Source organism: Sphingomonas sp. DMC6 (genome assembly GCF_056314225.1).
In genome coordinates, this window is the sequence record NZ_JBQUYT010000002.1 from 448,541 (window position 1) to 505,667 (window position 57,127).

Genomic DNA, 57,127 nt, shown 5'->3' on the forward strand with positions numbered 1-57,127 from the left:
TTCACCCCGCGCGAGGACGACAGCCCCGATGTCGCGATGGTGTTCCAGACCTTCGCGCTGTTCCCCTGGCTGACGGTGCAACAGAATGTCGAACTCGGCCTCGAGGCCCGAAAGGTGCCCGCCGCCGAGCGCCGCGCCCGCGCGCTAGCCGCGATCGACCTGATCGGCCTCGACGGGTTCGAGAACGCCTATCCCAAGGAGATGTCCGGCGGCATGCGCCAGCGCGTCGGCCTGGCCCGGGCAATCGTCGTCGATCCGGCGCTGCTGCTGCTCGACGAGCCCTTCTCCGCGCTCGACGTGCTCACCGCCGAGACGCTGCGTACCGATCTGCTCGATCTCTGGTCCGAAGGGCGGATGCCGATCAAGTCGATGCTGCTCGTCACGCACAATATCGAAGAAGCGGTGCTGATGTGCGACCGCATCTTGGTCTTCTCGTCGAACCCAGGTCGCGTCGCCGCCGAGATCGAGGTGAAGCTGCCCCAGCCGCGCGACCGGCTTGACCCCGAGTTCCGCGCGATGGTCGATGCCATCTACGCCCGGATGACGGAGCGCCCCGCCGGCCAGCCGCACAAGGACGGGCTGTTCCCCGGCACCGGCATCGGCATGGTGCTGCCGCAGGTCTCCACCAACAGCCTGTCGGGCCTGATCGAAGAGGTGGACGCCAGCCCGTTCGACGGCCGCGCCGCGATGGCTGAGCTGGCCGACAGCCTGGGGCTGGAGATCGACCAGCTCTTCCCAATGGCCGAGACGCTGCAATTGCTGCGCTTCGCCGATCTGCGCGGCGCCGATCTGGTGCTGACGGCGGAGGCGCGGCGCTATGCCCAGGCCGATGTCGACCAGCGCAAGACGATGTTCGGCCAGGCGCTGCTGGCGCATGTGCCGCTTGCGCAGCATATCCGCCGCATCCTTGACGAGCGCAACTCGCACCGCGCCTCGGCCAGCCGCTTCCGCGACGAGCTGGAGGATCACATGTCCCCGGATTTCGCCGACGAGACGCTGAAGACGGTGACGCTCTGGGGCCGCTTCGGCGAGCTGTTCGCCTATGACGAGGACGCGGATGTGTTCAGCCTGGAGGACCCGGAATAGGAAGGTTCGCCCCCCGTTCTGTTTCTGCTCCCCTCCAGCTTGCGGGAGGGGAACGCAGACGCACGCTAAACCCTCTGTGCAAACCGGAACCGGGATGCCACCATGGCGCATCCTTTTGCCCGGCTCGTCCGGGACGATCATTCCGGAGTTCCGCCACCCATGGCCACTGCCCCCGTTCGTGCGCCGCTTGAACTCACGCTGCGAGGCGTGCTGCTCGGCGGTGCGATCACGCTGCTGTTCACCGCCGCCAACGTCTATCTGGGTCTGAAGATCGGCCTGACCTTTGCCACCTCGATCCCGGCCGCCGTCATTTCGATGGCGATCCTGCGCTTCCTGCCCAATTCCACCGTGCTCGAAAACAATATTGTCCAGACGGTGGCGAGTGCCGCCGGTACGCTGGCGGCAATCATCTTCGTGCTGCCGGGGCTGGTGATGATCGGCTGGTGGAACGGCTTCCCCTATCTGGAAACCGCCGCGATCACGATGTTCGGCGGCATCCTTGGCGTGATGTTCTCGGTGCCGCTGCGGCGGGCGCTGGTGGTGGACTCCCCCGACCTCCCCTATCCCGAAGGCCGCGCTGCCGCCGAAGTGCTGCAGGTCGGCGCCGGCAGCCGCGAAGACGCGGAGGAAAGCGCGCGCGGGCTGGCGGTGATCGTCGTCAATGCCCTCGCCTCGGCAGGCTTTGCGCTCATCACCCGGATGAAGCTGGCAGCCGAGGAGGGCGCGATGTTCTTCAAGGCCGGAGCCGGGTCGACGGGCGTGATCGGCGGGCTGCAATTTGCGCTGATCGGCGCGGGGCACCTGATCGGCCTGACCGTCGGCATCGCCATTCTGGTCGGCGTCGCGATAGGCTGGTGGATCGCCCTGCCGATCCTGAGCGCCGGCAGGCCGGGGACCGCCGAACATGTCGCCAATGCCGTGTTCCGCAGCGACGTGCGCTTTCTGGGCGCGGGCACAATCGGCATGGCGGCGATCTGGACGCTGCTCAAGATCATCGGTCCGGTATTGGGCGGCATCCGCTCGGCACTCGCTGCCTCGCGTGCGGCCCGCAGCGGCGCCGACGTCGCGCTGACCGAACGCGACCTGCCGATCGGCGTGGTCGGCATCGTCACACTCGCCATGTTGCTGCCGATCGGCTGGCTGCTGTGGAGCGTGCTGGCCGGCGGGCCACTTTCCGCCTCGGCCGGGCTGCTGGTCGCGGGTTCACTGGTGTTCGTGCTGGTCGTCGGCCTCGTCATCGCATCGGTGTGCGGCTATATGGCCGGGCTGATCGGCGCCTCGAACAGCCCGGTTTCGGGCATCGGCATTCTGTCGGTCGTCGCCGCGTCGCTGATGCTGGTCGGCCTGTTCGGCCGCAACCTCGCACCCGACACGACGCAGGCGCTGATCGCCTATGCGCTGATCGTCACCGGCATCGTATTCGGCGTGGCCACCATCTCGAACGACAATCTCCAGGATCTGAAAACCGGCCAGCTTGTCGGCGCCACGCCGTGGAAGCAGCAGGTGGCGCTGATCTTCGGCGTGATCTTCGGCAGCCTCGTCATCCCGCCGGTGCTGAGCGTGCTCAACGCCTCGTTCGGCTTTGCCGGGGTGGCCAGCGCGAGCGCCGATGCGCTACCCGCCCCGCAGGCGGCGCTGATTTCGTCGCTGGCCAAGGGCGTGCTGGGCGGCAACCTGCGCTGGGATCTGATCGGCATCGGCGCGGCGATCGGCGCGGGTGTGATCCTGATCGACGAAGTGCTGGCCCGCACCGGCAAGCTGCGCCTGCCGCCGCTGGCGGTGGGGCTGGGCATCTATCTGCCGATGGGCGTCACGCTGACGGTGGTCGTCGGCGCGGTGATCGGCTGGTTCTACGACCGGGCCGCCAAACGCGCCCGCGATCCCGAATTCGTCAAGCGTATGGGCGTGCTGATGGCGACCGGCATGATTGTCGGCGACAGCCTTTTCGGCGTGCTTTACGCCGGCATCGTCTATGAAACGGGCAAGGAATCGCCGCTCGCGATCCTCGGCGACGGCTTTGCGCCCTATGCGCTGGCAGGTGGCACCGCTGCATTCCTGGCGCTGACCACTCTGCTCTACGCCTATACCCGGCGGCAGGCGCGGTAGCGCCCGCCCGGCAGGTCAATGGCTGCGGCAAGACAGCGCGTCGAGAATGTCGTCGATGCGCGCCGGGTCGCCTGCGGCCACCACTTCGCCCTTGCTGCCGGCGTGGAGCGGGTCGCCCTGCCAGTCGCACATGCGGCCGCCGGCGCCTTCGATTACCGGCACCAGCGCGGCGAAATCGTGCAGTTTCAGCCCGGCCTCGACGACGATATCGAGCCAACCGCTGGCGACGCAGCCATAATTATAGCAGTCGCCGCCCAGCACCGTGCTCATCACCGCGGCATCAAGATGCTCGAAGGCATGGAGCTGGTCATCGTCGAACAGCGCCGGCGAGGTGGTACCGAGGATCGCGCCCTTCAGGTCGCGGCAGATGCGCGTCTGGGCGGGCTCGCCGTTGAACAACGTGCGGCGGCCGGTCACCCCCAGCCAGCGTTCGCCGATGATCGGCTGGTCGATGATGCCCAGCACCGGCCAACCATCCTCGATCAGCGCGATCAGCGTGCCGAACACCGGACGACCGGCAATGAAGGCGCGCGTGCCGTCGATCGGATCGAGCACCCATTGCCGGCCGCTCAATCCCTCGCGCACGCCGAATTCCTCACCGACGATACCATCCATCGGCCGTTCGGCGATCAGCAGCTTACGCATCGCTTCCTCGGCGGCGCGGTCGGCGAGCGTCACGGGCGACTGGTCGGCCTTGGCCTCCAGCCCGTGTTCGGTGCGGAAATAGGGGCGGATCGCAGCACCTGCGGCATCGGCAAGGCGGGCGGCAAGAGCGACATCGGTTTCGGAAACGGCCATGCCCCGCCCTACCCGGCCGGATTTGACTAGCCAAGGTCACAAACGCCTGCCACTTCCTCGGCCATGCGCGTAATCGCCGCCTTCTTCGCTTTCAGCCTGCTGTGTGCGGGCGCGCCTGCGCTGGCGCAGGTCCGCGCCGTGCCCGCCCAGACCGAATCCGAACAGGCGGCGCTGCGCGGCGTCGAGGTGTTCCTGGTCAACGAGGGCGATGCCCCCGTCGCCGATGCCGGCCCCCGCCAGATCGAGATCACGGCGGCGGACGGCACCCGGCTGATGCTGGAACGCACGCCGGGGCCGATCCGCACCATCGCGCCGGGAGCGTTCGTCAAGGCGCGCTATGTGCCGGTCGGCGTCGCTGGCACCGTGTTGCCGCCCGCCGAACAGCACCGCCCGGCCGTGGTGCCGCCGCAGGAAACGGTTGTTCAAAGCGCGACCGGCAGTTCCTCCGCGCTGCTCGCCCGGTTCGAGCCGCATGAGCCGATCTATGGCGCATTCGGGCTGAAGGATGCCGGTGCCAAGCTGCAGTTCAGCTTCGCCTTCCGCCCCTTTGCCGAAGATGCGCCGCTCAAGCTGGGCAATCTGCGCTTCGCCTATACCCAGACGATGTTCTGGGCACTGAACGAACCGTCCGGTCCGTTTCGCTCAACCAACTACAGTCCCGAACTCTACGCCGACATTCCCGTCGACGACACGACGCGGGTGGCGCTTGGTTGGCGGCACGATTCAAACGGACGAGGCGTGACCGACTCGGTCGATCTCAACCGCCTGTTCGTGCGCGGCGAGAAAAGGTTCGATCTGGGCCACGACTGGCAGCTCGATGTCGCGCCGCAGGCTTGGGTGTATGTCGGCAGCAGCGGCACCTTCCACGACATGAAGGACTATTTCGGCTATACCGGCCTTGCCGCCGCGCTCCAGCAGAAGGACGGGCTGAAGATCGCGCTGAGCGCTCGCGGCAATTTCCGGACCGAGCGCGGCGCAGGCGAGCTGTTCCTCTCCTACCCGCTCAGCCGCCTGGGCGGCCTCGGTATATTCCTGTTCGGACAGGCATTCACCGGCTATGGCGAGGCGCTAGACCGCTATTCGTCCCGCGACACCCATGCCCGGCTGGGCATTGCCTTCAGCCGCTAGCCTTGGCGTAGCAGCGGGCGTAGAGATCGTACCGTCAAAACCCCGGAGGATTGCCATGCGCCTGAAACTCGCCCTTGCCGCGATGATGCTGCCTTTCGCCATGCCCGCCGACGCTGAGCTGGCGCCAGGCGCCAAGGCACCCGATTTCACTGCGCTGGGCGCGATCGCCGGCCAGCCGGTAACGATCAACCTGAAGGCGGCACTGAAGAAGGGGCCGGTCGTGCTCTACTTTTTCCCGGCAGCGTTCACGCCCGGCTGCAACATTGAAGCCCGCGCCTTTGCCGAAGCCTTGCCCGAGTTCCAGAAGGCCGGTGCGACGGTGATTGGCATGACTGCCGGCAATGTCGACCAGTTGAAGAAGTTTTCCAGCGAACATTGCGCGGGCAAGTTCGCGGTGGCCGCCTCGACCGCTGCGATCAGCCAAGGCTATGATGTCGTCGGCCGCAATGCCGATGGCAGCGCGAAGACCATCACCAGCCGCACCAGCTATGTCATCGCCCCCGATGGCCGTATCCTGCTTGCGCACGACAATCCCAGCCCGGCCGATCATATCCGGCTGACGCTGGCGGCGGTGCAGGAATATCACCGCACCCATTCGCATTGATTGCGGTATTCCGCTACGGGCGCGACCCTGCTGACACAGGATCACGCACCGTAGCGGATGCATCTGAAAGCGGCGGCAATACTTTGTGTCTGCGCAATTTTTCGCTTTTTTCTTCACCGGTTAGCGCGGCGGAATCGGTGTGAACGCCGCGGAAACCAGTTTTTAGCATTTCGGCATTATCCCTTTGCGCCGAAGGATGCGGCATTGAGCCGTAATACCACAGGGGTTTAGGCGGATGCGCTTCGCGCGGGCCGTTCGAGCAGACGCTGGCGAGCAAGCCAGCCGGGCGTTGTACGAACGGATAGGAGAATTTCTGTTCGACCAGCGGCTCGCGCCCGATCCGGTCAACTATGCCTTTGCCCATCAGCTTCTTTCCGATCCTGACGGGCCGCTCGCCCGCGCCGTGCAGGTGCTGACGGAGGGCGGCGTGCGGCTGACCAAGCAGGACATCCTCACGCTCCATCGCAATGCGGAACCAGATCCGGCCGCCGCCGCCGAAGATTCCGGTGCGGCCAAACCGTGTACCGAAAGGCTGGTGGCGCACACCCAGATGCAGGTCGAGGGCTTTGCCGACATGGTGACGGCGATGCGCGCCGAAACCGCCGATTTCGGTCGCGACCTTGCCGCCAGCGCGCAGGCGATCTCCGACCGGGGGGACGGTAGTGAGGCGATCGACGAAGTCACCCGGCTGACAGCCGCGATGCTAACGCGGGTGCGCACCGCCGAGGAGAAGCTGGAACGCGCCACGCGGGAGGCAACCGAGCTGCGCGAGAAGCTGGAAGAAGCCCGCGAGAATGCGCGGCGCGACCCGCTGACCCAGTTGCCCAACCGCCGCGCCTTCGAGGAAGCCTATGTCGCTCAGGCCGATACCGGCGGCAAAATGTGCATGGCGGTCTGCGACGTCGACCATTTCAAGTCGGTCAACGACCGGTTCGGCCATGCCGTGGGCGACCGGGTGCTGAAGGCCATCGCCGAGGCACTGACCCAATGCTGTCGTGGGCATGTCGTTACGCGCTATGGCGGCGAGGAATTCGCCATTCTTTTCACCGGCGTGTCGCTGGAAAAGGCGCGCCAGACGCTCGACCATGCCCGCAACACCGTGCAGGCCAAGCGCTACAAGCTGCGCGACACCGATGCGCCGCTGGGGGAGATCACCTTCTCCGCCGGGCTGACGCCGGTTGTTCCGGGCGAGTTGCACCAGACCGCATTCCACCGTGCCGACCGGCTGCTCTATACTGCGAAGAACAGCGGGCGGAACTGCATCCAGGTGGGCGTCGCTCAGCCCAGCAAAAAGTACCGCTAATTGGCGCATTTCGCCGGGCTCCGGCGAAATTTTTACGACATTGGCAAGTGCGCCGTCGAAGAAACCGCGGTCTTCTAACATTTTCGTAATTTGGCACGGACCCTGCAAAACTCCCGGCATGGTCTGGAACGGTCCGGACCGACATCAGGGAGTGCCTATCATGACTGCTCGTATCGACTCGTTCCAGCGCAGCGTTGCCGCTTTCGGCGCCGTTCTTTTCACCGTCGCGCTGATGGTCTATTCTATCCCAACCGTGCACATCGCATGAACGCGCGGAACCAGGACCGGATATTCCCGGCCTATAGCGTGGTGATCGCCGCCCTTTCCTTCGCGATCACCACCATTGTCATCCTCGGCAGCGGTTTGCAGGGCTCCAGCTTTCTCGGCTGATCCCTGCGACCGCTCCGGCGGCCCCAAGCCGTGGAACAACAAGCCTTTCCTACCGGTTCTCGGCACACCCCCTCCACGCACCGGAGAAGTGCCGATGCCCGACCCCGACCTTATCGAGCGAGTCCATGAAGACGCCCTCCCCGGCGAGGAGCACATGCTCGACCCCAAACCCCAATGGCAGCCGCGCTATCCCGGCTCCGGCCGGCTGAAGGACAAGGTGGCCGTTATTACCGGCGCCGACAGCGGCATCGGCCGGGCCGTCGCGGCCCTGTACGCCCGCGAGGGCGCCGACGTGGCGATCGTCTATCTGAACGAGCATCAGGACGCCGAGGACACCGCCGACATCGTCCGCGCGGAAAGCCGGCGGGCGCTGACCATCGCCGGCGATATCGGCGACAAGAATTTCTGCGAAGAGGTCATCCGCCAAGTGATCGACCGGTTCGGCCGCATCGACGTCCTCGTCAACAATGCGGGTGAACAGCATCCCGATAAGGACATTACCGACATTACCGAGGAACAGCTGCGACGCACCTTCCAGACGAACATCTTCGGCATGTTCTTCATGGTACAGGCCGCGTCTCCGCATCTAAAATCGGGCGCAGCCATTGTGAACTGCACCTCGGTAACGATGTACCAGGGCGAACCAGAACTGCTCGACTACAGCGCAACCAAGGGCGCAATCACCGCCTTCACCCGCAGCCTGTCGATGAACCTCATCGAAAAGGGCATTCGCGTGAATGCGGTGGCTCCGGGGCCGATCTGGACGCCGCTTAATCCAAGCGGCGGCGCGTCGCCCGAAAAGCTCGCGCATTTCGGGGAAAGCGTGCCCATGGGCCGGCCCGGCCAGCCCAATGAGGTTGCGCCCGCTTTCCTGTTCCTGGCGTGCGACGATGCGAGTTATATGTCGGGACAGGTCCTGCACCCGAACGGCGGCACGATCGTGAACGGTTGAGACGGGTGCTGCGCCGGCGTCACACCGGCGCAGCCTCGCCGACGGGTGCGGTGGGTGCTTCCTCACCCCGCGAATAGACGCCGGTTAGCAGGCCCGCGGCGAGCACATGCCCCGCCATCGCTTTCACCATCGCGCTGCGGCCAGGATTCTCGCCGATTTCACAGCCGCCACTGAGCGCAAACAGCTGAAACGCATAATGGTGCGGACCATGGCCGGTCGGCGGGTCGGGCGGCAGCCAGCCTTCGCCAAGATAGCTGTTGCGGCCGATGTCGGCCCCCTCCGCAACGCCTGCGCCATCGGCCCGGATGGCGCCCTCTTTCAGGTCGCCGTCGACCGGCAAACCCCATACCACCGCATGCACAAGTGGCTGCGGCGCGGGGGCATCGGGGTCCTCGACGATCAGCGCCAGGCATTCGGTGCCTTCCGGCACTTCTGTCCAGAACAGCGGCGGCGAAATGCCCTCGCCATCTGCTGTAAACCGCTCCGGCAACCTGCCGCCATTGGCGAAGGCCGGGCTGGCGAGGTGCAGCACCTCGAAACTGCCAAGTTCGGGCTGGACGATCGCCAGCTTTCTGGCGCCGGCTCGCAGCCCCTTCATCGCGCTTCCCAACCAATGCGGTACATGTTCGAGCATTGCGGACTCTCCCGTTTCGCTGCCAAACGCGTCTCAGCCCGCGATTATCCCCGCTTCAGAGGTCGAGCTTCTCGTAATCGGCAGGTGGGGTGATCCCCTCCATCCGCTCGGTCAGCAGCTGGCGAAAGCTGGGGCGGCTCTTCATGCCGATATACCAACGCTTGGCGAGCTCGTGGCTCTTCCAGTCGATTCCGCCCAGATAGTCGGCGATCGAAATCTGTGCCGCCGCCGCCAGATCGGCAAGGCTCATCGTCGCGCCGGCCAGCCAGGTTCGGTGATCGAGCAGAAAGTCGATATAATCGAGATGGCCGACTGCCGCCTTCATCGCCTCGCGCAGCACCTTGGCGTCGGGCGCCTGGCGATAGACCAGCCGCTTGATCATCCGCTCGTGGAGCAGTGGCGCAGTGATGTCGCCATAGAAATGATGCTCGAACCACACGACCAGCCGCCGGATCTCGGCGCGATCGACGGCGGTGCCGTTGAGCATGGCATTCTTGTTCACCGTCTCCTCGAAGAACTCGCAGATCACGGTGGAGTCGATCAGCGTCACCCGCCGCTCGGTATCGACCATCACCGGCGTCTGGCCGGTCGGGTTCAGGTCGAGAAACTCGTCACGCCTAAGCCAGGGCGACTCGCGCACCGGCTCATAGCCGACGCCTTTCTCCGCCAGCAGGAGCCGGACCTTCCGCGAAAAGGGGCATAGGGGAAACTGATAGAGCTGCCACATGCCCGACAGCCTTAAGGCGCGGAGTCGGGAGGGGGAAGAGCCGTTGTAACAATTGCGGGCATTCTATATTTTCGAGATACCATTCTAGAATGGAGCCGCGCAATGGCGCTCAGCATCAAGGACGAAGAGACCGACCGGCTGGTACGCCGCTACGCACGGGCCAAGGGCGTCAGCTATACGGCGGCGATCAGGCTGGCAGTCAGCGCGGCAATCGACCGCGAAGAGGCCGCTTCCTTTCGCGATCATCTCCGCGAGGCACAGGCAACCGCCGTACGTGAACCACGCAACGAGTATAGTGCCGACGAGATCCTCGGCTATGACGCGCATGGCCTGCCGCAGAGATTGCCATAAACACGTCGGCGCTGGTGGCGCTGCTCTTCGCGGAACCTGAGGCGGAGAAAATTGCCGCCTGCATCGAGCGTCAGGATCGTGTCCTGCTCGGTGCGCCGACCGCGCTCGAGTTCCGAATGGTCGTTCTCGGGCAATCCACCCGGAAGGCGGCAGACGCAGGCGCGATATTGCTGGCGCAGCCGCCCTTCGACATCGTGGCATTTACGCCGAAGCATCTTGCGGCTGCGGCCGAAGCGTTCGATCGCTTCGGCAAGGGGCGCCACCTCGCCCGGCTCAACTATGGTGACTGCATGGCTTATGCCGTCGCCGCAATCGCGGGCTGTCCGCTGCTCTTCAAGGGCGACGACTTCCGCCACACCGACGTCGTCGCCGCCCTCGATTGAGGCTTATTCCGCAGCTACCGCTTCCACGCTGTCATCCAGCGGATAAGGCAAGCGGGTGAGCATTTCCTTCGGCACGACCTGCCAGAACTTGCCCAGTTCGCGCTCCCAGTCCTCGAGCAGGCCGGTGGACCATTTGCTGTCGGTCGCCTCGGCATGCGCCTCGACCAGGCTGCGCAGCTTCGCTTCCCAATTACTCGAAGCGACACGCTGCCAGGAGATGTTCTCCGGGTTGGCGTGCCGTTCGAAGCTGCCATCGACGTCGTAGACGAAGGCCATGCCGCCAGTCATGCCCGCGCCGAAGTTCATGCCGACCCGGCCCAGCACCACGGCAGTGCCGCCGGTCATGTACTCGCAGCCGTTCGCGCCGCAGCCTTCAACCACCACTTCGGCGCCGGAATTGCGCACCGCGAAGCGCTCGCCCGCCTGACCGGCCGCGAACAGCCGGCCCGAGGTCGCGCCATAGAGGACGGTGTTGCCGATAATCGTGTTGTTCCACGATTCGATCGGCGAGCTGACCATCGGCCGTACCACGATCACGCCGCCGGAGAGCCCCTTGCCGACATAGTCATTGGCGTCGCCGAACACTTCGAGCGTGATGCCCTTGCACAGGAAGGCGCCGAGCGACTGGCCCGCGGAGCCGCGCAAGCGAACATGGACATGCCCGTCCGCCAGCGAAGACATACCAAAGGTGTTGGTCACCTCCGACGACAGCCGGGTGCCGACCGCACGATGCGTGTTCCGCACCGAATAGGTCAGCTGCATCTTCTCGCCACGCGCGAACACCGGTGCGGCGTCCTTGATCATCTGCGCGTCGAGGCTGTCCGGCACGTCGTTGCGGAAGGTGCTGAGGCTGAAGCGCCGCTCGGCATCGTCCGCATCCACCTTGGCGAGGATCGGGTTGAGGTCGAGATCGTCGAGATGCTCCGCGCCGCGGCTGACCTGGCGGAGCAGTTCGGTGCGGCCGATCACCTCGTCGAGGCTCTTGCAGCCCAGCTTCGCCAGGATCTCGCGCACTTCCTCGGCGATGAAGGTCATCAGGTTGATGACCTTTTCCGGCGTGCCGACGAACTTGGCGCGCAACCGCTCGTCCTGCGTGCAGACGCCCACCGGGCAGGTGTTCGAATGGCACTGGCGGACCATGATGCAGCCCATCGCCACCAGGCTGAGCGTGCCGATGCCGAATTCCTCGGCGCCGAGGATCGCGGCGATGACGATGTCCCGCCCGGTCTTGAGGCCGCCATCGGTGCGCAGCTTGATGCGGCCGCGCAGGCCGTTGAGCGTGAGCGTCTGGTTGACCTCCGACAGGCCCATTTCCCAGGGCGTGCCGGCATATTTGATCGAGGTGAAGGGCGACGCGCCGGTGCCGCCGGTATGGCCGGCGACCAGGATGACGTCCGCATGCGCCTTGGCCACGCCGGCCGCGACGGTGCCGATGCCGGCCGAGCTGACCAGCTTCACACACACCCGGGCGCGCGGATTGATCTGCTTCAGATCGTAGATCAGCTGCGCCAGATCCTCGATCGAATAGATATCGTGGTGCGGCGGCGGCGAGATCAGCATCACCCCCGGCGTCGCATGGCGCAGCCTGGCGATGAACTCGGTGACCTTGAAGCCCGGCAACTGGCCGCCCTCGCCGGGCTTGGCGCCCTGGGCCACCTTGATCTCGATCTCGTCACAGGCGTTCAGATATTCGGCAGTGACGCCGAACCGGCCGGATGCGACCTGCTTGATGCTCGAATTGGCATTGTCGCCATTGTCGTACGGCGTGTAGCGGCTCTTGTCCTCGCCGCCTTCGCCGGACACCGCGCGCGCGCCGATGCGGTTCATCGCGATCGCCAGCGTCTCATGCGCCTCGGGGCTGAGGGCACCCAGCGACATGCCCGGCGTGACGAAGCGCTTGCGGATCTCCGTGATCGCCTCGACCTGATCGATCGATACGCCGCTTTCCGGAAAATTGAACTCGAGCAGGTCGCGCAGATAGACCGGCGGCAGATCGCGCACGCCGCGCGAAAAGGCCAGATAGCTCGAATAGCTGTCGGTCGACACCGCCGTCTGCAACAGGTGCATCAGCTGCGCCGAATAGGCATGCGCCTCGCCGCCATGGCGCTGGCGATAGAAGCCGCCGACCGGCAGCGTCGCCACTGCCGCGTCATAGGCAGCATCGTGCCGCAGCCGCGCCGAAAGATGCAGCGAGGCATAGCCTTCGCCCGAAATCTTGGCCGGCATGCCGGGGAACAGATCGTTCACCAGCGCGCGGCTGAGCCCCACCGCCTCGAAATTATAGCCGCCGCGATAGGAGCTGATGACCGCGATGCCCATCTTCGACAGGATTTTGAGCAGCCCTTCGTCGATCGCCTTGCGATGCCGCTTGAGGCAATCGGCAAGGCTGAGATCGCCGAACAGGCCGCGCGCCTGACGATCGGCGATCGTCGCTTCGACCAGATAGGCGTTCACCGTGGTCGCGCCGACGCCGATCAGCACCGCATAATAATGGGTATCGAGGCACTCGGCGGTGCGGATGTTGACGCTGGCATAGGAGCGCAGGCCGCGCCGGACGAGATGCGTATGCACCGCCGCCGCCGCCAGCACGCCGGCAATAGCGACCTTGTCAGGCCCGCAATGCTCGTCGGTCAGGAACAATTCGGTGCAGCCGGCGCGCACCGCCTGCTCGGCCTCATAGCGGATGCGCTTGATCGCCGCCTTCAGCGATTCGGGGTCGCCATCGGCGGGGAAAGTGCAGTCGATTTCGGCAGCCTGGCCCCCGAAATGCGCACGCAGCCGGTGCCAGTCGGCATTGGTCAGCACCGGGCTTTCCAGCACCAGCACCGGGCTGCCGCTCCCCTCGGTATCGAGGATGTTGGCCAGATTGCCGAAGCGCGTCTTCAGCGACATCACATGCCGTTCGCGCAACGGGTCGATCGGCGGGTTGGTGACCTGGCTGAAATTCTGCCGGAAGAACTGGCTGATGAGGCGCGGCTTGTCCGAAATCACCGCCAGCGGCGTGTCGTCGCCCATCGACCCGATCGCTTCCTTGGCGGTTTCCACCATGGGCGCGAGGATCAGTTCCATATCCTCCAGCGACTGGCCGGCGGCGACCTGGCGGCGCGTCAGCTCGGCGCGGTCATAATAGGTCTCTTCCGGCGCGGCGGGCAGATCGTCGACCGTCAGGAAGCCCTGCACCATCGCGGCATAGTCCGCCTCACCCGCAATCTGGTCCTTGATCGCGCGATCGTTGAACAGCTTGCCCTGGTCGAGGTCCACGGCGATCATTTCGCCGGGCCCTAGCCGGCCCTTGGCGACGACATTCGCCTCCGCCACCGCGACCATGCCGGTTTCCGATCCGACGATCAGCAACCCGTCCGAAGTCTGGGTATAGCGCAACGGACGCAGCGCGTTGCGGTCCATGCCCGCCACGGCCCACCGACCGTCGGTCATCGCCAGCGCGGCGGGGCCGTCCCACGGCTCCATCACGCTCGCCAGATACTGGTACATCGCCTGATGCGACGCCGGCACATCGGCGGTCCACGCTTCCGGCACCAGCATCAGCTTGGCGGTGGGCGCATCGCGGCCTGAGCGGCAGATCGCCTCGAACACCGCGTCGAGCGCGGCGGTGTCGGACGCACCCGCCGGGATCACCGGCTTGATGTCCTCGCTCTGCTCACCGAACGCGATGCTCGCCATCTTGATCTCGTGGCTGCGCATCCAGTTCTGGTTGCCGCGGATCGTGTTGATTTCGCCGTTATGCGCCAGGCAGCGGAACGGCTGCGCCAGCCACCATTGCGGGAAGGTGTTGGTCGAATAGCGCTGGTGGAAGATCGCGACGCGGCTCTCGAAGCGCGAATCCTTGAGGTCGGGATAGAAGTCCGACAGCGACTCCGCGAGGAACAGCCCCTTGTAGATGATCGAGCGGCACGACAGCGAGCAGATATAGAAGCCGCCGACCTGCGCCGCGATCACCCGCTTTTCGATGCGACGGCGGATCAGGTAGAGCTGGCGCTCGAACTCGGCGGCGTCCATTTCATCCGGTGCCGGCCCCGCGATCATGATCTGCTCGATCTCGGGCCGGGTCGCCTGCGCCTTCATGCCGATCACCGACACGTCGACCGGCACCTGGCGCCAGCCATAGATGGTGTAGCCCGCCTCGATGATCTCGCTTTCGACGATCGTACGGCAGGTTTCCTGCGCGCCCAAATCGGTGCGCGGCAGGAAGATCATGCCCACCGCGAGCCGGCGCGGCAGCACCCGGTGGCCACTTGCCGCAATCGCCTCGTCAAAGAAACGCAGCGGCAGATCGACATGGATGCCGGCGCCGTCGCCGGTCTTGCCATCGGCGTCCACCGCGCCGCGGTGCCACACGGCCTTCAGCGCATCGATCGCCGACTGGACGACGCGGCGCGACGACTGGCCGTCGGTCGCCGCGATCATGCCCACGCCACAAGCATCGCCTTCAAATTCGGGGCGGTACATGCCTTCGCGGGCAAGGCGCGCACGTTCGGCGCTGAGCTTGGTCTGGTCCATATCGTCTCTCAAATCTTCGTGCTTCGTTGCGGCGAGGCGGTGCGATCAGCCCGCCGGCTTGTCCTTGCCATGCGGCGGCGCCTGCGGCGCGGGGGCAGCAGGGTGGGCCTTGTCCTTGGCGCCTTCGCCATGCGCGGCCTGATACTGGGTGATATACTCGATCGCCGACTTGCGACCGACTTCCTCGAACTCGGCGCGGTGCGCGGCCGTCTGCGCATTGGAAATGCCGGATACGACGGGCGCGACATGCTGGTTTGCCCGGGCCAGCAAACGGCCGGACCGCGAGAAGGCGAAACGCAGCAATTCCGACCGGTCGGTCTGCGACAGCGAGGCAATGGCGCCGGCCGCATTGCCGGCCATCGTCTGCTTCACGGCGTCTTCCGAAATCTGGCCGGAGCCCGCCTGCGCGTCCTTCACCAGCGCGCTCAGATCGCCTTCCTGGGCGGCGCCCTGGATCACGGCGGCGCCAGCATCGCTCTGGTAGAATTCCAGCGCCTCTTCCAGCGCATCGGCATCGAGTTCGCGCGCGTAGAGATCGCCGATGGCGTCGGTGAGGCGCGGCAGCGTTTCCCGCAGATTGCGGGCCATCATCGGACGCATCGCATCGATCACATGCTTTATAAGACCGGGAAACTTCTGCTCCGCAGCCGCGAGACTGGGATCCTGCCGCATCTGTTGCGGCAGCGTCTGGGTCAGCAGCTTCTCGAGCTGGATCCTGGTAACCGCGTCACCGTTGAGCAATGCCGCGAGCTTGCGGCCCGATGCGATACGGTTGGCATCCGGCGGACCGAAGCTTTCCGCCGATGGCAGCGCGGGCGCGGGTGGCGGGACAACAACGGTCGTCACCGGGCGAGAGGCATTACCCTTCTTCGCCCCGCCATCCTGCGCCTGCGCCTGCGCCTGGCCCATTGCGAGCACGGCCACCGAGACTAAGGCCAAAAGCCGGGCAGGACCGCGCATAGGACGAAAAGTGCCGCCGCGAGCAGAAGGGAAAAGGAACGGCATCACTTCTTGTCCTTCGACTGCGCCGGCGAAGGCTTCTTGCGGCCTAGCAGTTCCGCCACCTGCTCGCGCTCAGCGGGAGTCAGATCCTCCGTCTTGCGCGGTGGCGGCAGATCCTGAACAGCCTCCTGCGCCTTGGCGAACATGGCCGGCATTGCCTTCATCAACTCCGGCATCGCTTCGGCCATGGTCTGCGCCATGTCCGGTCCCATCATCAGCTCCATCGATGTGCGCGCATAATGCCCGCCCGCCGGGGTCGCGAAGAAGCGCTGCAATTCCTGCAGCTCGGCCAGGCTATATTCCCGGGCGTAGGCGCGGGCGAGGCCGGCGCGCACACGCGGCTCCATCGAAGACATGAGATCGCCCATACCGGCCGTCACAGCGTGTAACAGGCGCTGCTGGCGCTCTTCCCAATAGGGGTCATAGATTTCCGCCAGATCGCGGAGCGTGGCGTCGCCCAGTTCACCGGCCTCTTCTTCGCTTGCGCCAGCGGCGACGGCGAACTGGCGGAGCGGCATATTGCCAGCCGTCCCCATCATCGCCTGCATCATTTTGTCGAAATTGGCCCCCATCATCCGCTTGTACATGCCGTTCTGGACAAGCTGATCGGCCAGCCCCTGGGCGATGGCCAGCCGGGCAGGATCGGGCGCCTCTGCGACCTTGGTGGTCGGCGCCGCCGTCTGCGCTGTCGCAGCCACTGGCAGCGTCGCGACGAGCAGGAATCCCGCAAGCAGCATGCGGACCGCCCCCGGCAGCGTCATGCCGCCACCGCGTCGGCCGCAGCCTCCGCCTTGGCCCGCGCCTTCATCCAGCCATGCATATGCGCCGCCACGTCGCGGCCGTCGCGGATCGCCCACACCACCAGGCTCGCCCCCCGCACGATGTCGCCGGCAGCGAACACGCCGTCCAGGCTGGTCATCATCGTCTTGCCGTCGGTGCGCAGCGTTCCCCAGCGGGTGACGCCCAGTTCCTCGGCGCCGAACAGCTTGGGCAGATCCTCGGGCTCGAAACCCAGCGCCTTGATGACCAGATCAGCCGGCAGCTGGAAATTGCCGCCCGGGTCGACTTCCGGCGCGCGGCGGCCCGACGCATCGGGCGCGCCCAGCCGCATCTTCGACGCGCGCACGCCCGTCACCTGCTCGGCACCATCGAAGGCCTCGGGTGCGGAGAGCCAGACGAACTCGACGCCTTCCTCCTCGGCATTGGCGACTTCGCGCTGCGAGCCGGGCATGTTCGCCCGGTCGCGGCGATAGAGGCACTTTACCGAGGCCGCACCCTGGCGGATCGCGGTGCGGACGCAGTCCATCGCCGTATCGCCGCCGCCGACCACGACCACATTCTTGCCGGCCGCGTTCAGGCTGCCATCCTCGAACGCCGGCACGCTGTCGCCGAAGCTCTTGCGGTTCGACGCCGTCAGATAGTCGAGTGCGTCGACGACACCCTTCGCGCCGACGCCCGGCGCCTTGATGCCGCGCGGCTTGTACACGCCGGTGGCGATCAGGATCGCGTCGTGGCGCGCGCGCAGCTCGTCCAGGCTCGCATCGCGGCCGACATCGAAATTGCGGTGGAAGACGATGCCGCCTTCCTCCAGCCGCTGGATGCGGCGCATCACCACATCCTTTTCCAGCTTGAAGCCGGGGATGCCGTAAGTGAGCAGTCCGCCCGACCGGTCGTAGCGGTCATAGACATGCACCGCATAGCCATAGCCGCGCAGATATTCGGCCGCCGCCAGCCCCGCCGGGCCGGCGCCGATGATACCGACCGACTGGCCGCGGTCAGGGCCGACCTGCACCGGCTCCACCCAGCCTTCGGCCCAGGCGGTATCGGTGATGAACTTTTCGACCGAGCCGATCGTCACCGATCCATGGCCCGAGAATTCAATCACGCAATTGCCTTCGCACAGCCGGTCCTGCGGGCAGATGCGGCCGCAGATTTCCGGCATGGTCGAGGTGCTGTTCGACAGCTGATAGGCCTCGCGCAGCCGCCCCTCAGCGGTCAGGCGCAGCCAATCGGGAATGTGATTGTGCAGCGGGCAATGCACCGAGCAATACGGCACGCCGCATTGCGAGCAGCGCCCCGCCTGCGCCTCGGCATCGGGCACGGCATAGCGCTCCGCAATCTCGCGAAAGTCTTCCGCGCGGATCGCAGCAGGGCGCTTGGCCGGATAGGCCTGTCCACGCCCGACGAATTTCAGCATCGCATCATCAGCCATGTCGCCCCCCCTATCGGAGAGCGACGGCAATAAAAAGGCAGCAATACTGACCCATGAAGCCTCCAGGGCCTATTTTTGATGCACGCCCGACAAAAAACCCATCAAATTAGGTCCGATTCGGCCTTATCGCATCCCCAGCCAGATCAGTGCCGCAACGCCCGCCACGATTCGATAGACCGCGAAGGGCGTGAAGCCATGTTTGCTGACGATGCCGACGAACCATTTGATGACGGCCAGCGCGACGATGAACGCAACGAGGAAGCCGACGCCGATCTCCCCCCAGCCGATGCCGCTGGTGACGATCATCTCGCGATTCTTGACCAGCTCGAGCACCGTCGCGCCCAGCATTGTCGGGATGGCGAGAAAGAAGCTGAACTCCGCCGCCGTGCGCCGCTCGACGCCCAGCGACAGTGCGCCCATGATCGTTGCGCCCGAACGGCTGACGCCGGGCACCATCGCCAGGCACTGGATGAAGCCGATGCCGACGGCGCGGACCATCGGGATTTCGGCGATACCGTGCACCGTCGCCGACTTGGCCAGCCGCTCGACGACCAGAATGGCCACGCCGCCAACGATCAGCGCCCAGGCAACCACCTGCGGTTTGCCGAGCAGCGCCTCGATATGCTTGTGCAGCGCAAGGCCGATTACCGCCGCTGGCAGGAACGCGATCAGCAGGTTGCGGACGAACCGGATCGACACCGGATTCAGCCGGATCAGCCCCTCCAGCACCGCCCAGAAGGTGCGCCAGTAGAGCACCACCACCGCCAGGATCGCGCCCAACTGGATGACGACGTTGAACATCGCCCAGCGCGCCGAATCATAGCCCATCAGCTCGCTGGCGAGGATCAGGTGGCCGGTCGAGGAGACCGGCAGGAATTCGGTGACGCCCTCGACAATGCCGAGCAGGATGGCGACCAGCATTTCGCTCATGGCAGGCCCTTCTGGAAACAGGCGCCAGGGCGACCCCGCGCGAGGGCGCCCCGCGCGGGAATGTCAGGATCAGGCGGCGGTGCCGAAACGGCTGAACCGCCCGGCGCGGCGGAACCGCACCAGCCAGCCCGGCGCCACGCTCGCCAGCGGCGTGGCATGTACGCCCAGCGCGGCAAGCCCTTCGGCGCCTTCCGGCACGACATTATCGGCCTTGAGCATCGCAAACTGGTCGCGCGTGATCGGCGCGCCTGGCAGGAAGCCGAACGAGGCGATCAGCCCGCCCAGCGAATCGGGCAGCGCGATCAGGCACGGCGTGCGGCCGATCGCCTCGCCGATCCAGCGCATCAGGCCGGCCATGCTCAGCACATCGGGGCCGCCCAGCGCATAGGTTTTGCCGGCATGCGCCTGCGGGTCCGCCAGCGCCGCTGCCACAGCCTGCGCAGCATCGACGACATAGACCGGCTGGAAGCGGGTTTCGCCGCGGATCACCGGCACGACCGGCGCACCGGCAATCATCCCGGCGAAGCGATTGACGAACGCATCCTCGCGCCCGAACAGAATCGAGGGACGCAGAATGGTGGCACCGGGGAATGCTGCCAGCACGGCCGCCTCGCCCTCGGCCTTGGTACGGCCATAGGCGGACGGCGAGTGCGGATCGGCACCCAGTGCGGAAATCTGCACGAAGGCGCTCGCCCCTGCGGCGGCTGCGGCTGCGGCGGCATTGCGGGCGCCATCGACATGGATGCCCTGGAAGTCGCCCTTTAGCACGCCGACCAGATTCACGACCGCGTCGGAGCCCTGCAGTGCGCGTGCCAGCGTCTGCGGCTTCGTCACGTCACCGGCGACGAACTGGGTCTGGCCCAGGCCGCCCAGCGGCTTCAGGAACCAGGCGTCGCGCGGCCGGCGCTCGACGATGCGCACCCGCGCACCCGCGCTCAGCAGCTCCTGCGTGACGTAGCGCCCCAGAAAGCCCCCGCCGCCGATCAGCGTTACCAGCCTGTCCTTCATCTCAGCCTCAATGATCTTCGCAAGCGCTTCCCCATGCCGCCTGCCGCGCCAAACGGCAAGCGGCGCGTGCCGTTGTTATTTTTGTGCGACATGCCGGTTGACAACCCCGCCGATGCTCCACTAGAGGCGCCGGCCTACCCCGTGCCCAGATGGCGGAATTGGTAGACGCACCAGCTTCAGGTGCTGGCGATCGCAAGGTCGTGGAGGTTCGAGTCCTCTTCTGGGCACCATTTGTTCTTCTCAGAAGAACCCAGCAAGTGTATTAAACCCGCAGAAATCCAAGGGAATTGGCCCTTGGATCGTGCCGGATCGTCCCGCCTTTTCTCGGGGGTTCCGCACATTTTTGCGGGCCTTTTACGGGCCTTTGCGAAAACCACATTGGGAAAAGGCCCGCCCATGCCTCTGACCGAAACCCGGCTTCGCGCACTCAAGCCAAAGGACAAACCGTACAAGGTCGCCGACGACCGCGGATTGTACATCGAGGTGTCTCCATCGGGCGGAAAACTTTGGCGATTCCGCTATCGAATCGGCACCGTTGAAAAGAAGCTCTCGATCGGCTCCTATCCCGAAATCAATATCAAGGACGCACGCCAAGCGGCTTATGAGGCGCGGGTCAAAGTCGCGGCGGGCGGTGACCCGGCGATGGAGAAGCGCAAGCAGAAGATCCGTTCGGAATTCCTTTCCGCCCAGACATTCGAAGCGGTGGCACGCGAGTACATCGATGAGATGATGGTGCAGAACGGTCGCGCGGATGCGACCATCATCAAGGCCAACTTCTTCCTCGACCAGCTGACGGCCGCCATCGGCAGCCGTCCGATCGATGAGATTGAGCCGTTCGAGGTGCTGGCTCCCCTCAAGCGCCTCGAAGCGAAGGGCAAGCACGAGACCGCCAAAAAGACCCGATCCTTTGCGAGCCGCGTGTTTCGCTATGGAGTTGCCACGACGCGCTGCAAAGGCGACCCGACGACGATGCTCCGCGGGGCGCTGATCACGCCCAAGGCAAAGCACTATGCAGCGATCCTTGAGCCGAAGGATCTTGGTGGGCTGCTCCGTGCGATCCAGGACTACACTGGCAACTTCATCACCCGGTACGCCTTACTCATTGCACCCCATGTCTTTGTACGCCCTGGCGAGCTGCGGCATGCCGATTGGAAAGAGATCGACCTCGAAGAAGGCGTCTGGCGCATCCCAGAAGGAAAGATGAAGGCGCGCCGCCCTCATGCCGTGCCGTTGTCCAAACAGGTAGTCGGGTATCTCAAAGAACTTGCCGAGATGGTCGGCACTGAAGGGTACGTGTTTCCGTCAGCCCGCGCGTCCGTCCGCCCGATGAGCGAAAACACCTTGAACGCCGCTTTCCGGCGGATGGGTTTCACGAAGGACGAAGTCACCGCGCATGGTCTTCGGGCTACGGCCTCCACCATGCTGAATGAAAGCGGCCTCTGGAATCCGGACGCGATTGAACGCGGCTTGGCGCACGGTGACAGTAATGCTGTTCGCGGTGTTTATCACCGCGGCAAGCACTGGGAGGAACGTGTCCGCATGGCGCAGTGGTGGAGCGACTACCTCGATACGATCCGGGAGGGCGGCAAGGTCATCAAGGGCGCGTTTGCGGGAAGAACCGCCCACCGGGTGGCGAGGCTGCTCGCTGATCACATCGACGAGCTCGAACGCAAGGATGCCCTGCTGGGTGAAGGCAGCACGGGCTTCGGAGGGCGTCATGGCTGAAACAGAACCATTGGCCCCACCCGAGCAACGCAGGATCACCCGTCTCATTCGGCTAAAGGAGGTCCAGCATCGGGTCGGCCTCGGTCGATCCACAATCTACCGGTGGATGGCCGAAGGAAAGTTCCCGAAACCGGTTCAGCTTGGTGGCTATGCCGTTGCCTGGGCGGAAGAAGATATCAATTCGTGGATTCTCGAGCGGACTTGATCTGCCGAAGCCGATGAATTCCGAAGGTCGTCTGGCACCGTTCGAGCAAAAAATCCTCTACCTATCCCACCGTCAGCACATGCTCACCACGCGACTGCTGGACAAGTTCTATCCGCCTTCCAGTAAAGCGGCGCGCAATGTCGATCGCAGTCAGCGTGTGCTGGGTGGGCTTCACGGTTGAAAATCGCCCAGCTCCCGCCAATACGAAAGGCAGAACTAGCTGGTCGGCGAGATAGGGCCCGGCAAATGCCTCACTTTCAACATAGCCTTTCATGCGCGCGGCCGTTGTCTTCGCCAGCCGTTCGGCAGGCACGCCGAGCTGGCCAAAGCCGCTGACGACTTCGCTGACATTGGCATAGCGCGCCTCCAGCATCAGAATCACTCCCGGCCCCTGTTCTGGAGATAACTCCCGAACCGCGAAGGCGTCGGCGGGCCAGTCAGCAAGGTCGCGCTTCGCGCGCGTCAACATGCGCTCCGCAATCTCGAACGGCAGGCCAGTGAAGATCGTTTGCGCGTTAACGCCCACAGGATCGCCTCGGTCGAGGCAGTCGACCGGCAATATGGGCGCAGGCGTGATGTCGACTTCGATCCGTCCGCCACCTCGCGGGTAGAACCCGTGCCGAACGATCCGCGCAGAGACACTCGGACCCATGTGATTGATTACCGGCAGAAAAGTGCGCTCGATGAAGTCAAACGGCGGCGCCAGCATGTTGTGCGTGCCCCCTTCGAGAACGAGGCGCGATGGACCATCGGCAAGGATCAGCGGCATCAGTACGGTCTGGAGCACGAGGCCGGTTGAGCCCGCCGTGCCGACTGCGAACTGATATTCGCCGGGGATCACCCGGCCGGGGCGAAACTCGAGCTCTGACGCACCGACTGCAAGGCCGGCACATTCCGAACCCGAAATCACGCACGCGGCTTCCACCGCAGTCACATGTTGGCGCATCAGGCCGGGCTTCGAACGCTTTGCGCGTATGTTGCTGATCCGGAATGGCTCGCCGGTCACGAGCGATAGCGCGCACGAATTGCGCACCATCTGCCCTCCGCCTTCGCCTTCCGATCCGTCGATTGTAATCATGGCCCTGTCATTCAAGAGTTGTTGGCTGCCTGCGCAAAAGGGGTCACCCCTTCACGCAGACCACCTGCTTCAGTGTGTGCACGACCTCCACAAGATCGGCCTGTGCAGCCATCACCTTTTCGATCGGCTTGTAGGCCTTCGGCGTTTCGTCGATCACCCCAACATCCTTGCGGCATTCGACACCTTCGGTGTCGCGGATGTGCTCGTCGAGCGTCACCAGCTTCTTCGCTTCGGTACGCGACATGATCCGTCCCGCGCCGTGGCTGCAGCTGTCGAAGCTCTCCGGGTTACCCAACCCGCGCACGATGAAGCTCTTCGCCCCCATCGAGCCCGGGATGATCCCCAGCACACCCTTGGCCGCGCGCACCGCCCCCTTGCGGGTCACCAGCACGTTCTCGCCGAAGTGGTTTTCCCGCGTCACATAGTTGTGATGGCAGTTGACCGCTTCAAGTTCAGCTTCGAACGGCTTGGCGATCTGGCTCCGCAGCGCGGCGATGACATTGGTCATCATCGTGCGGCGGTTGAGCGCGGCGAAATCCTGCGCCCAGCCGACTGCCTCGACGTAGTCATCGAAATGGTCGGTCCCTTCCGGGAAGTAGGCAAGGTTCTCGTCGGGCAGGTTGATGTGCCACTTGCGCATGTCCTGCTTGGCCAGTTCGATGAAGAACGAACCGATCGCGTTGCCCACTCCGCGCGAGCCCGAATGGAGCATCACCCAGACGCGGGCTTCCTGATCGAGACACAGCTCGATGAAGTGGTTGCCCGTCCCCAGCGTGCCGAGATGCACCAGGTTGTTGGTGTTCTTCAGCCGCGGAAACTTCTCGCAGATCCGGTCAAACCGCTGCACCAGCACGGCCCAGGCATCGACAATTGCCGGGGGCGGCGAGCCCCACGAACCCTTGTCGCGCTTGCCGCGCCCGACATCGCGCCCGTGCGGCACCGCCTGCTCGATCGCCGAGCGGATGCCTTCCAGGCTGTCGGGCAGATCATGCGCCATCAGCGAGGTGCGCGCGGCCATCATGCCGCAGCCGATATCCACGCCAACGGCCGCCGGGATTACCGCGCCCTTGGTCGGGATCACCGAACCGACGGTAGCGCCGATCCCGACATGCACGTCGGGCATGGCCGCGACATGCTTGAAGATGAACGGCATCTTCGCCGCACGCGAAAGCTGGTCGCGGGCCTTGTCATCGACCGGCACGCCGCGTGTCCACATCTTGATCGGTACGCCGCCTTCGATGTGTTGGAATTCAAAAGTCGTATCGGTCATCGCTGACCTCCTATGTTTCATCATGGTGTCGGCGACGAAGTGTGGCGAGACATTTTTCCTGAGCTACTTCGGATTGCTCCGAGGGTGGATTCGGACCACCGACCTCCCGCCGCGAGGGCGGGCGCTCTACCCATGTAGTCCCGCCGGCATTCGCCGACGTTGGTTGGGTACTGGCGACGAGGTTTGACGAGACATCCCTTTGTGATCCTGGCCGGATCACTCCGGGGCGGAATCGAACCGCTCGGCCTTTCGGCCTTTACCGATGTAGTCCCGTCGGCATTCGCCAGCATTGAAAGTGTTCGCGGCGACGAGGTGTGGGAAAGACATGCCCCCGTAGGGGCGCCGCTCTATCCGCTGAGCTACGGGCCCGCAGTGGTGGACCCGGCGGGATTCGAACCCGCGACCTGCATCGTGCAAGGATGTAGTCCTTACCCGGCATTCGCCGTGAATTGGGGTTGCCGTGGCGACCAGGGATGGCGAGACGCGGTCCTTAAGCTACGTGTCGGCGGCGGGATTCGAACCCGCATCTCCCTTCACCGCAAGCGGCACAGGGCGCTTTACTCGTCGGACCTTCGGTTAGAGACATGTAGTCCCACCGGCATTCGCCACGGCAATTCCTGAATTCCGTCTAAGGGTCACGGCGACAAGGTTTGGAAAGACGACCGCCTTGCGGCGTTTGTTGCTCTAACCACTGAGCTACTGCCCGAAAGGCAGGCGGGAATCGAACCCGCGACACACAAATCCAATGTAGTCCTTCCGGCATTCGCCGTGACCCTTTTCTTTCATACCTCCGTATTCTGAACGATCTCGACCCAGTCGCGCGCCTGCCCGAAGGCAAAGCGCGCCATTGCGTCGAACACCGCGTCGGTGAAGCCACCGACATTCATGATGTCAGCCCGGTCCTTGGCCTGGGTGGAGCCATAGGGCTGAATGTCGATGCAGATCAGCTTCGCGCCCGGGTTGCGAGCCTTCAGCTTGTTCCACTCATTCATCGTCGCCGTAGCCCCGCGCCGTGAAGGATCGACCCAGGACTCGTTGTCCGAGACGATCACCACCGTATCCACCCGCGCCCGCTCTTTGTTGAGCAGCGCCAGCGGAGCCGAGACATTGGTCCCGCCGCCACCGACCGCCGCCAGCTTTGCCGCGTTCACGGCAACACGGGCATGGGGATCGAGCTTCAGCTTGACCACGGTCTGCTCGAACGGGATCACCCGGGCCTCGCGGTTCTGTCGCAGCACGGCGGCTGCGACCAGCGCGGCAATGTCGATGCAGCGCACCTTCGAGCTGGCACCCTTGCGGTACCCCGTCGCCGGCGAGCCCATCGAACCCGAGACATCGGGGCAGACCACAACCTGGCCTTCAAGCGAAGGCACGGCGGTCAGCGATGCTTCGAGCGCGCTTTCGAGCGCTGCCTGCACCGCCAGTGGCACACCGTCACCCACCTGTCCCATTGCCACCATCAACTGGTAAGGCATCGGGCGTACGCGGGCGATCGTCGTGGCATCGGCCAGCCGGGCTGCGACCGCTTCGGTGACCCCGTCCACCGCAAACGCGCCGTTGCGCGCCAGCGTGTTGAGGTTCATCCGTAGCGCCTGCCAGCCCATGCGGGTGGCAAGCACTCCCCACTGCTCAGGCGTGAGCGGGTAAGCGGTCAGCCATTCGAACGGCACCGGGGGCAGTTCGCCCGAAGGCGAACGCTTCCAGGCCTCAAAAGCCGCGATCTCGGCGGGCAGTGCCGCGACATCGTAGGGCTTGCCAATCCGCCAGCCATAGAAGGCGCGCCGCTCAGCATTGGCCGGAGCCGGGTGGACCATCTTGACGATGTCCGCCAGGCTCGGATCGTTACCGGTCGCAGCCTGCATCAGCTGCGCTATCGACGCCTGCTCCAACCATTCGCGGACCAGCCGCTTCGGGCGGGAGCCGAGCGAGGCACGCCCGACCTGACCCGAACGCATAATCTGCACGAAGGTGCGCAGCATGCGGCCATTATCGATCACCCGCTTGAACACTCGCACCGACAGGTCGGGATCGGCCATGGTCAGATAGGCCGCCAGCAAGGCAGGCATATCCTTCATGGCGCCGGACTGCCGCGCATAGACCGCGCACTTGGCGACCCATTCCGGATCGACGTCCTTGGCGGCAAGCACGACATCGGCGAGCTGCGTCTCAGCACTCGAGTAGAAGCCGTCGGCCAGCGTGCCGGTTGTGGCAAGCTGGGCTAGCTTAGCTTCGGGTCCATAGGCATAGGCGGACCCGCCCGCTTGGTTGACCGTGTCGGCACGCGGCAGGAGCCGCGACAGCGCCGAAGCGAAAAGGTTCTTGTTGGCCATAGTCCAACTCCCTGGAAACTTTCGGACCTCGGAGGCGGCCGGCCCATTCCGGCCGCCTCTTGGTTCCGCTTGTGCCGGGCTGTTCGACCGACCCGACGCCACAGTAACTGCAGGTGGCGTGCCAGTTTTGCTCGCGGATCTGCCGAATTCTCATATCAATCTGAAATATAATAATATTTCTTGGATAGACTGCTGATCTCATAGTCTCAGCGAATTCAGCAGGACTCTAAAATTGTATCCTGCAAGATAAGATGATAGAAATTTGGCGCATGAAGCCAACCACAGTAATCAGCTTCCTCGGCTCCACGCTCGATGCCTCCAAATTCGGTCCTTCGCGCTGGATGAAATGGCGTCCTTCGGTTGGGCTGTGCATGCACGAGGACCTACGCATTGATCGCTTCCTCATGATCCACGGCTCGGCGCACAGCCGCCTCGCCGAATATGTCAGCGAGGACATCGCCTCCGTCTCACCCGAGACGAAGGTCGAGCGCCACGTGATCGATTTTGCCGACGCATGGGACTTCGAAGAAGTTTATGGAAAGCTGCTCGATTTCGCGCGCGCACAGCCGTTCGATCCGGATGCTGAGGACTACCTGATCCATATCACTACCGGCACCCATGTTGCGCAGATCTGTTTATTCCTTCTGACCGAGGCCCATTATCTTCCCGGTCGGCTGCTACAGACGCAGCCCAAGCGCGGTGGGCCAGATGCGGCAGGGACCTGGAGCGTCATCGACCTCGATCTTTCGCGCTACGACAGCATTGCCACGCGGTTCGCCAGTGAAGCTGAGGCAAGCACCTCGTTCCTCAAGTCAGGCATTGAAACGCGCAATCACGCGTTCAATGCGATGATCGACGAAATCGAGCAGGTCGCCAGTCGCACCCGCGCACCCATCCTGCTGATGGGGCCGACCGGTGCAGGCAAGAGCCAGCTCGCACGTCGGATCTTTGAACTGAAGAAGCTCAAACGTCAGATCAGTGGTCAGTTCGTCGAAGTGAACTGCGCAACCTTGCGCGGTGACAGCGCAATGTCCGCTCTGTTTGGGCACAAGAAGGGGGCTTTCACAGGTGCTGCGGGTGATCGCCCCGGCCTGCTGCGCACCGCTGATGGCGGCCTTCTGTTCCTCGACGAGATCGGCGAGCTCGGGCTCGATGAGCAAGCGATGATCTTGCGCGCTATTGAGGACAAGCGCTTCCTGCCCGTCGGCGCTGACCGCGAAGCAGAAAGCGACTTCCAGCTCATCGCGGGGACCAACCGCGACCTTGCCCGATGCGTCTCGGACGGCACCTTCCGAGAAGATCTCTTCGCCCGGCTTAATCTTTGGACTTTTTCGCTTCCTGGCTTGTCGGCGCGGCGCGAAGACATTGCCCCGAACCTTGATTATGAACTTGATAGGCACGCCCAGCGAGAGGGTGAGCGAGTCACCTTCAACAAGGAAGCGCGAGAGCGGTACCTTGCTTTTGCCATGTCAGCCGAAGCGCAATGGCAGGGGAACTTCCGCGATCTTGCTGCCAGCGTTACGCGGATGGCGACCTTCTCACCCAAGGGGCGCATCGACAGCGAAGTCGTCGCAACCGAGATCACCCGGTTGCGACGACTCTGGTCAGGCAGCACTTCACTCGCCTCGAAGGACAACGCCATTTTGCAACTCCTCGGCGAAAATGCGTTGACCAATATCGACCCGTTCGACCGCGTACAGCTCGCTCATGTCCTTGAGACCTGCCGCGCCAGCCGCTCGCTATCTGAGGCTGGCCGCACGCTGTTTGCTGCCTCCCGCACGAAACGTGCTAGCACCAATGATGCTGACCGGCTGCGTAAGTATCTCGCGCGATTTGGTGTAACGTGGGACATGTTGGGAGGCGGCTGAAACTAGCGCCTTCGGCTGTCAGATCTTCGCAACAAGGCGCTGCGCAAGCTTGTCCCATGATTGAGACGGATATCGGAGACCGCTTGTCGCTCCGGCCCCTCTGCTGAATACAATGGAGAACGACCTTGCGTGATCAGGCTGACATCGTCCGCAGATTGCTTTTCGATCATGTACAAAGCCCATCGCTGAAGCACATTCGAGATGGCCATGTCGTGTCACGCCTTGCGGCAGAAATTGTTACCAAGCTCAATCAGAAGAATTCCGCCTGGCTGAAATGGGATTCGGAGCGAGAAAGGCTGGTCATCTCTGCAGCGCCTTGCTGGGTTCCATTGTCGGCCCTGACCCAGCATCTCAATGCAATGCCAGGGCCTCAGCTGACGCAGACGGACGTCGCACAGCGCATGCGTGACCTCCAGGAAAGGGATCTGACCGACTATCCCAGAGATGAACTCAGGGATTCCTGCGAAGGTCTCTTTCTTCGGGAAGAGATGGAAGGAACCGAGTTTCCCGCGATTGTGGGTGCACTCCAAGAGCACATCGAGGTGGAAAGCCAGCGCCTTCAAGCTGAACGGGAAGCGCGCTACCGGGCACAACAAGAGGAACAACGCCTTGCGCTCGAGCGGCGCTATTTGTCCGGAGCTGATTGCAAGTGGACGCCGCTATCAGGGTCGAAGCAACTGTACTGCCGCTTGAATGGGCGCGGGTATCGTCTCTCCCCGTTAGTCGACGGGTCTTTCGAGGTCAGTCGGATCAATCAACCCGATGACAAGGGCACGCCCGTTGGGCGATATAAGCGGCGTGGAGATGCAACCAAGGCCCTGACGGTAATCGCATTTTCTGACGACCTGTAGCTCAGCTGATTAACTTCTCCCAGCCGATCTGAATCTTGCTTTGGTAAGGATCATGGGAGATCCGACGGGTCAATCTGGAACATCCCAGGAACGAATTTCTGCGGGCCTTTCGGTCCCTGCTAGGCCAGATTTTCCTCTTTTGTTCATGGGGCAGAAATGGCGGAAATCCGTCATTTTCTGAAGATTCGAGTCCCAGAAAAAGACTCGAACCTCTAAACCACACCGAAATGCGGGCTTTTCTGCGGGCCTTCGCAAAAACCACATCGGCTATGTTGCTGTTATAACACGGCAAACATTATTCGATGTGAGTCCTCTTCTGGCACCATTTTCCGTCTCTGGATTCGTCCAGAGACGTCCAGCAAGAGGCTGGTTTCAAAGCAAAATTTCATCGACGCTCGCTGGCAACCGTCCGGGTTGATCCAGCAAAATCCAGCAAAAGAGTCACAAAAAGAGGCTCATTGTGTGACTGCTGGGTGAACCCGGAAAATCCGGGAACACGATGATGCTGACACAGCTCAAGATCACCTCCGCAAAGCCCATGGGGAAACCCTACAATCTCGCCGATGGCCAAGGCTTGGTGCTGATCGTTCAAACGACCGGCTCGAAGCTCTGGCGCTTCCGCTATCGATATGGCGGCGTGCAGAAGACGCTCCACCTCGGTCCATGGCCGACCATCTCGCTCGTCGACGCACGCGAGAAATGCCGCGAGGCGCGAAAGGCGATGGCCGCCGGGCTCGACCCGGTCCTTGAGAAAAAGCGTGCAAAGATCACCGCCAAGTTCGCGGTAGCCACGACCTTCAAGGAGGTGGCGCTCGAATGGATCGCGAAATGCGAACGAGAGGGCCGCGCGGACGTCACCCTGGACAAGATTCGCTGGCTGCTCGGCATGGCGTATCCGCTGATCGGCACGCTTCCGATAAACTCCATCACGCCCGCCGAGACGCTCGCCGTCCTCCGCAAGGTGGAGACGAAAGGCCGCTACGAGAGCGCGCGCCGCATGCGCAGCGTGCTCAGCCGGATATTTCGCTACGGCATCGCAACCGCGCGCTGCGACCGCGACGTGGCGGCCGACCTGCGCGGCGCACTGACCACCCCCAGGACCACGCATCACGCGGCAATCACGGATCCTCGAGAAGTCGGCATCCTCCTGAAGACAATGGAGACCTACACCGGTCAGGCGGTTACGCGAATCGCCATGCGGCTATCGCCTCACCTCTTCGTCCGGCCGGGCGAGTTGCGCCAGGCCGAGTGGAGCGAGATCGATGTCGATAAAGCTATCTGGTCGATTCCCGCCGAGCGGATGAAGATGCGGCGACCGCACAAGGTCCCGCTGTCCCGGCAGGTGCTGGAGATGCTCGAGGAGCTACGCGAGATCACCGGGCACCGCCAGCATCTGTTCCCATGCATGGGGCGCCCGAGGAAGCCAATGTCCGAGAATGGCGTCAATCAGGCGCTGCGGCGGCTTGGATATCAAAGCGGCGAAATGACCGCGCACGGGTTCCGGGCAATGGCCGCGACATTGCTCAACGAGATGGGCTGCTGGCACCCCGACGCCATCGAGCGGCAGCTCGCGCATCAGGAGATGTCGTCCGTCCGCCGCGCCTATGCGCGCGGCGAATATTGGGACGAGCGCGTCGCCATGATGCAGCACTGGTCCGATTATCTCGACGACTTGCGAGACTCAACGGAGGCGCCAAGGCCTGGGAAAGCCGCTTCCGGCAAAGCGAAGGCCCAGAAATCGACGGCCGGCCGCCCTCACAGCCTGCTAGCGCGATAAGCTGCCTGCATCCTGCCGGGTATGGGCCCAGCCGATACCCGCAGGGTCCGAGGCGATCGATGCCCGAGCCGGGTCCTCAACCCGATCGCTGGCAGGATCCCACAAGGGCCTTGAGACTGCCATATTGGATGAGTGTCGCCCGCCCGACCTTCACCGTCTCGAGATCGCCTGACTGAATCAGCTCGTAGACGCGCGACCGGCTGAGACCGGTTATCCGCGCCGCCGTCGATACGCGCACGGTTAGCGGCTCGATCTTCTGCTCCCAGGCGCGCTCGATCATTTCTGCCCCCGCCGCCGTGCTTCACGCGCTCTGACGAAGCTACGGTCGCCCTCGAGAAACGACACGAGCATCGCGGGAACCAGTTCTGCAATCGGCTCTTCAACGCCGTACGTCTCAGCGTACATCGTGGCGTATGATTGCAGGTCAGTCTGCAGATCCGGCGTTATCGTAATCGAGAGCTTGACCGGCGTTCGATCCGGAAGCTTCCCAAGCTTCAGCTCTGCCATGTCAGCCTCCAATGCCGCGCCATGGCGCAAGGATGAGGTCACGGTGAACGACCAGCGCGCGCTTCTGCCCGAAAGCGACGACACTGTCGTAGCTGCCGATCAGCCGCGCACCTTGGGGGATGACGAGCCCGGGGAGATCGGACCTGAGTCCGATGATCAGACTGGCGGCGATGACGCTGCCGGCGGACAGCATGTTCGGTGACGCTGGAGGGCTCAGCAGGTGCGCATTGACGTCATTCTCGCTCTTGTTCAGCAATTCGCGCGCCGCGGAGGCGACGACGGGATGAAACCTGGGGTTGTTGTCGTCACCGAGGTGATTGGTGGTCATCATCCGGCGGAGCGTGGCGACGAAGCTGCGCTGCGGATCGGACAGGATGTCAGCGATGTTCTGGACGTCGCGCACCTCTTCAATGCCGCGACGGACCTCGAGCAGTGGATTGTAATACGCCGATGCCGCGTCGGTGGCATTGAACAAGAGGGAATGCGAGAAGCGCCCGCGCCAGCCGGCCGTCAGCGTCCAGTTCTCACCCTTGATATCGTGAACGACCGTCGAACCGGTCCAGGACAGCAAGGTCGGCACGACGAGGCCCACGCCCTTGCCGCTCCGTGTCGGCGCAAACGCCATGATGTGCTCGGGCCCGTCATGGCCCAGATAGCGGCCGCCGAGCGTGCCGAGCATGACGCCTGCTTCGCGATGCAGCCCGGCGCGCTCGATCTCGCGAGGGCTCGCCCACCGCGCCGAACCATAGGTGGTGACGTTGCTCGACTGACGCGCGCGCCACGGCGAACCGAAGATCGCCGCCGCGCAGCCGAGGAACCCGCTGGCACCGGCCAGCATGCCCGCCTTGTCGAAAACGGTCGGGGCATAGGCATCATAGTGATACCGCCAGCCAAACAGCGCCCAGGGATGGTAGATCGGCACATTGCCGAGCCGGAACCAGGGTAGCCCAAGCTCGGGCTGGTAGGCTAGAATCGCCGCCGCCCACGTCGCCGCCCGGCCCCCCACGATGACGATCGCGAAGACGACAACGATCTGGCCGATGAGCAATTTGGTGGGTGTCACGTCGAGGCTCCCGCCCGCCGGACAGGACCGGCTCGGGCAGGTTCAGACTCGGTGACGGGCGCCGAAAACGGAACGGCGCTGATGGGCGCTGATGGGCTCGCTCCGGTTCAGATCGGCTAGCGCGGATCGTCCAACAGCGCTGCTGCGCCAGTGTAGTCGCTAACCTGGCCGGCGGTCCTGAAGAAGCTCAACGGACGACCGTTCGCGTCGGCGATGGCGTGGAGTTTGGTGTTCATGCCACCTTTGGTGCGCCCGATAAGGCGGCCAAGATCCCCTCTTTTAACCCGCAGGCTTGAGGCCGTACGGTGCGCCTTCAGGTAGGTCGCATCAATCATCGCCGTCTTCGGTTCCGCGTCGGCCGCAGCGAGACCCTCCATCATCCGCGTGAACACCCCAGCTGCGCCCACCGTTTCCACCGGTTGCAGAGCGTCTTGTACGGGCCGCAGGCGCTCGGCGCATCACGCCACCGCAGCCCATCAGGGTTGACGAACACGATGCCGCTCAACACCCGGCGATCATCCATCCGAGGCTTGCCGTGACTCTTGGGAAAGAACGGACGCAGCCGATCCATCTGCCCGTCCGTCAGCCAAAACAGGTAGCTCATTCCAGTCTCCTCGCGGAGCCTGAATCAGATCGCGACGCTCACATCAATGGGGCATGACCCTAATGCGAAATGTCCATTGCGCTTAAGCTTCGATTTCGCTGGATTCCTCTGCTGCCAGCCAAAGGCATTCTCCGATTTCCGGAACAGGGGAGATGTCGCGCCCGAAGCCGGCCGTGATCCGTGCGGCGGCAGCGGATGGCAGCGCACAGATTTGGGCGGCGTTCAGCCCGGCAAGAAATCCGGCGTGCGTCGGTCGAGGAAGGCAGCAATGCCTTCCTGCCCCTCTGCCGTTCCGGCCGCCGCTGCAATGGTGGCGGCTTCACGATCGAGATGCGAGCGGAGCGCTGACACTGCACCTTCCAGCAACAGACCACGCGCCGCGCCAATCGCACCCGATGGCGACCGCACCAGTCGCGCCGCGAGGCGATGTGCCTCGGCGTCCAGTGCATCATCCTCGACCGTCTGGGTAACAATGCCCAGCCGTTCGGCCGCCTCGGCATCGACGCGACGGTTGGTGAGCAGCATGGCCTGGGCCTGCCGCAGCCCGACCAGACGCGGCAGCAACCAGCTCATGCCGCCGTCCGGCGTCAGCCCAACGCCTGCATAGGCGGCGGTGAAATGCGCCGTTCGGGCGGCAAGCGCCACATCGCCGAGCAGGACCAGACTGAGCCCGGCACCCGCCGCCGGACCGTTCGCGACAACGAGAAGGGGCTTCGCCATAGTGGCCAGCGTAAATACCGCATCATGCAGCATGTCCGCCAGATCGTGCAGGAAGCGCGAGGCGCCATCGCCTGCCGCCGCGATTCCGGCGAGATCGCCGCCCGCGCAAAAGAGCCGCCCGGCGCCCGTCAGCACGACACATCGGACGGTCGGGTCCGCTGCCACGATACGCGCAGCCTTGGCGAGCGCTGCAGCAAGCGCGGGATCGATCGCGTTGCCGACCTCGGGGCGGTTGAGCGTAAGCCGCGCGACGGGCCCTTCGCGATGGAGGAGAACGGTTTCCATGATGCCCTACCCCAATCAGAGCTTGCCGGTCAGCTCTGGCACCAGCGTGAACAGGTCGCCGACCAGGCCGATATCCGCCACCTGGAAGATGGGGGCGTCCTCGTCCTTGTTGATCGCGACGATCGTCTTCGAATCCTTCATGCCGGCAAGGTGCTGGATCGCCCCGGAGATGCCGACCGCGACATAGACCTGGGGCGCGACGATCTTGCCGGTCTGGCCGACCTGATAGTCGTTGGGCGCGTAGCCTGCGTCGACCGCCGCGCGGCTGGCGCCGACCGCGGCACCCAGCTTGTCCGCCAGCGGATCGATCAGCGCGTGGAACTGCTCCTGCGAGCCGAGCGCGCGGCCGCCCGAGACGATCACCTTGGCGCTGGTCAGCTCCGGCCGCTCCGACGCGGCGATCTCGGCGCCGACGAAGGTGGAGAGGCCCTTGTCGCCCGCCGCGGCCACGGCTTCCACCGTGCCGCTGCCGCCGGTCGTCGCCGCCTTGTCGAACGCGGTGCCGCGCACGGTGATCACCAGCTTCTTGTCGCTGGTCTGCACGGTGGCGATCGCGTTGCCGGCATAGATCGGCCGGGTGAAGGTGTCCGCACCCTCGACCGAGAGGATGTCCGAGATCTGCATCACGTCGAGCGCGGCGGCGACGCGCGGGGCCACATTCTTGCCCGTGGTGGTCGCCGGGAACAGCACCGCGTCATGGTCGCCCATCAACTGGACGATCAGCGGCGCGATATTCTCGGCGAGGAAATGCTCGTACGCGGCATCGTCTGCGACATGGACCTTGCCCACGCCGGCGATCTGCGCCGCGGCCTCGGCCACACCCGAAACGCCCTTGCCGGCGACGAGCAGATGGACCTCGCCCAGCTTTGCCGCGGCGGTGACGGTGGAGAGCGTCGCGTCCTTGACGCTCTGATGGTCGTGTTCGACCCAAACCAGCGTCTTCATCACGCGACTCCCATGCCCTTGAGCTTCTCGACCAGTTCGTCGACCGAACCCACCTTGATGCCCGCCTGGCGCTTGGCCGGCTCGACGACCTTGAGCGTCTTGAGGCGCGGGGTGACGTCGACGCCGTAATCGGCGACGGTCTTCTTCGCGACCGGCTTGGTCTTCGCCTTCATGATGTTCGGCAGCGTCGCATAGCGCGGCTCGTTGAGGCGAAGGTCGGTGGTGACGATCGCCGGCAGCTTGAGGTCGACGGTCTCGAGACCGCCGTCGATCTCGCGGGTGACCTTCACGCGCTCGCCGTCGATCTCGACCTTCGAGGCGAAGGTGCCCTGCGCCCAGCCGAGCAGCTGGCCAAGCATCTGGCCGGTCTGGTTCGAATCGTCGTCGATCGCCTGCTTGCCGAGGATGATCAGCCCGGGCTGCTCCTCTTGCGCCACCTTGGCGAGCAGCTTGGCAACCGCCAGCGGCTCCACCTCCTCGTCGGTCTGGATCAGGATGCCGCGATCGGCACCCATCGCGCGCGCGGTGAGCAGCACATCGGTTTCCGCCTTGGCGACGCCGATCGTGACGACGACGATCTCGGTCGCCGCGCCCTTCTCCTTCAGCCGGACCGCTTCCTCGATCGCGATCTCGTCGAAGGGGTTCATGCTCATCTTGACGTTCGCCAGATCGACGCCCGTCCCGTCCGCTTTGACGCGGGGCTTCACGTTATAGTCAAGCACGCGCTTGACCGGTACCAGGACCTTCATGCGTGCGCCTCCATGCGTTCGATGACCATGGCGATGCCCTGGCCGCCACCGATGCACATCGTGACGAGGCCATAGCGCCCGCCGGTCCGCTGCAGCTCGTACAGTGCCTTCACCAAGATGATCGCGCCGGTAGCGCCGATCGGGTGGCCGAGCGCGATGCCGCTGCCGTTGGGATTGACCTTGGCCGGATCGAAACCCAGTTGCGCCGCGACGGCACAGGCTTGCGCGGCGAAGGCTTCGTTGGCTTCGATCACGTCGATCTGATCGAGCGTCACGCCCGCGCGGCGCAGCGCGATCGGCACCGCTTCGACCGGGCCGATCCCCATGATCTGCGGGTCGACGCCGGCATGACCCCAACCGAGGATCCGGGCCATCGGCTGCAATCCGCGCGCCTCGGCCGCGCGCGCAGAGGCTAGTACCAGCGCCGCGGCACCGTCGTTTAGGCCCGAGGCATTGCCCGCCGTCACCGATCCGTCGCGTCGAAAGGCCGGACGCAGCGCCGCAAGGCTTTCCGCCGTCGTCTCGGCGCGGACATGCTCGTCGGTGGCAAAGGCGGTGATACCCTTGCGGGTCTTTACCTCGACCGGGACGATCTGCGCCGCGAACCGGCCCTCGGCGATGGCGCGGGCGGCGCGGGCATGACTTTCGGCGGCGAGCGCGTCCTGGGCTTCACGTGAGACGTCGAAGCGCTCGGCGACGTTCTCCGCCGTGACGCCCATATGAACGGCGTCGAACGGGTCGGACAGCGCCCCCACCATCATGTCGAGCATGGCAGTATCGCCCATCTTGGTGCCCCAGCGGACACCCGTGGCGAGATAAGGCGCTCGGCTCATGCTTTCGGCGCCACCGGCCACTGCCACGCCGATTTCGCCAAGCGCAATCATCTGCGCCGCCGAAATCACCGCCTGCAGCCCCGAGCCGCAGAGCCGGTTGAGGGTAAGTGCAGGCGCCCCGTGCGGAATGCCGGCCCGCACCGCCGCCACGCGCGCCAGATAGGCATCGGAAGGGAGCGTCGGGATCACCTGCCCCATGACGACGTGCTCGACATCCGCAGGCGCAAGCGCGGCGCGGTGGATCGCCTCGCCCATGACCGTCGCGCCCAGTTCGGCCGGGGCAATGTCCTTCAGACCGCCACCAAAGTCGCCAATCGCCGTGCGGGCGCCCGCCAAAATGAAGATATCTTTCGTCATCCATCCTCCTCCCGCGCAGACCTGCGCGCATTGCTTCACCGGTGGATCGGGCACCTTCTGCTCCGATGGCAGCCGCCCCCTCCCCGTGCGCCGCGGGCGTCGCATGCAAATCGAGAGCGCCTGCACAGCGCGCACCGGCGTGCGTCGTTCGCCGGCGGGTCTATAGGGCAGCCGGAGGTCAATCGGCGACTAGCCGCCGAACAAAATCACCAGCGTGACAAAATCACCAGCGTGATTGCCGTGACCTCCGGGGCGCACAAAAAGAGGGACAGGTTCGCAATCGCCCATCGTCGCGATCACCCTTGGTGTCGTCCATCTTACACCCCATCACAAAAAATCAATCAGTTGATAGATTGCATTGCGCGATACGATCATTCGGCTCTACCTTGGCCAAGCGTCGACATGCGGTATTCGAACCCGCACTTTCCGCCGACGCGCGATGCTCTTCACAGTCGCAGGACGTTTCCGGCATGAACAGGATAGCGGTGGTAACCGGCGCGAACAGCGGCCTTGGCGAGGCGACCTGCCTAGCACTAGAAGCGGACGGAGACCGCGTTCTGCGCGTCGACCTGTCCGGATGCGATATCAATGCAGATTTGGCGCAGGCGGAAGGGCGGCAGGAAGTCGTCCGCAGAGTCGAGGAACGTGCTCCGCACGGGGTAGATGCGGTGGTGACATGGGCCGGAGGCGGCGGCCCGACACTGGACCTTCTCCGGGTCAATTACTTCGGGACCATCGATATCATCGATGGGCTGCACCCGCTGCTCGCGATGTCGAAAGCACCCCGCGTGGTGGTAACCACGTCCCGCATGTCGCTCGAGCCAAGCGATGCCACGCTGGTGGGATTGCTTTTGTCCGGCGACGAGACCGAGATCGTCGCCCGCTATGGTGACGAAACGACGCCGCAACAATATTATATCGCCGCCAAGACCGCAGTAGCGCGGTGGATGCGCCGCGCCGCCATCCATCCCCGGTGGAACGACGCGGGGATCCGGATCAATGCGATCGCCCCCGGCCTGATCGAGACCCCGCGCACCCAAAAGGGCCTGGCAGCGCCCGCGATAGCAACATGGTTGCAGGCCATGCATCCGCAAGCGGAGCAGACACTCTCCAAGGCGACGGAAATCGGCGTTCTGGCGCGCTTCCTCGCTTCCGAAGAAAACAGCCTGCTGATCGGACAATGCATCTTCGCCGACCGCGGAACCGAAGCGATCCTGCGCGGCGACGCGATCTGGTAGCGCGCAGGATCGTCGGCCGCGTCAGCCTTGTGTGCGCAAGGCGGCCGCTTCGATGCCGGCGAGCGCGCAGGCCTCGTCCCTATCGGACAAGTCCCCCGAAATGCCCACGGCGCCGATCGTGTGTCCCGCCCCGTCGACCAGGAGAACGCCGCCCGCGGCAGGAACGACGCCGCTGGGGGCGATCGGCCCCAGCGAGGCGAGGAACGTCGGCCGCTCCCCCGCCATGTCGCCGATCTTCCGCGACGACATGCCGAGGAACAACGCCCCCGCCGCCTTGCCGAGCGCCAACTGAAAGCGCCCCGTCGAGGCGCCATCCTGCCGCTGATAGGCGATCACATGGCCACCGGCGTCCAGGACAACGACGCCCAGGGGTTTCAGCGCAAGTTCGCGCGCCTTGGCGAAGGCGCCCGCAATGATCGTGGTCGCCTGATCAAGGGATATATGGCTCATCGGTCTTTCCCGTTCTGGTTCATCGCATCGAGCGCGGGCGGCACCGGACCGCCTGTCGCCCAGTCGAGCAGTTCGATTGTATGGACGACCGGGGTTTTGGTCCGGGTTCCGATCTGCATCGCGCAGCCGATGTTCCCGGCGGCGATGACCGGCGCGCCGAGCCGTTCGAGTTGGGCGACCTTCCGCGCGCCCAACTGGCCGGCGATCTCGGCCTGCAGGATATTGTAGGTGCCGGCCGAGCCGCAGCACAGATGCGCTTCGGCCGGTGTCACGACGGTGAAGCCGGCTTGCGTCAGCAGCGCCTTGGGGGCGTCCGTGACTTTCTGGCCGTGCTGCAGCGAGCAGGCGGCGTGATAGGCAACCGCCATGTCGCGTGGCTGTGCCGGCGGCAGGCCGATCTCGGCCAAGAACTCCGTGACGTCGCGCGCCAGTGCGGAGACCCGCTCGGCCTTCGCCGCATAGGCTGCGTCGTTGCGCAGCATGAAGCCATAATCCTTGATCGTCGTGCCGCAGCCCGAGGTGGTCACGATGATCGCGCGCAGCCCGCCTGCCTCGATCTCGCGCGTCCAGGCGTCGACATTCCTGCGTGCCGCGTCGAGGGCTGCCGCCTCCCGTCCCATGTGATGGACAAGCGCGCCGCAGCAGACCTCGCCCGATGCGAAGGTCACGTCATAGCCGCACCGGTTGAGAAGCCGTACCGTTGCCGCGCGAATCTCGGGGCGGAGCGAGGGTTCGGCACAGCCCTGGAGCAGGGCGACACGCCCCCGCGCGCGCGGCACCGGCGAGGACCGCGCCAACGAGGCGGGCGGTGTCGTTCGCGGGGCCAGATCGAGCATCGCTACCATGGGTGCGAAGGCGTTGAAGCGCGCAAGAACGGAGCGAAGCGGCCTTGCCAAGGCCGCGAGCCGCAACGCAGCGCGGAAGCGGCGCGGACTGGGCAGAACGAGTGCCAGCAGGCTTCGATAGAGCCGCTGCGACAAGGGGCGTCGATAGCGCGCCTCGATATAGGCCCGCGCATGATCCACCAGGTGCATATAGTGCACCCCCGAGGGGCAGGTCGTCATGCACGACAGGCAGGACAGGCAGCGATCGATGTGCTTGACGACCTTTTCGGTGGGCTCCCGCTCGTTTTCGAGCATATCCTTCATCAGATAGATGCGCCCGCGCGGCGAATCCAGCTCATCGCCCAGCAGCGTGTAGGTCGGGCAGGTCGCGGTGCAGAAGCCGCAATGCACGCATTTGCGGACGATCGATTCGGATGCGCGCATCGCCGGATCGGCGAGGCTCGCCGGCGAGAAGTTAGTCTGCATGCGCCGGCTCCCCGTCCAGGAAACGGCCCGTCTCGAACACGCCGTCGGGATCGAACGCCCGGCGAACCCGCGCTTCCAGCGCCGCGACGCCCGGTGCGCGCGGATGCTGCGCGGGAATCGTCGCCCGCACGGCATGGGGTGCACGAAGCAACAGCGCCTCTCCATCCGCCGCGCGTGCGATCGAGCGGACCGGCACGACAGGATCGTCCAGGCTCGCCCAGATCCGCCCCCCGCCCCAGTCCAGCGCGAGGCGCCGCGCATGGGGGGCAAGTCTCGCCGCAACCTCCGGTGCGCACCGCGGACCGACATGGATGCACCAAAGCATCGCGCCATCGAGACCGGATCCGGTCCCGGCCTGCCGCCACAACGCATTCGCCATGTCTTCTTCCAATCGCTGCAGGGGACCGAACTCACGCAGCATTTGCGAAAGCAGGGCGCAGCGCGCGACGACCGAAGGCTCGAAGCCGGCGACGCGGAAAAGCGTCGCTCCATCGGGGTGGCGGGCGGCAGCCGAGACTTCCGCATGGCTGCCCAGCGCGCGCATCATCGCAGTGCACGAAGCCGCAGGGCCGAGCCCATCCAATCGCAAGGTGACCGACACCCTTGGACGGGGCAGGACCTTGAGCGTCAGTTCGGTCAGCGCGACGAGGCGCCCCCAGCTTCCCGCGACGAGCTTGGACAGATCGAAGCCGGTGACGTTCTTCACCACCTTGCCGCCCGCGACGAAGACCTCTGATCGTCCGGATACCGCCGTGAACCCCAGAAGATGATCGCGCGCGCTACCGGCAGTCACCCGCCCCGATCCCGCCACCCCGGCAGCGATCACGCCACCGATGGTCGCGGCACCGGCAGGCGCGCCGAACAACGGCCCGTGGTCGAACGGTTCGAACGCCAGCATCTGCCGCTCCGCAGCGACCAGTGCCTCCACCTCGGCCAACGGGGTTCCAGCCCGCACCGTGAGCACCAGTTCGGCGGGATCATAAGCGACCACCCCCGACAATCCGGTGGTGCGAACGATGCGCGCCTCGCGCGGCGCACCGATCCGCGCCTTGCTGCCGCCGCCACGGATCTCGACGCGCACGCCGTCGCGCTTCGCGTCGGCGATCGCGTCGCACAGTTGCTCGGCGCTGTCGGGCTGAACCTGATTCATCAGAACCGCGGAATGTCGGGAAAGGCGTGCCGGCCGCCATGAACATGAACGCGGCCGAGTTCGGCGCAGCGATGGAGGCGCGGAAAGACCTTGCCGGGGTTGAGCAGAAGCTGCGGATCGAAGGCACACTTCAGCCGCTGTTGCTGCTGGAGGTCGATCTCGCTGAACATCGCGGGCATCAGATCGCGCTTTTCCACGCCCACCCCATGCTCGCCCGTCAGGACCCCGCCCATTTCGACGCAGAGGCGCAGAATGTCGTTTCCGAATGCCTCGGCCTTGGCCAGTTCGCCGGGCCGATTGGCATCGTACAAGATCAGCGGGTGGAGATTGCCGTCGCCGGCATGGAACACGTTGGCGACACCCAGGCCATAATGCGCGGAGAGTTCCTCCATGCGACGCAGGACGTCGGGCAAGCGGCGGCGCGGAATCGTGCCGTCCATGCAGTAATAATCCGGCGCCAGTCGCCCCACCGCCGGAAAGGCCGCCTTGCGCCCCGCCCAGAATGCGAGCCGCTCCACCTCGCTGTTGGAGATCCGACGGGTGACGGCGCCGTTCTCGTCGGCAATGCGGTCGATCTCGACGATCAGATGGTCGCATTCCGCTGCGGGACCGTCCACTTCGACGATCAGCAAGGCGCCGACGTCGAGCGGATAGCCGACGTTGACGAACGCTTCCGCCGCATGAATCGCCGGCTTGTCCATCATTTCCATGCCCGCGGGGATGATGCCCTCGGCGATAACCTGCGCCACGCACGCGCCGGCCTGTTCGGCATCGGGAAACCCCAGCAGGATCGCCCGTGCCCGTTCCGGCTTGGGCAGGATGCGGACGGTGACTTCGGTGACGACGCCCAACAGCCCTTCCGATCCGACGACAACCCCCAGAAGATCCAGGCCTGCGGGGTCGAGATGGCGCCCGCCCAGGCGTACGATCTCGCCGTCCATCAGCACCAGCTCGACGCCCAGCACGTTGTTGGTCGTGAGGCCATATTTCAGGCAGTGCACACCTCCCGAATTCTCGGCGACATTACCGCCGATCGAGCAGGCGATCTGACTGGACGGATCGGGTGCGTAATAGAATCCGGCGCCCTCCACCGCTTGTGTTATCGCAAGGTTGGTCACCCCCGGCTGGACGACTGCGATGCGCTCGTCATAGTCGATGTCGAGCACCTTCTTGAACTTGCCCATGCCGAGCAGCACCGCGTCGGCGAGCGGCAAGGCACCTCCCGACAGGGACGTGCCGGCCCCGCGCGGCACCACCTTTACGCCTTGCGCATGGCACCAGCGCAAAATCGCCGAAACCTGCTCGACGGAGTCCGGCAGCACCACCACCAGCGGCGGTTGCCGATAGGCGGTCAGTCCATCGGATTCATAGGGCCGCAGCGCGTCGGGATCGTCGATCACGCCATCCCCGGGGACGATGGCGCGCAGCGCCGCCGCGATCGCGTCCCGATTCTTCAAGGCCGTTGCGTCTGGTACCGGCATCACGATCGACATCAGGCGCCTCCGCTCCCCGGCGGCGACACGCCTGCCGAGCCGAGGCCGGGGAGATGCGTACAGCCTTCTACCCTATCGTCGATCGCCCGCACGTTGATTTTCCCCTCCGGCGCCCAAGCGCCCTGATCCACGATGCGAGATCTAATTGCATTTTCTGCCGTTCGATAGATATAAAGTGCATGTTCGTCGCTTCCGCCGAAGCAACGGGCCCGTTCCTTGGCGGCAACGGCGGCGGAGCGAAGCCGGTGTGACGCATGCATCACATCCGTGTCGCGGGAGCCCATCGCAGTTGGGGGCGCCGTTCTAAAGACGCCGGGACGCGCATCGCGCGCACCCCGGCAGCAGAGCAGGGAGAGACGATGGCTACGGTCCAATATGATGTCGAAGGCTCGGTAGCCGTACTGTCGGTCGACTATCCCCCCGTGAACGCCCTGAGCGCAGCGGTACGGGTCGATCTGGGCCACGCGCTGGAACGCGCGGCTGCGGACCCGGCCGTCGACGCCATCGTCCTCCTCGGGAGCGGCAAGACGTTCGTCGCCGGCGCGGACATCACCGAACTGGGTACCGACAAGTCGCAGGTCCGGCCCAAGCTTACCGACATCCAGGCCAGCCTCGATTCGTTTCGCAAGCCCGTGGTCGCGGCGATCCACGGCACCGCCCTCGGTGGCGGCCTCGAACTGGCGCTGGCCGCCACCGCACGCGTCGCCGTCGCGGGCGCGAAGGTCGGGCTGCCCGAGGTCAATCTCGGGATTCTGCCCGGCGCAGGCGGAACGCAGCGCCTGCCGCGGCTCGCCGGGGTCGAAGCGGCCATCGAGATCATCACCACCGGCAAGCAGTTGACGGCGGAGCAGGCGCGCGAACTCGGCATTCTCGATGCCGTTGTCGATGATCTTCGCGCCGGTGCCGTCGCGTTCGCGCGCGCCATGGTGGCGTCGGGCCGGCCCACCCTTCCCGTCATCGCGCGGGACGGCAAGGTGACGGGCATAGGGGCCGAACTGTTCGCCGAAGCCCGCAACAAGGTGGCAAAAAAGGCCCGCGGCAAGATTGCCCCGCTGGTGGCGATCGATTGCATCGAAGCAGCCTGCACCATGCCCGCCGGTGACGCACTGGCGCTGGAAACGCGCAAGTTCCAGGAACTGTTCGCAAGCGATCAGCGCAAGGCACTGATGTACTATTTCTTCGCAGAGCGCGAAGCGCGCAAGGTTCCCGGCATCGACGCGCAACCGAAACCGGTGCGCACCGCCGCCGTGATCGGCGCCGGCACGATGGGCGCCGGGATCGCCATGGTCTTCGCCAATGCCGGTATAGACGTCTGGCTTGCCGATATCAGCGATGTCGCGATCGCGAAGGGAATGGCGACGATCCGTCGTACCTATGAGACCTCGGTCGGTCGGGGCTCCCTCGCGCCATCGGCGATGGAACGCGCCTTGTCGCGCATCCGCTCGACGACCGATTATGCGACCTTCGCGCATGCCGATCTGGTCGTCGAGGCCGCGTTCGAGCGGATGGACATCAAACGGGAGATCTTCGCGAAGCTCGATGTGGTGATGCGTCCCGGCGCGATCCTCGCCACCAACACCTCGTCGCTGAACATCGACGACATCGCCGCCGCCACCACCCGTCCGCAGGACGTTGTCGGCGTGCATTTCTTCTCTCCGGCCAATGTCATGAAGCTGCAGGAGAATATCCGCGGCGCGGCGACGTCGGACGAAACGATCGCCACGGTCATGGCGCTGGGCAAGACGCTCGGCAAGAACGTCGTGCTCGCCGGGAACTGCGACGGCTTCATCGGCAACCGGATGCTGCAATATTACACCGGCGAAGCCGAATTCCTGATGGAACAAGGCGCGACGCCCGAACAGATCGATCGGGTGGCGGAACGGTTCGGCATGCCGATGGGCCCCATCTCGATGCGGGACATGAGCGGCCTCGACGTTGGCGTTCTCGTACGCAAGGCGCGCTTGGCGTCGCTGCCCGCAGGCGAGCGCTTTTCCCCGATCCTCGAACGGCTGGTGGAACAAGGACGCCTTGGCATGAAGGCAGGCAAGGGCTTCTATCGCTACGAAGGACGCGACAAGCAGCTCGACCCGGAAACCGACGCGATCATCGCGGCCGTTTCGAAGGACTTCGGTATCACGCGGCGCCCCTTCTCCGATGACGAAATCGAATTCCGTCTGTTCGCCCCGCTGGTCAATGAAGGCGCGAAGGAACTGGAGGACGGCACAGCCTTGCGCGCCAGCGATATCGATGTTGCCTGGGTCAATGGCTATGGCTTCCCCGCCCACAAGGGCGGACCGATGTTCTGGGGCGAACAGGTCGGCCTGGAACGCATCTATGCGGCCGCGCTCGAGGCGGCACGGCGCAACGGCCCGCGCTGGGGACCGGGCAAGCTTCTCGAACGGCTGGCACGCGAAGGCCGGAGCTGGAAGGACGCGTAGCATGGCCACCCGGCAAAGCCTCACGCCCTTGCTCCACCCGCGATCGGTGGCGGTCATCGGCGCATCCGGCGACGTGACCCGGATCGGCGGGCGGGCGCTGCGTCATCTCGTGCAGGTGGGATTCGAGGGCGGCATCTTCCCGGTGAACCCGACCAGAATCGAGGTCCAGGGGCTGAAAGCGTGGGCGCGCATCGAGGACATACCCACGACGCCGGATTGTGCGATCATCGCGCTGCCCACCGGTGCGGTGCTTCCCGCCATCCAGGCCTGCGCCCGCAAGGGAGTGCGCGCGGCGGTGATCTTCAGCTCCGGCTTTGCCGAACTGGGTGCCGAAGGCGAACGGCTCCAACAGCAGATCGTCGCCGATGCCCGTGCCCATGGGATGCGCCTGCTCGGCCCCAATTGCCTGGGCGCCTATAATCTTCATGCGCGCAGCTTCCTTTCTTTCTCCGGGATCTGCGACGATGTGGCGGGGACGGCAGGCCGCCTCGGGCTCGTCAGCCAAAGCGGTGGCTATGCTGGGGAAGTCGTCAAATCCGCCGGCGATGTCGGGCTGGCGTTCGGCGTCTGGATCACGACCGGCAACGAGGCCGACATCGGACTGGGCGAAGCACTGGGATATCTCGCGACCAGCAAGGACGTCGACGTCGTGGTCGGCTATATCGAGGGCGTTCGCGATCCGGCCGCCTTTTACGAGGCGCTCGCCGCAGCGCATGCGCGCCGCAAGCCGGTCATCGTCCTCAAGGTCGGCAGAACCGATCAGGGTGCGCGGGCGGCCGCGTCGCACACTGCCTCGCTTGTCGGTTCGGACGCAGTCTACGACGCGGTATTCGCGCGTTTCGGCGTGTACCGCGCCCGCACGACAGAAGAGATGCTCGACGTGGCCTATGCCGCAAGCCGCGGACGGTTCCCCCACGGCAAGCGTCTCGCCATTCTCACCAACTCCGGCGGGATCGGCGTTCAGGCGGCGGACTTCGCTGCGGACGAGCAGTTGGAGGTAGCGGCGGTTTCCCCCGAGGTGCAGCGCGAACTGGTGGCGATTTCGCCCAATGGCGCGCCGTTCAATCCGATCGATCTGACCGGCCAGGTTGCCAACGACCCTCCGATGTTCGCGCGCGCGATCGACGCCGTGCTGGGATCAGGCGAGTTCGACATGGCCTATTGCAATGTCGGCCTGATCGCCGGTCTCCCGTTCATTGAAAAGCCCTTGCTGCACGGGCTGACGGAAGCTGCGCAGCGCTTTGCGGACCTTCCCATGGCTGTTTCGGTGACCGCCCCCGACGCGATCGTGAATGCCTATCAAGAGGCCGGCTATCTTTGCTATCGGGAGCCTGCCCGGGCCATCAAGGCATTGGCGGCACTCGCGCAGTTCCACGCCGCATGGGCCACGCCCCTGCCCCCGCGAAGCGCGCAGGGGCGCAGCCCCCGCATCGAAGCCGGCGCACGTTTCTCCGAAGCCGATGGCAAGGCATTGCTGGCTGCCATCGGCATTGCATCGCCCACCGAATATCTGGTCGCCGATGCAGCCGGCGCGCACGACGCCGCGCGCAGGATCAACGGCCCGGTCGCCATCAAGGTCGTATCGGCCGACATCCTGCACAAAAGCGACGTCGGCGGCGTTGCCCTCAATGTCGCGCCGGGTTCCGCTGCGGACTGCGTTGCCGCCATGCAGGCGACCGTGAGTGCGAAATCGACAGGTCGGATCGGAGGCTATCTCGTCTCGCCGATGATCACCGAGGGGGTCGAATGTTTCGTCGGCACGCACAATGATCCGCTGTTTGGCCCGACGGTGACGTTCGGGCTGGGGGGTGTGGCGGTCGAGCTCCTGAAGGACGTGACGACCCGGCTCGCACCGGTAAGCGCGGCAGAAGCCACGGAAATGATCCGGGGAACCAGGAGCTTCCCGCTTCTCGACGGATTCCGGGGACGGCGGCGCGCCGACATTCCGGCGCTGGCCCGAGCGATCAGCGCCGTCTCGCACCTTGCTGCCGTCAATGCCGATAGCGTGCGGACGATCGAGATAAACCCGCTTCGCGTACTGGACGAGGGTAAGGGGGCAATCGCGCTCGATGCCGTGATCGAGACCCGCCCCCGCCATCCCACGCAACCGCCCCAGGACATATCCTCGCAGGGAGAGCAACGAGCATGACTGATCTAGTGCTACGCGAGACCCGCGAGGATGTCGCCGTCCTCACGATGAACGACCCGACCCGGCTGAATCCGCTGTCGGACGCGATGCGCGCGGCATTGCTGGAGGCGTTCGAAACCGCAGCGTTCGACGACGCCGTCCGCACGATCGTGCTCGCCGGGGCGGGCGGCAATTTCACCGCGGGCGCAGACATTCGACAGCTCCTTGTCCCCGGCGGTCCGGACCCGGCCCGCTCGCGACGACGGTTGACGCCGCTGCATCGCCTCATCGAGCTGATTGCCGGTGGACCGAAGCCCGTCATCGCCGCCGTCGAAGGTGCCGCCTTCGGGGCGGGCTTGTCCATCGCCGCCGCGAGCGACTTCGTCATCGCCGGCGAAGATGTTCGGTTCGGGGCCGCTTTCGGCAAGATAGGGCTCACGGCGGACTGCGGCCTGATCTGGTCGCTCCCGCAGCGCATCGGCCGAACCCTTGCCCGCGACCTCATGTTCACCGGGCGGCCGGTCAAGGGTCCGGAGGCGCTCGCGATCAGCCTGATCGACCAACTTGTTCCCCCCGGCACCACGCTCGACGCAGCGTTGGCGAAGGCCGCCGCCTATCGCGGCGTCGCCCCGCTGGCGATCGCAGCGATGAAGTCGGCCTTTGTGCAGGGCCCGGGACCGCTGAGCGACGCCCTTGCGCTCGAACGGCAGCAACAGCCGATGTTGAGCATGACGCAGGATCATGCCGAAGGCCTGGCCGCCTTCACCGAGAAGCGCGCGGCAGGGTTCACAGGGCGTTGATGCCTTGCCGGCAACCCCAATCCGGTCCGCGCCCGTGATACGGATCTTCGCCGCAACGCCCTTCTATCTGCAGGGAGTGGGCGCATTGGCGCATGTCGGGGCAGTCGCGGCCCGTCATGGTCGCAAACCCGGCCTCATCATCGATGCACGGGTGCGACCGCTTGTCGGGGACGCGATCCGAGCCAGCTTCGCGGTCCCGCCACGCGAAGTGGCGTTCGCGGGGGAAGTTACCGATGGCAACATCGCGTTGCTGTCGCAGGAAATGGCGGGATGCGAAGTCATCATCGGCGTCGGCGGTGGCAAGGCGCTCGATGCAGCAAAGGGCGTTGCCCTGCGGATCGGCTCGCCTTTCCTCTCGGTGCCGACGATCGCCTCCAACGACGGACCCGCCAGTCGCGGCATCGCGATATACGACGACACGCATCAGCTCGTGCGCGTGGACCAGCTGCCGAGCAACCCCGTCGCCGTGATCGTCGACAGCGCGATCATTGCGCGTGCGCCCCCGCATTTTCTCAGGGCAGGCATCGGCGACGCCATCGCCAAGACCTTCGAGGCGCAGGCATGCGCGCGAACAGCGACGCGTACCAAGCAGGGCACGACCGCGACGCACGCCGCTCTTGCCATCGCCGATGCCGCCTACCGCCTGCTTCGAACGCATGCCGAGGCTGCGTTGGCGTCGGTGAATCGAGGGGAGCACAGCGAGGCATTGGAGGCCACGATCGAGGCTTGCATCCTTTTGAGCGCGCTGGGTTTTGAAAATGGCGGCCTGTCCATCGCGCATTCGGTAACCCGGGGGCTCCTGCGCCTGGACGGCGCCAAGGAACGGCTGCACGGCGAACATGTCGCGTACGGCGTTCTGGTGCAGCTTGTTGTGGAACGCCGCCCGAACGCCACGCTTGTCGAGATGGCGGCATTCCTCACCCGTATCGGCTTGCCTATTTCGCTCGCGGACCTCGGCGTGCGTGCCGTGACGCCGGAACTGATCGAAACGACGGCGGCGGTCATTCTGTCCAGCCCCCATGTCCGGGCGACGGACCGCCACCTCACGCAAGGAGACATTGCGGCGGCCATTCGCTTCGTCGAGACCCTGCCGGCACGCGCGCCGCGCGCCCCGGAATCCGGCGTCACATACGTAATTTCGCACGGTGCCGGTTGGACGCCTCCTCGCGTCTGCCCTACGCCTGGTGCCAGGAGTGGATGATGGCAATCAATTATGATGCCCTGATGCGGCAGGCGTTTCCTGACCTTGTCCGCAGCTATAGCTGGCGCGATACGATCCTGTATGCGCTGGGACTGGGCATCGGCACCGACCCGCTCGATCCCGCGGAACTCGCGTTCGTCTTCGAGCAGCGGCTTCAGGCGATGCCGACCATGGCCGTCGTGCTGGGGCACCCCGGCTTCTGGTACGATCGACCCGAAATAGGCATCGATCTGCGCAGCGTCCTGCACGGCGAGCAGTCGTTGACAATTCACACCCCCCTTCCGCCGGAAGGAGTCGTGATTGCGCGCAACTCGGTCGATGAAGTCATCGACAAGGGCGAGGGCCGCGGCGCCATTTTGCGCGTGCGCCGAGATCTCATCGATCAAGCCAGCGGCGCGCTGCAATCGACGCAAGTCATGTCGATCTTCTGTCGTGCCGATGGCGGGTTCGGCGGCCCGTCGATGGGCAAGCCGCAGCCGGAAAGCGTGATCCCAGATCGCCCGCCAGATCTGTCGATCCTCCGGCCGACCCTTCCGCAGTCGGCGCTGATCTATCGCCTGTCGTCGGACCTCAATCCGCTGCATGCCGATCCGGATGTCGCCAGAGCGGCCGGTTTCGAGCGCCCGATTCTGCACGGTCTGGCGACCATGGGCATTGCCGCCTACGCGCTGATTGCCGGGTGCCGCGCAGGTGATGCGGCGGCACTGCGCGATCTGCGCTGTCGCTTCTCCGCGCCGCTTTTTCCCGGCGAAACCGTGCGCACCGATATCTGGAATCTGGACGACGCGTTCGTCTTCCGGTGCACGGCCGTCGAACGCGACAAGCTAGTGCTGGATCGCGGCAGGGCCGTTTTCGCGTGATCGCCGCCCTTCGCAACAATGGAGAGCCAACGTGACCCCGTCACCACCGGCCGCAACCTATTTCCGCTACCTCGCCGAAGGACACTTCAAGATCCAGCGGTCGCCGAGCACCGGCGAATGGGTGTTCTACCCCCGGACGATCGCGCCGCGCACAGGCGCCACCGATCTGGAATGGGTTGTGCCCAGCGGCATGGGCACGGTCTACGCCACGACCGTAAAGCGCATGAAGCCCCCGATCCCGAACATCAACATCGCGATCGTCGAACTAGACGAAGGGCCGCGGATGATGACGCATGTCGAGGGGATTGCCCCAGAGGATGTCGCGATCGGCATGCGCGTGCGCGCCAAAATCGCGAACGGCCCGGACGACGCGCCCATCCTGGTGTTCGAGCCGGAGAGCCGGACATGAACGCGGCGAGGAACCTGCGCGGCAAGACCGCCTTTGTCGGGACCGCGACCTTCGGCTGCGGCGAAGCACCTGGCTATTCCGCGCTCGAAATCGCTGCGGAAGCGGGGCGGCTCGCCGTCGCGGATGCCGGTTTGCAGCTTGCCGATATCGACGGGCTGTTCATCTGCCTGCCGAACGATTTCCTCTCCGGGCTGACCATCGCCGAATATTACGGCATCCGCCCGAAGATGACGAACAACAGCCGGACGGGCGGCTCGGCCTTTCTGGGCCATGCCGAATGGGCGATGCTCGCGCTCGATGCTGGGCTGATCGATTATGCGCTGATCTGTTACGGGTCCAATCAGAGGACCGGCGCTGGGAAGCTGGTCAGCGCCCAGGCCCCCTCGCCCTTCGAGCATCCCTATCGCCCGAACAACCCGGCCGCCTCCTATGCCCTCGCAGCATCGCGCCACATGTTTGAATATGGCACCACCCCGGAGCAACTCGCATCGGTCGCGGTCGCCGCCCGGCAATGGGCCAACCTGAATCCGGAAGCATTTCGACGCGGTCCCCTTTCGATCGAGGACGTGCTGGCGACACGGATGGTCGCCGATCCGCTCCACGTCGCGGAATGCTGCCTCGTCACCGATGGCGGTGCAGCCGTGGTGATGACCCGCGCGGACCGGGCGAAGGACCTCGCAAAGACGCCGATCGCCCTGCTCGGCACGGCATCGGCGACCTGGCACAGCGAAATCGCCCAGCTGGCCGATCTGACCGTCACCGCCGCCAGCGAATCCGGTGCCCGCGCTTTCGCGCAAGCGGGCGTGACGCCTGCGGACATCGACGTCGCCAATCTCTATGACGCCTTCGCGATCAACACGATCCTGTTCCTCGAAGATCTCGGCTTCTGTCCGAAAGGCGAAGGCGGCCGGTTCGTGGAGAGCGGGGCGATCCGTCCCGGCGGATCGTTGCCGGTCAACACCAATGGCGGCGGCCTGTCGTTCTGCCATCCCGGCATGTACGGCCTCTTCACGCTGGTGGAGTCCGTTCGCCAGCTGCGCGGAGAAGCCGGCGAACGCCAGGTCCGAAATGCCCGCCTCGCCCTCGCACACGGCAACGGAGGCACGCTGTCCAGCCAGGCAACGTGCATCCTCGGCCTGCCCGAAACGATCTGAGGAAGCCGCCGATGTCCATCCGCTCGCAGAACGACGGCTCGGTAGTCACGGTGACCATCGATCGCCCGGCGAAGAAGAATGCACTCGATCTCGGCATGCGGATCGACCTGGCCCGCGCGTTCGAACAGATCAAGGCGGACTCCTCCCTCCGCGCCGTCGTTCTCGCCGGCGCCGGCAGCGACTTCTGCGCAGGCGCGGATGTGCGCGAAATGGGCGGCGCCAACATTGCCGAGTCGATGGCGCGGGTCGAGATATTGCACCGCATGGTTCGGAGTGTCGTCCGCACCGACATTCCCGTGATCGCAGCGATACGGGGCGTTTGCGTCGGCGTCGGCTGGTCGCTGGCACTCGCATGCGATTATGTGATCGCCGCGCCGGACGCGCGCTTTCAGTTCGCCTTCCGCCAAATCGGACTCGCTCCCGATGGCGGCGCGGTTCATCTCCTGTCGCAAAATCTTGGACCGATCCGCGCCAAGGCTCTGGTCTATTCGGGCCAGATGGTCACCGGCGAGCAAGCTGCCACGCTGGGCCTGGTCAGCGAACTCGCGCCTGCAGAGGACGTCGTCGCGCGCGCGCAGCAGCTAGCAGCGGAACTGGCAAGCGCGCCCACCCTCTCGCTTCGCATGTCGAAACGCCAGTTCACCGCAGCCGAAAACCAGACGTACGAGGAGGCGCTGGCGGCAGAGGTACTGATGCAGCCGCTCCTCGTGCGATCGGAGGATTTCCGAGAAGGGACTGCCGCTTTCAAGGAGAAGCGCAAGCCCAAGTTCATCGGTGCCTAGGATAGCCGAAACCAAGGCTTCCTTCCGTAAAAGTTCGAGACTGAAAGGCTCAGACCATGGATTTTTCGACCTACCCCGACTTGTTCAAGTTCGAACTCGCAGATGGCGTGCTCACGGTAACGCTCAATAACCCGGCGCAGATGAATGCGATTTCCACCGTGATGGACGACGAACTGCCGCGGATCTTCTTCGAGGCCGATCGCGACAAGCGCGTCGAGATCATCGTCCTGACCGGCGAGGGCCGTGCGTTCTCCGCCGGCGGCGACCTTGAGGGCATGAAGAAGAATCTCGACGGGATCGACAACTTCCTTGCCGGCTATCGCAACGGCAAGCGCTTCATGCAGCTGATGCTCGACACCGAAAAGCCGATCATCGCCAAGGTGAACGGGGACGCCGTCGGCATGGGTTGCACCCTCGCCCTTTGCGCCGACATCGTCGTCGCCAGCGATGGCGCGCGCTTCGGCGATCCGCATGTGCGCGTCGGCCTCGCCGCCGGCGACGGCGGGGCCGTGTTCTGGCCGCATAATTCGGGTTCGGCGAACGCGAAATATTTCCTGATGACGGGCGATCTCATTTCCGCCACCGAGGCGAAGGAAATCGGGCTGATCGCCAAGGTCGTGCCGCAGGACGGGCTGGACGCCGAGGTCGCGCGGATCATCGGCAGGCTGAAAAGCAACTCCTCGGTTGCCGTCCGCTTCTCCAAATCGATCCTCAACATCCCGCTGCGCCAGGCGCTCGCCAGCTCGGTCGACGCGGGCTTCGCGCTGGAAAGCATTTCGAGCCAGCTCCCGGACCATCGGGAAGCGGTCCACGCCTTTGTCGAAAAGCGGAAGCCCGATTTCAGCCGGAAGTGAGGCGTGGCAGACATGTCGGCGAGCGCGGGCAAGATTGCCGTGGTGACCGGCGCGGCGCAGGGGATCGGTCGTGCGATCGCCCTGCGGCTCGCCGCGGACGGCGCCGACATCGCCTTGCTCGATCTCGATGGGCCGGCAGTGCGATCGGTCGCCCAAGAAATCGAGACGCTCGGACGACGCGCGCTTCCACTGGAGACCGACATGCTCGATCGGGCCGCCATCGCTGGCGCGTTCGCGACCATCGCGTCGACGCTCGGACCAGCGGATATCCTGGTCAACAATGTCGGCCAAAGTGCGCGGGAACGCGCCGCCCCCTTCTGGGAGGCGCGTGCAGAGACCGCAGATTTTCTACTGCGCATCTGCCTCCACACGGCGATGGACGCATCGCGCGAGGCCGTTCCGGCGATGCGCAGTAGAAATGCCGGGAGGATCATCAACATCTCCTCCGACTCGGCCTTTGTCGGCAGCAAATCATCGGCCGCATATGCGGCGGCAAAGGCCGGCCTGATCGGATTCACCCGCTCCTTGTCGCGCGAATTGGCGGGGAACCGGATTACCGTGAACGCTATTGCGCCCGGCTATATTCGCACGCGGGCAATGGAGCTGCTTCCCGCAGCGTTCGTGCACAAGGCAATCGAAGAAACGCCGCTCGGGATGCTGGGCGAGCCGAGTGACATCGCCCACGCCGTCGCCTTCTTCGCAAGCGATGCAGCACGCTATGTCACCGGGCAGACGCTGATCGTGAATGGCGGGCGCTGGATGAATTGACCGGCAGGAAAGGGGCTTGGTGCACTGATTGATTTCGCAATCGTCGTGGAAGCAACGCAGGAGATCGTCCGATGACGCGCTATGATCCCTTCACCGATCAATCGCTCTTCCCATGGAAGCTGGTCGAGCAGGATCGTGCGATGTGCCCGGTTCACGCAGCGCAAGGCCCGCAGAATTTCGACTATCACCGAGTCAACACCTACGACCTCGTCCGCGAGGTAAGCCGGCGGTTCGACGCATTCTCGAACAAACTCGGGGTTCAGCCCTTGGGGGCCTATCCGGAAGAAGAGCAGGTGCTGGAGTTCGCCGATCCGCCGGAGCATACGCTGCACCGCCAGTTGATCGGAAAAGCCTTCTCCGTCGCGCGGGTGAACGAGAAGCTGGATCGCATTCAGCAGATCGCGGACGACCTGGTGGACGCAATCGCCCGGCGCGGGAACCGCTTCCGCCTCCGCTATGATTTCGGTCGTCTCCTCCCGGCGCAGGTAATTGCCGAGATCCTGGGTGTTCCGATCCACGACCAGGCGCAATTCATTGCCTGGTCCGAAATCATGGAGGCAGCGTCGAACGAAATCGAGCCGTCCCCGGAATCGATCGCCGCCAATACGGCCTTTCTAGACTATGCTCGAACGCAATTGTCGCAACGGCTGGCGCGGCCGCGCGATGATCTTTTGAGTTCGATCGTACACGCGGACATCGACGGCGCACGCCTTACGCTGACGCAGGGCGCTGCGATGGTCCGGCTGCTGCTGGCGGCGGGCAACGGCACCACGTCGATCGCCATTTCGAACCTGATCTTCCTTCTGGAGACCAATCCCGACGCCAAGAAGCGCCTGCTCGACAACATGGAGATACTGCTCGACTCGGCCGTCGAGGAAGGGCTGCGCTTCGATTGTCCGGTGCAGGGCAATTTGCGGGGCGTCACGCACGAAACCGAGATCGGCGGCCACCGGGTTATTGCGGGGGACCGGGTATACGCCTTCTACGCTTCCGCCAATCACGACCCGGCCCGGTATGATCGTCCCGACGAATTCGTGATCGATCGCGACTGGAGCAAGGAAGCGCGCCATTTCGCGTTCGGCTATGGCATCCATTTCTGCCTGGGCGCGGAACTGGCACGCGCCGAGACGAAACTGGCCGTCCGTACACTCTACGAAAGGCTGCCGAACCTGCGCCTGCGCCCCGGTTTCACGCCCGAGCAAGTGCCAAGCATCACCTTTCGTACCTGGCGTGAAGTGGAGATGGAGTTTGACGGCGTCGCCGCCCCGCGCCTCAGCGCGCCGCATGTCGCGCATGCCGATACGACGTAGACCATCCGGCAGCCGCGGCACCGCTCGCTTTCATGCGGCGGCCCCGGCGTGCGCGGTCGCCGGAAGTGCATTGGCGCCGGCGAGGGGCGCATCGCCATGCCGCGGCGGACCGAGGAACACCGGGGGCGTGGCTGCAACCATCAGGACTGGGACGGATGGTCATCCGCCGGCCGCCGCCGGATCAGTGCTTCCTGGGTCACCGACGCGAGAACGGCGCCCCCCTCGTCGAACAGCGTTCCGCGATTGAACCCCAGCCCTCCACCGGCAAACGGACTTTCAACGGCGTAGAGCAGCCGATCGATTCGCTGCGGCGGACGGTGAAACCAGATCGCGTGGTTGAGCGACACCGAGGCCAAGCTGCCGTCGTGTAGCTGGGGGGCGTGCATGATCCGGCCGGCGAAATTGGCGCAGGCGTCCGTCACATAGGCCAGGGTGGCATAATAGCCGATCGCGTCTCCGTCGCCCGGCGGCGGCACAGGGCGCAGCCAGGCGGTACTTTTCGGGCTGCCGCCGGGCTTGCCAAGTCCCTCCTCGGGGTCGGCAAAATAGATCTCCGCCGCGACCCTGTTGGCCACGCGCCGCACGATCAACGGGTCGAGCTCGTCCGCCCGATCGAGCACACATTGGCGATGCGATCGCAGCGCCGCGAGGGGCGGCATCGACGGCGCGGGGGTTGCGTGCGCCGGCTGGCCCGCTTCCCATTCATGAAAACTGACCTCCGCACGAAAGGCTTCCTGGCCGGCCTGCCATGCGCTCACCCGCCGATGGGCAAAGCCGCGGCCGTCCCGGGTCCGCTCGACACGATACAGAACCGGCGCCGACGCGCGGGCGCCGCGAAGAAAGAAGGCGGAGAGCATATGCGGCATGCGGCCAGGCGCACTCAGCATCGCCGCCTTCACGGCCAAGGCCAGATACTGGCCACCGAAAACCTCACCACCCGCGTTCGAGTCGTTGGAGACGGAGTGCCACGCATCGGCACCGGCCGGGCGGAGCTGGAGCAGTTCGGTCAGGTCGGCCGACGCCTCCCCCGTCTGATGCTTCATCGCCAGATCTCAAGCTGAGACGCGGCGTAGACAGCAACCGCCGCTCGGGTTATCGATCGGTCATTAGATAGTTTATTGATTTGTCGAGGGCAAGGGGAGAGATGCGCATGAGCGGCGCACCGGAGTTTCTGTATGAACAAAGCGGTCCCATCGTGACGCTGACGCTGAACATGCCGGACCTGCGCAATCCGGTGTCGGAGCCGGCAATCGTGGCTGGACTGGTATCGGCGGTCGACCGGATCAACGGCGACGGCAGCGTCCGCGTCGCCATCCTGACGGGCGCGGGATCAGCCTTCTCGTCCGGCGGCAATTTGAAAGCGATGGCAGCGCCCGACGGCAACGCGAACGCGGCCCCGATCGACAACCGCAAATGGTATGTCGATGGCATCCAGCGCGTCCCGCTGGCCCTGGAACGGCTCGAGGTTCCGATCATCGCCGCG

The 57,127-nt window shown here is 64.9% G+C and carries 50 protein-coding genes, 1 tRNA gene and 2 pseudogenes (2 of these 53 cut by a window edge); 28 read left to right on the top strand and 25 right to left on the bottom strand.

Going from position 1 to position 57,127, the window contains the following annotated elements:
* Both ACT53M_RS06000 and ACT53M_RS06005 read left to right on the top strand, forming a co-directional pair.
* Positions 1-1,086: the 3' portion of an ABC transporter ATP-binding protein gene (locus tag ACT53M_RS06000; RefSeq protein WP_476232137.1), read on the top strand. Its footprint begins 213 nt before the window's first position; the window shows 1,086 of its 1,299 coding nt (coding positions 214-1,299); its start codon lies beyond the left edge, outside the window; it ends in the stop codon at positions 1,084-1,086.
* 159 nt (positions 1,087-1,245) lie between these two features.
* Positions 1,246-3,192 (top strand): OPT family oligopeptide transporter, encoded by a 1,947-nt coding sequence (locus ACT53M_RS06005; protein ID WP_476232139.1) that lies wholly within the window; start codon positions 1,246-1,248, stop codon positions 3,190-3,192.
* A gap of 15 nt (positions 3,193-3,207) precedes the next feature.
* Here the strand turns inward: ACT53M_RS06005 and hisN are convergent, their stop codons facing one another.
* Complete coding sequence (hisN, locus tag ACT53M_RS06010) at positions 3,208-3,990, bottom strand: histidinol-phosphatase (RefSeq protein WP_476232141.1); 783 nt, start codon at positions 3,988-3,990, stop codon at positions 3,208-3,210.
* Positions 3,991-4,053: 63 nt separating this feature from the next.
* On the opposite strand from hisN, the gene ACT53M_RS06015 reads away from it, so the two are divergent.
* The 5 genes from ACT53M_RS06015 to ACT53M_RS06035 all read left to right on the top strand — a co-directional run bounded on the left by ACT53M_RS06015 (position 4,054) and on the right by ACT53M_RS06035 (position 8,367).
* Positions 4,054-5,118, top strand: coding sequence for a phospholipase A (locus tag ACT53M_RS06015; protein ID WP_476232142.1), 1,065 nt, complete (start codon positions 4,054-4,056; stop codon positions 5,116-5,118).
* Positions 5,119-5,173: 55 nt separating this feature from the next.
* Positions 5,174-5,722, top strand: a complete 549-nt coding sequence (locus ACT53M_RS06020) for a peroxiredoxin (RefSeq protein WP_476232144.1) — start codon at positions 5,174-5,176, stop codon at positions 5,720-5,722.
* A 289-nt stretch (positions 5,723-6,011) separates the two neighbouring features.
* A complete protein-coding gene (locus tag ACT53M_RS06025) occupies positions 6,012-7,025 on the top strand; it encodes a GGDEF domain-containing protein (RefSeq protein ID WP_476232147.1) in 1,014 nt (337 codons plus the stop codon).
* Between the two features lie 264 nt (positions 7,026-7,289).
* On the top strand, positions 7,290-7,415 hold the full coding sequence (locus ACT53M_RS06030; protein ID WP_476232148.1) for a hypothetical protein: 126 nt from the start codon (positions 7,290-7,292) through the stop codon (positions 7,413-7,415).
* 94 nt (positions 7,416-7,509) lie between these two features.
* Positions 7,510-8,367, top strand: a complete 858-nt coding sequence (locus ACT53M_RS06035; RefSeq protein WP_476232149.1) for a glucose 1-dehydrogenase — start codon at positions 7,510-7,512, stop codon at positions 8,365-8,367.
* Between the two features lie 19 nt (positions 8,368-8,386).
* On the opposite strand, the gene ACT53M_RS06040 is transcribed toward ACT53M_RS06035, so the two are convergent.
* Together ACT53M_RS06040 and ACT53M_RS06045 are read right to left on the bottom strand one after the other, a co-directional pair.
* Positions 8,387-9,001, bottom strand: coding sequence for a YbhB/YbcL family Raf kinase inhibitor-like protein (locus ACT53M_RS06040; RefSeq protein WP_476232151.1), 615 nt, complete (start codon positions 8,999-9,001; stop codon positions 8,387-8,389).
* A 55-nt stretch (positions 9,002-9,056) separates the two neighbouring features.
* Positions 9,057-9,728, bottom strand: a complete 672-nt coding sequence (locus tag ACT53M_RS06045; protein WP_476230289.1) for a glutathione S-transferase family protein — start codon at positions 9,726-9,728, stop codon at positions 9,057-9,059.
* Positions 9,729-9,830: 102 nt separating this feature from the next.
* Here ACT53M_RS06045 and ACT53M_RS06050 point away from each other — a divergent pair, with 102 nt between their 5' ends.
* Both ACT53M_RS06050 and ACT53M_RS06055 read left to right on the top strand, forming a co-directional pair.
* The gene (locus tag ACT53M_RS06050; RefSeq protein ID WP_476232153.1) at positions 9,831-10,079 is read left to right on the top strand and encodes a type II toxin-antitoxin system VapB family antitoxin; all 249 of its coding nucleotides are present in this window, start codon (positions 9,831-9,833) and stop codon (positions 10,077-10,079) included.
* A gap of 14 nt (positions 10,080-10,093) precedes the next feature.
* Positions 10,094-10,462: a type II toxin-antitoxin system VapC family toxin gene (locus tag ACT53M_RS06055; RefSeq protein WP_476232154.1), complete on the top strand. Its 369-nt coding sequence runs from the start codon at positions 10,094-10,096 to the stop codon at positions 10,460-10,462.
* A 3-nt stretch (positions 10,463-10,465) separates the two neighbouring features.
* Here the strand turns inward: ACT53M_RS06055 and gltB are convergent, their stop codons facing one another.
* The 6 genes from gltB to ACT53M_RS06085 form a co-directional block, all read right to left on the bottom strand.
* The gene (gltB, locus tag ACT53M_RS06060; RefSeq protein ID WP_476232155.1) at positions 10,466-14,980 is read right to left on the bottom strand and encodes a glutamate synthase large subunit; all 4,515 of its coding nucleotides are present in this window, start codon (positions 14,978-14,980) and stop codon (positions 10,466-10,468) included.
* A 45-nt stretch (positions 14,981-15,025) separates the two neighbouring features.
* On the bottom strand, positions 15,026-15,904 hold the full coding sequence (locus ACT53M_RS06065) for a DUF2059 domain-containing protein (RefSeq protein ID WP_476232156.1): 879 nt from the start codon (positions 15,902-15,904) through the stop codon (positions 15,026-15,028).
* An 80-nt stretch (positions 15,905-15,984) separates the two neighbouring features.
* Positions 15,985-16,743, bottom strand: coding sequence for a DUF2059 domain-containing protein (locus ACT53M_RS06070; RefSeq protein WP_476232157.1), 759 nt, complete (start codon positions 16,741-16,743; stop codon positions 15,985-15,987).
* A complete protein-coding gene (locus ACT53M_RS06075; protein ID WP_476232159.1) occupies positions 16,740-18,194 on the bottom strand; it encodes an NAD(P)-dependent oxidoreductase in 1,455 nt (484 codons plus the stop codon). Before ACT53M_RS06075 ends, ACT53M_RS06070 begins: the two co-directional genes overlap by 4 nt.
* Before the next feature lie 123 nt (positions 18,195-18,317).
* A complete protein-coding gene (locus tag ACT53M_RS06080) occupies positions 18,318-19,124 on the bottom strand; it encodes an undecaprenyl-diphosphate phosphatase (protein WP_476230296.1) in 807 nt (268 codons plus the stop codon).
* Positions 19,125-19,193: 69 nt separating this feature from the next.
* Positions 19,194-20,132, bottom strand: a complete 939-nt coding sequence (locus ACT53M_RS06085) for a complex I NDUFA9 subunit family protein (protein ID WP_476230297.1) — start codon at positions 20,130-20,132, stop codon at positions 19,194-19,196.
* A gap of 143 nt (positions 20,133-20,275) precedes the next feature.
* Between ACT53M_RS06085 and ACT53M_RS06090 the strand changes: the two genes are divergently transcribed.
* From ACT53M_RS06090 to ACT53M_RS06100, 3 genes are all read left to right on the top strand, one after another.
* A tRNA-Leu gene (locus tag ACT53M_RS06090) sits at positions 20,276-20,362 on the top strand.
* A gap of 166 nt (positions 20,363-20,528) precedes the next feature.
* On the top strand, positions 20,529-21,857 hold the full coding sequence (locus ACT53M_RS06095; protein ID WP_476232160.1) for a tyrosine-type recombinase/integrase: 1,329 nt from the start codon (positions 20,529-20,531) through the stop codon (positions 21,855-21,857).
* Entirely contained in the window at positions 21,850-22,062 is a 213-nt protein-coding gene (locus ACT53M_RS06100; RefSeq protein WP_338644086.1) for a helix-turn-helix transcriptional regulator, read from the top strand. The genes ACT53M_RS06095 and ACT53M_RS06100 overlap by 8 nt, the downstream gene beginning before the upstream one ends.
* A 61-nt stretch (positions 22,063-22,123) precedes the next feature.
* Here ACT53M_RS06100 and rtcA read toward each other — a convergent pair whose 3' ends face one another.
* The 3 genes from rtcA to ACT53M_RS06115 form a co-directional block, all read right to left on the bottom strand.
* Positions 22,124-23,140, bottom strand: a complete 1,017-nt coding sequence (rtcA, locus tag ACT53M_RS06105) for an RNA 3'-terminal phosphate cyclase (protein WP_476232162.1) — start codon at positions 23,138-23,140, stop codon at positions 22,124-22,126.
* Positions 23,141-23,183: 43 nt separating this feature from the next.
* On the bottom strand, positions 23,184-24,410 hold the full coding sequence (locus tag ACT53M_RS06110; protein WP_476232163.1) for an RtcB family protein: 1,227 nt from the start codon (positions 24,408-24,410) through the stop codon (positions 23,184-23,186).
* A gap of 782 nt (positions 24,411-25,192) precedes the next feature.
* Positions 25,193-26,740 carry a vWA domain-containing protein gene (locus ACT53M_RS06115; RefSeq protein WP_476232164.1) on the bottom strand — a complete coding sequence of 516 codons (1,548 nt, stop codon included), beginning with the start codon at positions 26,738-26,740 and terminating at the stop codon, positions 25,193-25,195.
* Between the two features lie 269 nt (positions 26,741-27,009).
* Between ACT53M_RS06115 and rtcR the strand changes: the two genes are divergently transcribed.
* The 3 genes from rtcR (at position 27,010) to ACT53M_RS06130 (ending at position 31,236) form a co-directional block, all read left to right on the top strand.
* Positions 27,010-28,608, top strand: a complete 1,599-nt coding sequence (gene rtcR / locus ACT53M_RS06120; protein WP_476232165.1) for an RNA repair transcriptional activator RtcR — start codon at positions 27,010-27,012, stop codon at positions 28,606-28,608.
* A gap of 125 nt (positions 28,609-28,733) precedes the next feature.
* A complete protein-coding gene (locus ACT53M_RS06125) occupies positions 28,734-29,459 on the top strand; it encodes a hypothetical protein (protein ID WP_476232166.1) in 726 nt (241 codons plus the stop codon).
* Between the two features lie 502 nt (positions 29,460-29,961).
* Positions 29,962-31,236, top strand: coding sequence for a tyrosine-type recombinase/integrase (locus tag ACT53M_RS06130; protein WP_476232168.1), 1,275 nt, complete (start codon positions 29,962-29,964; stop codon positions 31,234-31,236).
* Positions 31,237-31,312: 76 nt separating this feature from the next.
* On the opposite strand, the gene ACT53M_RS06135 is transcribed toward ACT53M_RS06130, so the two are convergent.
* The 8 genes and pseudogenes from ACT53M_RS06135 to bktB form a co-directional block, all read right to left on the bottom strand.
* A complete protein-coding gene (locus ACT53M_RS06135; protein WP_064310736.1) occupies positions 31,313-31,516 on the bottom strand; it encodes a helix-turn-helix domain-containing protein in 204 nt (67 codons plus the stop codon).
* On the bottom strand, positions 31,513-31,743 hold the full coding sequence (locus ACT53M_RS06140) for a DUF2274 domain-containing protein (protein ID WP_064310737.1): 231 nt from the start codon (positions 31,741-31,743) through the stop codon (positions 31,513-31,515). The genes ACT53M_RS06135 and ACT53M_RS06140 overlap by 4 nt, the downstream gene beginning before the upstream one ends.
* A 232-nt stretch (positions 31,744-31,975) precedes the next feature.
* A pseudogene (locus tag ACT53M_RS06145) lies at positions 31,976-32,806 on the bottom strand (type IV secretory system conjugative DNA transfer family protein); the annotation flags it as partial.
* Between the two features lie 131 nt (positions 32,807-32,937).
* Positions 32,938-33,410 (bottom strand): annotated as a pseudogene (locus ACT53M_RS06150) (IS5 family transposase); the annotation flags it as partial.
* Between the two features lie 222 nt (positions 33,411-33,632).
* Positions 33,633-34,415 carry an enoyl-CoA hydratase/isomerase family protein gene (locus ACT53M_RS06155; RefSeq protein ID WP_064310739.1) on the bottom strand — a complete coding sequence of 261 codons (783 nt, stop codon included), beginning with the start codon at positions 34,413-34,415 and terminating at the stop codon, positions 33,633-33,635.
* Between the two features lie 15 nt (positions 34,416-34,430).
* Positions 34,431-35,360: an electron transfer flavoprotein subunit alpha/FixB family protein gene (locus ACT53M_RS06160; protein WP_476232169.1), complete on the bottom strand. Its 930-nt coding sequence runs from the start codon at positions 35,358-35,360 to the stop codon at positions 34,431-34,433.
* Positions 35,360-36,109 (bottom strand): electron transfer flavoprotein subunit beta/FixA family protein, encoded by a 750-nt coding sequence (locus ACT53M_RS06165; protein WP_064310741.1) that lies wholly within the window; start codon positions 36,107-36,109, stop codon positions 35,360-35,362. The genes ACT53M_RS06160 and ACT53M_RS06165 overlap by 1 nt, the downstream gene beginning before the upstream one ends.
* A complete protein-coding gene (bktB, locus tag ACT53M_RS06170; RefSeq protein ID WP_064310742.1) occupies positions 36,106-37,299 on the bottom strand; it encodes a beta-ketothiolase BktB in 1,194 nt (397 codons plus the stop codon). The genes ACT53M_RS06165 and bktB overlap by 4 nt, the downstream gene beginning before the upstream one ends.
* 485 nt (positions 37,300-37,784) lie before the next feature.
* Here bktB and ACT53M_RS06175 point away from each other — a divergent pair, with 485 nt between their 5' ends.
* Positions 37,785-38,537, top strand: coding sequence for an SDR family oxidoreductase (locus ACT53M_RS06175; protein WP_476232170.1), 753 nt, complete (start codon positions 37,785-37,787; stop codon positions 38,535-38,537).
* Positions 38,538-38,558: 21 nt separating this feature from the next.
* On the opposite strand, the gene ACT53M_RS06180 is transcribed toward ACT53M_RS06175, so the two are convergent.
* Genes ACT53M_RS06180 through ACT53M_RS06195 form a run of 4 tightly spaced genes read right to left on the bottom strand, consistent with a single transcriptional unit; the run spans position 38,559 to position 42,940 of the window.
* Positions 38,559-38,987 (bottom strand): GlcG/HbpS family heme-binding protein, encoded by a 429-nt coding sequence (locus ACT53M_RS06180; protein ID WP_064310744.1) that lies wholly within the window; start codon positions 38,985-38,987, stop codon positions 38,559-38,561.
* On the bottom strand, positions 38,984-40,297 hold the full coding sequence (gene glcF / locus ACT53M_RS06185) for a glycolate oxidase subunit GlcF (protein WP_476232171.1): 1,314 nt from the start codon (positions 40,295-40,297) through the stop codon (positions 38,984-38,986). Before glcF ends, ACT53M_RS06180 begins: the two co-directional genes overlap by 4 nt.
* A complete protein-coding gene (locus tag ACT53M_RS06190; protein WP_064310746.1) occupies positions 40,287-41,447 on the bottom strand; it encodes an FAD-binding protein in 1,161 nt (386 codons plus the stop codon). The genes glcF and ACT53M_RS06190 overlap by 11 nt, the downstream gene beginning before the upstream one ends.
* Entirely contained in the window at positions 41,447-42,940 is a 1,494-nt protein-coding gene (locus ACT53M_RS06195) for an FAD-linked oxidase C-terminal domain-containing protein (RefSeq protein ID WP_064310747.1), read from the bottom strand. The genes ACT53M_RS06190 and ACT53M_RS06195 overlap by 1 nt, the downstream gene beginning before the upstream one ends.
* 359 nt (positions 42,941-43,299) lie before the next feature.
* Between ACT53M_RS06195 and ACT53M_RS06200 the strand changes: the two genes are divergently transcribed.
* From ACT53M_RS06200 to ACT53M_RS06250, 11 genes are all read left to right on the top strand, one after another.
* Positions 43,300-45,378: a 3-hydroxyacyl-CoA dehydrogenase NAD-binding domain-containing protein gene (locus tag ACT53M_RS06200; protein WP_064310748.1), complete on the top strand. Its 2,079-nt coding sequence runs from the start codon at positions 43,300-43,302 to the stop codon at positions 45,376-45,378.
* 1 nt (position 45,379) lies between these two features.
* Complete coding sequence (locus ACT53M_RS06205; RefSeq protein WP_064310749.1) at positions 45,380-47,527, top strand: acetate--CoA ligase family protein; 2,148 nt, start codon at positions 45,380-45,382, stop codon at positions 47,525-47,527.
* A complete protein-coding gene (locus ACT53M_RS06210) occupies positions 47,524-48,306 on the top strand; it encodes an enoyl-CoA hydratase/isomerase family protein (RefSeq protein ID WP_064310750.1) in 783 nt (260 codons plus the stop codon). The genes ACT53M_RS06205 and ACT53M_RS06210 overlap by 4 nt, the downstream gene beginning before the upstream one ends.
* A gap of 34 nt (positions 48,307-48,340) precedes the next feature.
* A complete protein-coding gene (locus ACT53M_RS06215; protein WP_064310751.1) occupies positions 48,341-49,507 on the top strand; it encodes a glycerol dehydrogenase in 1,167 nt (388 codons plus the stop codon).
* Between the two features lie 23 nt (positions 49,508-49,530).
* Positions 49,531-50,367, top strand: a complete 837-nt coding sequence (locus tag ACT53M_RS06220) for a MaoC/PaaZ C-terminal domain-containing protein (protein ID WP_232318378.1) — start codon at positions 49,531-49,533, stop codon at positions 50,365-50,367.
* A gap of 31 nt (positions 50,368-50,398) precedes the next feature.
* A complete protein-coding gene (locus ACT53M_RS06225; RefSeq protein WP_064310752.1) occupies positions 50,399-50,776 on the top strand; it encodes a Zn-ribbon domain-containing OB-fold protein in 378 nt (125 codons plus the stop codon).
* Positions 50,773-51,930: a thiolase gene (locus tag ACT53M_RS06230; protein WP_064310753.1), complete on the top strand. Its 1,158-nt coding sequence runs from the start codon at positions 50,773-50,775 to the stop codon at positions 51,928-51,930. Before ACT53M_RS06225 ends, ACT53M_RS06230 begins: the two co-directional genes overlap by 4 nt.
* Before the next feature lie 11 nt (positions 51,931-51,941).
* A complete protein-coding gene (locus ACT53M_RS06235; protein ID WP_064310754.1) occupies positions 51,942-52,712 on the top strand; it encodes an enoyl-CoA hydratase/isomerase family protein in 771 nt (256 codons plus the stop codon).
* Between the two features lie 56 nt (positions 52,713-52,768).
* Positions 52,769-53,566: an enoyl-CoA hydratase/isomerase family protein gene (locus ACT53M_RS06240; protein WP_064310755.1), complete on the top strand. Its 798-nt coding sequence runs from the start codon at positions 52,769-52,771 to the stop codon at positions 53,564-53,566.
* 12 nt (positions 53,567-53,578) lie between these two features.
* A complete protein-coding gene (locus ACT53M_RS06245) occupies positions 53,579-54,334 on the top strand; it encodes an SDR family NAD(P)-dependent oxidoreductase (RefSeq protein WP_064310756.1) in 756 nt (251 codons plus the stop codon).
* 71 nt (positions 54,335-54,405) lie between these two features.
* Positions 54,406-55,644, top strand: a complete 1,239-nt coding sequence (locus ACT53M_RS06250; RefSeq protein ID WP_476232172.1) for a cytochrome P450 — start codon at positions 54,406-54,408, stop codon at positions 55,642-55,644.
* A gap of 140 nt (positions 55,645-55,784) precedes the next feature.
* On the opposite strand, the gene ACT53M_RS06255 is transcribed toward ACT53M_RS06250, so the two are convergent.
* On the bottom strand, positions 55,785-56,687 hold the full coding sequence (locus ACT53M_RS06255; RefSeq protein ID WP_064310758.1) for an acyl-CoA thioesterase: 903 nt from the start codon (positions 56,685-56,687) through the stop codon (positions 55,785-55,787).
* Positions 56,688-56,794: 107 nt separating this feature from the next.
* Between ACT53M_RS06255 and ACT53M_RS06260 the strand changes: the two genes are divergently transcribed.
* On the top strand, positions 56,795-57,127 hold the beginning of the coding sequence (locus ACT53M_RS06260) for a crotonase/enoyl-CoA hydratase family protein (RefSeq protein ID WP_064310888.1). The gene runs 474 nt beyond the window's last position; only the first 333 of its 807 coding nucleotides appear in the window; it begins with the start codon at positions 56,795-56,797; its stop codon lies beyond the right edge, outside the window.

What these genes read in the sequence shown, in the direction of transcription:
- ACT53M_RS06100 (WP_338644086.1), top strand. Translation starts at nt 21,850, where the DNA reads ATGGCTGAAACAGAACCATTGGCCCCACCCGAGCAACGCAGGATCACC.
- ACT53M_RS06050 (WP_476232153.1), top strand. Translation starts at nt 9,831, where the DNA reads ATGGCGCTCAGCATCAAGGACGAAGAGACCGACCGGCTGGTACGCCGC.
- ACT53M_RS06195 (WP_064310747.1), bottom strand. Translation starts at nt 42,940, where the DNA reads ATGTCGATCGTGATGCCGGTACCAGACGCAACGGCCTTGAAGAATCGG.
- ACT53M_RS06135 (WP_064310736.1), bottom strand. Translation starts at nt 31,516, where the DNA reads ATGATCGAGCGCGCCTGGGAGCAGAAGATCGAGCCGCTAACCGTGCGC.
- ACT53M_RS06070 (WP_476232157.1), bottom strand. Translation starts at nt 16,743, where the DNA reads ATGACGCTGCCGGGGGCGGTCCGCATGCTGCTTGCGGGATTCCTGCTC.
- ACT53M_RS06095 (WP_476232160.1), top strand. Translation starts at nt 20,529, where the DNA reads ATGCCTCTGACCGAAACCCGGCTTCGCGCACTCAAGCCAAAGGACAAA.
- ACT53M_RS06165 (WP_064310741.1), bottom strand. Translation starts at nt 36,109, where the DNA reads ATGAAGGTCCTGGTACCGGTCAAGCGCGTGCTTGACTATAACGTGAAG.
- ACT53M_RS06035 (WP_476232149.1), top strand. Translation starts at nt 7,510, where the DNA reads ATGCCCGACCCCGACCTTATCGAGCGAGTCCATGAAGACGCCCTCCCC.
- ACT53M_RS06220 (WP_232318378.1), top strand. Translation starts at nt 49,531, where the DNA reads ATGCGGCAGGCGTTTCCTGACCTTGTCCGCAGCTATAGCTGGCGCGAT.
- ACT53M_RS06005 (WP_476232139.1), top strand. Translation starts at nt 1,246, where the DNA reads ATGGCCACTGCCCCCGTTCGTGCGCCGCTTGAACTCACGCTGCGAGGC.
- rtcA (WP_476232162.1), bottom strand. Translation starts at nt 23,140, where the DNA reads ATGATTACAATCGACGGATCGGAAGGCGAAGGCGGAGGGCAGATGGTG.
- ACT53M_RS06140 (WP_064310737.1), bottom strand. Translation starts at nt 31,743, where the DNA reads ATGGCAGAGCTGAAGCTTGGGAAGCTTCCGGATCGAACGCCGGTCAAG.
- ACT53M_RS06240 (WP_064310755.1), top strand. Translation starts at nt 52,769, where the DNA reads ATGGATTTTTCGACCTACCCCGACTTGTTCAAGTTCGAACTCGCAGAT.
- ACT53M_RS06155 (WP_064310739.1), bottom strand. Translation starts at nt 34,415, where the DNA reads ATGGAAACCGTTCTCCTCCATCGCGAAGGGCCCGTCGCGCGGCTTACG.
- ACT53M_RS06190 (WP_064310746.1), bottom strand. Translation starts at nt 41,447, where the DNA reads ATGAATCAGGTTCAGCCCGACAGCGCCGAGCAACTGTGCGACGCGATC.
- ACT53M_RS06015 (WP_476232142.1), top strand. Translation starts at nt 4,054, where the DNA reads ATGCGCGTAATCGCCGCCTTCTTCGCTTTCAGCCTGCTGTGTGCGGGC.
- ACT53M_RS06235 (WP_064310754.1), top strand. Translation starts at nt 51,942, where the DNA reads ATGTCCATCCGCTCGCAGAACGACGGCTCGGTAGTCACGGTGACCATC.
- hisN (WP_476232141.1), bottom strand. Translation starts at nt 3,990, where the DNA reads ATGGCCGTTTCCGAAACCGATGTCGCTCTTGCCGCCCGCCTTGCCGAT.
- ACT53M_RS06230 (WP_064310753.1), top strand. Translation starts at nt 50,773, where the DNA reads ATGAACGCGGCGAGGAACCTGCGCGGCAAGACCGCCTTTGTCGGGACC.
- ACT53M_RS06040 (WP_476232151.1), bottom strand. Translation starts at nt 9,001, where the DNA reads ATGCTCGAACATGTACCGCATTGGTTGGGAAGCGCGATGAAGGGGCTG.
- ACT53M_RS06075 (WP_476232159.1), bottom strand. Translation starts at nt 18,194, where the DNA reads ATGGCTGATGATGCGATGCTGAAATTCGTCGGGCGTGGACAGGCCTAT.
- ACT53M_RS06245 (WP_064310756.1), top strand. Translation starts at nt 53,579, where the DNA reads ATGTCGGCGAGCGCGGGCAAGATTGCCGTGGTGACCGGCGCGGCGCAG.
- ACT53M_RS06180 (WP_064310744.1), bottom strand. Translation starts at nt 38,987, where the DNA reads ATGAGCCATATATCCCTTGATCAGGCGACCACGATCATTGCGGGCGCC.
- ACT53M_RS06205 (WP_064310749.1), top strand. Translation starts at nt 45,380, where the DNA reads ATGGCCACCCGGCAAAGCCTCACGCCCTTGCTCCACCCGCGATCGGTG.
- bktB (WP_064310742.1), bottom strand. Translation starts at nt 37,299, where the DNA reads ATGACGAAAGATATCTTCATTTTGGCGGGCGCCCGCACGGCGATTGGC.
- ACT53M_RS06210 (WP_064310750.1), top strand. Translation starts at nt 47,524, where the DNA reads ATGACTGATCTAGTGCTACGCGAGACCCGCGAGGATGTCGCCGTCCTC.
- glcF (WP_476232171.1), bottom strand. Translation starts at nt 40,297, where the DNA reads ATGCAGACTAACTTCTCGCCGGCGAGCCTCGCCGATCCGGCGATGCGC.
- ACT53M_RS06030 (WP_476232148.1), top strand. Translation starts at nt 7,290, where the DNA reads ATGAACGCGCGGAACCAGGACCGGATATTCCCGGCCTATAGCGTGGTG.
- ACT53M_RS06200 (WP_064310748.1), top strand. Translation starts at nt 43,300, where the DNA reads ATGGCTACGGTCCAATATGATGTCGAAGGCTCGGTAGCCGTACTGTCG.
- ACT53M_RS06080 (WP_476230296.1), bottom strand. Translation starts at nt 19,124, where the DNA reads ATGAGCGAAATGCTGGTCGCCATCCTGCTCGGCATTGTCGAGGGCGTC.
- ACT53M_RS06255 (WP_064310758.1), bottom strand. Translation starts at nt 56,687, where the DNA reads ATGAAGCATCAGACGGGGGAGGCGTCGGCCGACCTGACCGAACTGCTC.
- ACT53M_RS06020 (WP_476232144.1), top strand. Translation starts at nt 5,174, where the DNA reads ATGCGCCTGAAACTCGCCCTTGCCGCGATGATGCTGCCTTTCGCCATG.
- gltB (WP_476232155.1), bottom strand. Translation starts at nt 14,980, where the DNA reads ATGGACCAGACCAAGCTCAGCGCCGAACGTGCGCGCCTTGCCCGCGAA.
- ACT53M_RS06085 (WP_476230297.1), bottom strand. Translation starts at nt 20,132, where the DNA reads ATGAAGGACAGGCTGGTAACGCTGATCGGCGGCGGGGGCTTTCTGGGG.
- ACT53M_RS06045 (WP_476230289.1), bottom strand. Translation starts at nt 9,728, where the DNA reads ATGTGGCAGCTCTATCAGTTTCCCCTATGCCCCTTTTCGCGGAAGGTC.
- rtcR (WP_476232165.1), top strand. Translation starts at nt 27,010, where the DNA reads ATGAAGCCAACCACAGTAATCAGCTTCCTCGGCTCCACGCTCGATGCC.
- ACT53M_RS06160 (WP_476232169.1), bottom strand. Translation starts at nt 35,360, where the DNA reads ATGAAGACGCTGGTTTGGGTCGAACACGACCATCAGAGCGTCAAGGAC.
- ACT53M_RS06130 (WP_476232168.1), top strand. Translation starts at nt 29,962, where the DNA reads ATGCTGACACAGCTCAAGATCACCTCCGCAAAGCCCATGGGGAAACCC.
- ACT53M_RS06115 (WP_476232164.1), bottom strand. Translation starts at nt 26,740, where the DNA reads ATGGCCAACAAGAACCTTTTCGCTTCGGCGCTGTCGCGGCTCCTGCCG.
- ACT53M_RS06110 (WP_476232163.1), bottom strand. Translation starts at nt 24,410, where the DNA reads ATGACCGATACGACTTTTGAATTCCAACACATCGAAGGCGGCGTACCG.
- ACT53M_RS06250 (WP_476232172.1), top strand. Translation starts at nt 54,406, where the DNA reads ATGACGCGCTATGATCCCTTCACCGATCAATCGCTCTTCCCATGGAAG.